Origin of the sequence: Bradyrhizobium sp. WU425 (assembly GCF_021052305.1) — a bacterium.
Lineage (GTDB): Bacteria > Pseudomonadota > Alphaproteobacteria > Rhizobiales > Xanthobacteraceae > Bradyrhizobium > Bradyrhizobium canariense_D.
Genome location: NZ_CP088089.1, coordinates 2528988 through 2583936, shown reverse-complemented (window position 1 = coordinate 2583936; position 54949 = coordinate 2528988). Strand labels below are relative to the sequence as shown.

The following is a 54949-nucleotide window of genomic DNA, read 5'->3' as shown; positions in this document are numbered from 1 at the left end:
ATCAGCGACATTCAGGTCGCGTCGGCCTTCGACGTCCATGCCGGCAAGGTCGGACGCGACGTGGCCGAGGCGATCTTCGCAGCGCCGAACAACACGCACCGCTTCTCCGACGTCGCCCCCACCGGCGTCATGGTCCAACGCGGCCCCGTCATGGACGGCGTCGGCCATTATCTCAAGGACGACGTCCCGATTGCGGATGTCCCGGAAGCCGACGTCTCCGAAGTGCTCGCGACCTCGCGCACGGACGTGCTTGTGTCCTATCTTCCCGTCGGCTCGCAGCGTGCGAGCGAATTTTACGCCGCGCGCGCGATCGAGGCCGGCTGCGGCTACGTCAATTGCATCCCCGTCTTCATTGCCTCGAATCCCGACTGGCGGCGGCGTTTCGAGGATGCAGGCCTGCCGATCGTCGGCGACGACATCAAGAGCCAGGTCGGCGCCACCATTCTGCACCGTGTGCTCGCCAATCTCTTCCGTGAACGCGGCGTACGGCTGGACAGAACCTACCAGCTCAACGTCGGCGGCAACACCGATTTCAAGAACATGCTCGAGCGCGAGCGGCTGACATCAAAGAAGATCTCCAAAACCCAAGCCGTAACCAGCCAGTTCGACGTGCCCATGGATGCCGATAATATCCATGTCGGCCCGAGCGACCATGTGCCGTGGCTGACCGACCGCAAGCTGGCCTTTATCCGCCTGGAGGGCACCACGTTCGGCGGTGTTCCCTTGAGCGCGGAAGTCAAGCTCGAAGTCTGGGACTCCCCGAACTCGGCGGGTGTCGTGATCGACGCGGTCCGCTGCGCCAAGCTCGCCATGGACCGCGGGCAGGCCGGCGCGCTGACGGGCCCCTCGAGCTATTTCATGAAGTCGCCGCCTCAGCAGTTCACGGACGAAGAGGCCGGACGGCGAACGCGCGCCTTCATCGACGACAAGGCGTATACCTGATGGCGAAGATCATTCATCTGATCCGCCACGGGCATCATGCCCTGCTCGGCCGCACGCTCTGTGGCCGGATGAAGGGCGTAGAGCTCGATGATCTCGGCTGCGAGGAAATCGCGCGATGCGCCGATACTTTCACGCCCCCGCCGAGCATGGTTCAGTCGAGCCCGCAGCGGCGCTGCATGCAGTCGGCCTGCATCCTGGCGGCGCGCTTCGGCTTGCCGGTCGAGATCGTGCCGGCACTCGACGAGCTCGACTACGGCGAATGGACCGGACTGTCGTTCGAGGCGCTCGCCCGGGATCCCCGCTGGTCGCGCTGGAACGAACAACGCGGAACGAACCGCCCGCCGGGGGGCGAAAGCATGCGGTCGCTTCAGAAGCGCGTCGTCGCCCATCTGGAGCAGCTGCGCAACGATCATGGTAGCGGCACCGTCGTCGTCGCCGTCAGCCATGCCGAACCGATCCGCGCGGCGCTGCTGCACTATTCCCGGAAAGAGCTCGACGACTTCCTCTCGATCGAGATCGACCCCGGCAGCGTCAGCACCCTCAGCGTGGACAATCGCGGACTCAAGATCACCGGGATCAATCAGCGGGTGCCAGCGTGAAGATCGTCATTTTCGGCCTGACAATTTCCTCGTCCTGGGGCAACGGTCACGCCACCCTGTGGCGAGGGCTTTGCAAGCATCTCGCGCGAGCCGGCCACAGCGTCGTCTTTTTCGAGCGCGACGTGCCCTACTACGCGGGCGCGCGGGATTTGCACGAACTGCCCGGCGGGCAATTGCGACTGTTCTCGAACTGGGACGATGTGCTGCCTTTGGCGCGGAGCGAAATTCGTGATGCAGATGTCGCGATCATAACGTCCTATTGTCCCGACGCGATCGCCGCGACAGAGCTTGTCCTGTCCGAGGGTCGTGCGGTGCCCGTGTTCTATGACCTCGACACGCCGGTCACGCTGGCGAAGCTGATGGCCGGCGAGGCCGTTCCCTATATCGGGCCGCGCGGCCTGCGGGATTTCGCCCTGGTCCTGAGCTTCACCGGCGGCTCCCGCATCTGCAACGAATTTCGCGACAGGCTCGGCTCCTGCAACGTCCGCCCGCTCTACGGACACGTCGATACGGACATCCATCGGCCGGTGCCGTCGCAGCCGCATTACCGTGCGGATCTGTCCTATCTCGGCACATATTCGCAGGATCGCCAGCGCGCACTCGAGGCTCTGTTCGTCGAACCCGCACGTAACAGGCAGGATCTGCGCTTCCTGATTGGAGGTGCACAATATCCGGAAGATTTTCCCTGGTCGCCAAACATCTACTTCGTGCAGCACTTGCCGCCGTCGGAGCACGCGGCGTTCTTTGCGTCATCCCGGCTGACACTCAACGTCACGCGCCGCGCCATGGCCGAGATGGGCTGGTGCCCCTCCGGCCGCCTGTTCGAAGCCGCTGCCTGCAAGGCCCCGCTGCTCAGCGACGACTGGCCGGGACTCGATGAATTCTTTGTACCTGGGCAGGAGATCCTGATCGCATGCGATGCGAAGGACACGCTTGCTGCGTTGACGATGGCCGACGCCGAGCTTCAGCACATTGCCGGGCGCGCCTATGAACGGACCATGGATCAGCACACATCCGACAAGCGCGCAGCCGAACTGATTTGGCTGCTCGAGCAGACGGCATCGCTCGGCGCGCGCCGACAGCAACCCGAGGAGGCCTGATCATGTGGGGCATCGTTCCGGCCGCGGGCCGCGGCAGCCGCATCCAACCGCTCGCCTTCTCCAAGGAGTTGCTTCCGGTCGGAAGCCAACGGGACGACGGCATCGACCGTCCGTGCGCCGTCTCCGAATATCTGCTGGAGCGGCTGATCCTTGGGGGCGCCGACAAGATTTGCTTCGTGATCTCCCCCGGCAAATCGGACATCCTCGAATATTTCGGCGATCATTATGGCAGCGCCCAGCTCGCCTATGTCGTGCAGCCCGATGCGTCGGGGCTGTGCGATGCCGTGTTCAGGGCGGGCACGGTCGTTGGCCACGACGAAGACGTCCTGGTCGGACTTCCGGATACCGTATGGTTCCCAAAGGCGGCCTTGCAGACGTTGCCGGCCGCCGACCTGTCGTTTCTGCTGTTTCCGGTCGAACATCCCGAGTTCTTCGATGCCGTCGTGCTCGACGGCGATCGCGTCACGGAGATCCAGGTCAAGCAGCCGGATGCGGTGTCGAAATGGATATGGGGCGCCTTCAAGATGTCCGGCCACGGATTTCGCGAGCTTCAGTCGTTGTGGACGAAGCGCGACCGCCGCGATGAATATTTCGGGACGCTCGTCAATGCCTACATCGCGGGCGGCGGCCAGGGTCTCGGCGTCAAGGCCGGCGAATCCTATGTCGACGTCGGCACCATCGATGGCTACCGGACGGCAATGGCGTTGCTCGCGGAAAGCTCCGCCGGGAACGGACGCTCTCGACTGCTGGCCGGCGGTTCGCCGGAGGCAATCCGCCCTGCCTCCGCAATGAACAATGGAGTGACCGCATGAGCAGAGGCGCCCTCTCCCGCGAGGAAATCCGCCAGCGCGTCGATGCGCTCGGGCCATGGTTTCACAATCTGGACCTGAACGGCGTGCCGACAGCGCCTTCACACTTTCTCGGCGACTATCCCAACGTGAAATGGCGCCGCTTTTCCGGGATCATTCCGGACCGCCTCGAAGGCAAGACCGTGCTCGATATCGGCTGCAATGCCGGTTTCTACGCCATGGAGATGAAGCGGCGCGGCGCCGAGCGCGTCCTCGGCCTGGACACCGACGACGAATATCTCGCGCAAGCCCGCTTCGCGGCCGAGGTGAACGGGCTCAGGATCGAATTCCGCAAGATGTCAGCCTATGATGTCGGCCAGCTGCGCGAAAAATTCGATCTCGTGATCTTCATGGGCGTGCTCTACCACCTGCGGCACCCTCTGCTGGCACTCGACCTGATCCACGAGCACGTGGCTGACGATCTCCTGCTGTTCCAGTCGATGCAGCGCGGCGACAGCCGCGTGGATTCCCTCGACAAGAACTATGACTTCTGGACCACCGATCAGTTCGATTCCCCGGGCTATCCAAAGCTGCACTTCATCGAGAACAAATATGCCGACGACCCCACCAATTGGTGGGTGCCGAACCGCGCCTGCGCCGAAGCCATGCTGCGCAGCGCCGGCTTTGCGATCGCGGCGCATCCGGAAGAGGAAGTCTATCTCTGCAAACGGGTGACAAGGCCGCAGGCGGAAGGTCCGGTTTATCCGTCGCGGGAGACTGGCCGATGATCGAAGCCGCCAAGATCTGGAACGAGCCCAACAACAAGTCGCACTGGGACATCCTGATCGATCCGGATTGGACCATGTTCGCGAGCCTGTCGCTCGCTGCCGGAAAGGCGATCCGCAGCGCGCATCCCACACTCCCACGTGTGCTTGGCGGCATATCGCCGATCGATCCGTCCTTCCTGCGCAACATGCAGGCGCGCGGCGTACTCGATCATGTCGATGTCGTGGCCGTGCACGGCTTTCCGCTGGACTGGAACCTGTGGCAGATCGCGGAATGGCCGGCCAAGATCGACGAGATCAAGGCCGTCACCCCGCTGCCTGTTTGGGTCACGGAGGTGGGAGTCTCGTCTTTCGGCGCCGAGGAGGTGCAGGCTTGGGGCCTGACCCGAACGGCGGAGTTGTTGATCGGCCGCGCTCCGCGCATTCACTGGTACAGCCTCTACGATCTGCCTTCGAGTTGGGAGGCCACGACCCGGCACAAGGAAGCTGAAGGTTCATCCTACTACAGGCATTTTCACATGGGCCTGCTACGCGAGGACGGAACGCCGAAAGCCTCGGCGGACCTGTTCGCCCAATATGCACCTGCGATGGGCCTGTGCCAGTGGTTTCACTTCGAGGACCACCGCCTCGACGACGCCGTGCGCTGGATGCGCCGGCTGGGCGTGCAGCATCTCAGGACTGGCCTGTCCTGGGCCGACAGCTTCCGTCCCAATGCGCTCGACTGGTTCGATCGGCAGATGGACGCGCTGGCCGAGTTTCAGGTCACGGTGACCTTCTGCTTCACCCCGGAACATCGGGGTATCGAGCCTCATCACACCAGCCCGCCGCTCGACGTGAACGAGTTCGCCGAGTTCTGCGCGCAGATGGTCGAACGCTATTGCGCGAAAACCGGGCTCGCGCCGTCCGCAGCGTCTTCGCGCCCGGCCATCTCGGAGCCGACATGCGTGCCGTGATCCTGGTGATGGACTCCGTCGGGATCGGCGCCGCGCCCGATGCCATCAATTACGGCGACGAGGGTGCCGATACCGTCGGCCACATTGCCGAGATGTGCATGGCCGGCAATGCCGACGGACCGCACCGGGAGGGGCCGCTTCAGCTTCCCAATCTGGTTGCGCTCGGCCTTGGCCAGGCTTGCCGTCTCGCCACCGGGCGCGTGCCGCCGGGGCTCGATGGCCCAACTGAGCATGCGCGATTTGGCTGCGCGAGCGAGATCTCCAAAGGCAAGGACACGCCCTCGGGCCATTGGGAGATCGCCGGCGTGCCGGTGCCATTCGACTGGGGCTATTTTCCAAGAACCAAGCCATGCTTCGCGCGCGACCTGACGGAGAGCCTGTGCGAACAGGCTCGAGTGCCCGGCATCCTCGGGAACTGTCACGCCTCCGGCACGGAGATCATCGCCGAATTCGGCGAGCGTCACATCAGAACGGGCGAACCGATCTGCTATACATCGGCCGACAGCGTGTTTCAGATCGCAGCGCACGAGGAGACGTTCGGTCTCGAACGCCTCTATGAGGTCTGCCGTGTTGCACGCCGACTGGTCGACCCCCTCAACATCGGGCGCGTCATCGCACGCCCCTTCATCGGCACGTCGGTAGGTGACTTCAAGCGAACAGCGCACAGGAAGGACTTCTCCGTCCCCCCGCCGGAGCGAACGATCCTCGATCTTGCCGAGAGCGCAGGCCGTGACATCGTAACGATCGGCAAGATCGACGACATCTTCGCCCATCGCGGCACCGGGAGGAACCTGCGCGGCGATGGCAACCAAGCGCTGTTCGATGCCACGTATGATGGGCTGGCCTCTCTCGCGGAGGGCGGGATGTTGTTCGCCAATTTCATCGATTTCGACACGCTGTACGGCCATCGCCGAGATGTGGCAGGCTATGCAGCGGCGCTCGAAGCCTTCGATGCGCGAGTTCCGGATCTTTTGAACCGCCTGCGCGAGGATGATCTCCTGATCATCACGGCTGATCATGGTTGCGATCCGACCTGGAGCGGTACCGATCACACGCGGGAACAAGTGCCGGTTTTGGCGTGGAGCGCGCGGTTAACTTCTCCGATCGGCAAGCGCGCCGGATTTGCGGACATCGGCGCGACGGTCGCGAGCCATCTCGAGCTGCAGGCACCGGGTCACGGCGTGTATTTTTAGCCTGCTGCACCGCGCAGATTCACCTGGGTTATTGATCCAGGTTAGAGAAATTTTCGTTTGTAGGTTTCGCAGGAACGAACATTCCTTGCACCGCTTCTACTTCCAAATGTGACTGGCGCGCCGGTCGCTCGACCAGAACAGCAGCGCGCTTTCATTCTCATCACGGATTGATCCCGCAGGATCGATCTTACGGCGGCACGGAGCGGTGAATGACGCGAGTATTGATCACTGGAGGTGCGGGATTCATCGGATCGCATGCAGCGGACGCGCTGCTCGCGGCCGGCTACGAAGTCCGCCTGCTCGACAATCTCTCGCCGCAGGTCCACGGAGGCAACCGCCAGCGTCCCGCCTATCTTGCCAAAGACGCGGAGCTCGTCGTCGGTGACGTCACCGACGCTCTCGCGGTCGATCATGCGTTGCGCGGCACCGACATGGTCCTGCATCTCGCATCAGCGGTCGGCGTCGGCCAGAGCATGTATGACATCGAACCCTACGTCAGAACCAACGAGCTCGGTACCGCCGTGCTGTTGCAAGCACTATCCAAGCGCCCGGTCGCGCGGCTCGTGGTGGCCTCGTCCATGAGTATTTACGGCGAGGGCCTTTACCGGAGCGCCGATCAGAGCGTGGTCGCCTGCGAGGAGCGGGCGGTCGAGCAGCTTCGCCGCGGCGATTGGGAGCTGCGCGATGCCGCTGGCAACCCGCTCGATCCCGTCCCTACGCCGGAGACAAAGCAGCCTTCGCTGAGCTCGATCTATGCGCTCAACAAATATGCGCAGGAGCGCATGTGCCTGATCACAGGCAAGGCGTATGGCATTCCGACGGTGGCGCTACGCTTCTTCAATGCGTTCGGGCCACGTCAGGCCCTGTCCAATCCGTATACCGGCGTACTGGCCATCTTCGCCGCCCGGCTGCTCAACGGCCGTCCTCCCCTCGTGTTCGAGGATGGCCGGCAGCGCCGCGACTTCGTCCATGTCCATGACGTCGCCCGCGCCTGCCGGATGGCGCTGGAGGCGGAGCATGCGCAGGACGTCTTCAACGTCGGCTCTGGTCAGAGTCGCACCATTTTGTCGGTCGCGGAGGATCTGGCCGAAGTCATGGGGCGCCGCGACATTGCGCCCGAGCTGACGCGGAAATATCGCGCCGGGGACATCCGGCACTGCTTCGCCGACATGGGAAAATCCCGCGACGTGCTCGGCTTCGAGCCTCGCGTCGCATTCAGGGACGGGCTCGAAGAGCTGGCGGAATATCTCGCCGACCAGATCGCCGACGATCAGGCGGAGCGAGCCACCAAGGAGCTGCAGCAACGAGGATTGGTCGCGTGATGAGTGAACGAGACAACAGACCCGTCCTGATCACCGGCGGCTGCGGGTTTATCGGCTGCAACCTCGCCGACCGCCTCGCGGAGCGCGGCGAGCCGGTGCTGATCCTGGATAACCTCGCCCGCACCGGCGTGCGGGAGAATGCGCAGTGGCTGAAGTCCCGGCATGGCGACCGGGTCACAATCACCGTGGCCGACATTCGCGAGCCGATCCCGGTGATCGACGCCGTACGCGAAGCCCGCGCCGTGCTGCACTTGGCCGCCCAGGTCGCCGTCACCGACAGCGTGAGCGATCCGGCCGCCGATTTCGAGATCAATGCGCGTGGCACATTGAACGTGCTCGAAGCCGTGCGCCTCCACAACAACGCCGCACCGATCGTGTTCGCCTCGACCAACAAGGTCTACGGACGCCTGATCGATGATGGCGACATCGCGCTCACCGGCCGCCGCTACACGCCGAAAAGCGACCTGCTGGCGGCCGGCATCTCGGAAAATGCGCCGCTCGACTTTTACAGCCCCTATGGATGCTCCAAGGGAACGGCGGATCAATACGTCCACGACTATGCGCGGGTCTACGGCCTCCAGACCGTGGTAATGCGCATGAGCTGCATCTACGGGCCCCGTCAATTCGGCACCGAGGATCAGGGTTGGATCGCGCATTTCCTGCTCAGCGCTATCCGCAGCAAAGAGCTGACGATCTATGGCGACGGCCATCAGGTCCGCGATGCGCTTCACGTCTCCGACGCGGCCGCGGCCTGGCTCGCCGTGCTCGATGGCATCGCGCTCGCCCGTGGGCGCGTATTCAATCTCGGCGGTGGTCCGGCCAACGCGATCAGTCTGCTGGAATTGATCGACCGCATCACCGATCTGACCGGCCGCAAGGTGGCCTATCGCTTTGCCGATTGGAGGCCCGGCGATCAGCCCTGGTACGTGACCGACACGCGCGCGCTCTCCAGCGCGCTCGGCTGGGCACCTCAGATTTCATTCGCAGACGGACTCCGATCCCTTCACACCTGGCTGGCCGGCCGGTTCGGATCGTCACAAGACAACCGCGAGGCGCTCGCATGACGCGTGTTGCCCTCATCAACCCAAACTGGGACTTTGGCGGCAGCATCTATTTCGGCTGCCGATCGCCTCACCTTCCGCTCGAACTCGGGATCTCCGAGCACTACCTGAAGGCGGCCGGGCACAAGACGCTGCTGCTCGACGCCCACATGTTTGACCTTTCTCTCACCGAGATCGAAGCCGAGCTGCGCGCGTTCGGCCCCGACCAGATCGTCATCACGACAGCGCCGACCTATCTGTTCTGGCGCTGCGCCCCTCCCGAGCTCCGCGTTCCGCAGGAGCTTGCGATGGCGGTGCGCGACTTGGCTCCGATCCTCATCGCGGTGGGTCCCCATGGCTCGACCGTGCCAAGGGCGGCGCTTCGAAAGCTCGGCACCGACATCGTCGTGATGGGCGAGTGCGAGGCGTCCTTGCTGCGTCTAGCCAATGGCGAACGGGACTTTCCGGGCTTGTGCTTTGCCGATGGCGCATCGCTCCGCGTCAATGGCGGCCCGCAGGCCGTCGCGTTCAAGGATCAGCCGCCGCTCGACTGGCCGGAGGAGATGATCCGGCGACACCACCATCACCATCACCGCTTCGAAGCCGAGCCGCAGGCGCCAGGCGCCGAGGTCGAATCATCCAGGGGATGTCCGTACAACTGCACGTTCTGCGCCAAGGAGAACTTTCGCAACGCCTACCGCAAGCGGCCCCCCCTTATCGTTCTCGAAGAGATCGACGGTCTGCGCCGTCAAGGCATCGAATATGTCTATTTCATCGACGAGATTTTCCTTCCGAACGCGGAGCTGCTGGAAGGGCTGACCACACGCGGACTGAAGTTCGGGGTGCAGACCCGCATCGACCTTTGGAAGCCGGACATGCTGGCTCTGCTCGGCCGCGCCGGCTGCGTCTCGATTGAAGCCGGCATCGAAAGCCTCACCGTCGAGGGTCGCGCCGCGCTCGCCAAGAACTGCAAGATGACGACCGACCAGCTTGCCGAACGGCTGGTCGAAGCGCGCCGTCACGTTCCTTTCGTCCAGGCCAATTTGATCGAAGTCCCCGAGGACGATGACCCCATCGTGCAGCGCTGGCGTCGCACCATGCAGGATGCCGGCATCTGGGCCAACGATCCGGTCCCGCTGTATCCCTATCCCGGGTCGCCGGATTATCGAAAGCTGTGGGGCGAGCCCGACGATTTCGCCTGGGAGCGCGCACACCGGCACTATCTCGCGATGTTCGACCAGTTCAGCGACGTGCAGAACGATCGCCCGGTCCCGCTCGAGGCTCTCGAACTGCAGGTGGCATCATGAGCCGCAGCTCGCAGCTCAGAATCCTGATGACGACCGATACTGTCGGAGGCGTCTGGACCTACTCGTCTTCTCTAGCTTCGTCCCTTGCTTCGAAGGGCGCCGACGTTACCCTGGTGACGATGGGCCCGCGCGCGCAGGCCGGCCAGCTAGAGATGCTGCGTGGTTCGCGGGTCCGCCTGATCGAAACGGACCTTGCACTCGAATGGCAGGATCCGGAAGGCCAAGATCTGGTCCAGGCCAGGCGCGTCCTTGCGAAGCTCGAGGCCGGAATCGTGCCTGACGTCGTTCACCTCAATAGTTTTCGCGAGGCGGCCTTCGCCTGGCGCGCTCCTGTGATGGTCGTCGCGCATTCCTGCGTCAACTCCTGGGGGCACGCCTGCCACGATACGAGCTGGCTCCGCGAACCGAAATGGCGCAGCTACACCGAACGGGTAACGGCCGCACTCGACACGGCACAGGCCTGGGTTTGTCCCAGCCAGTCCTTCCACGATGACATTGCGGAAATTTATCGGCCTCGCTCGCGCGGCATCGTGATCTGGAATGGAATTGGCCCTCAGGGCTTTGCGGGACGGAAGCAAGACGTGATCTTTGCGGCGGGCCGGCTCTGGGACCGCGCCAAGAACATCGAGGTCCTGGCGGCCGCGGCGCCTGGGCTGGACTGGCCCGTTCAGGTCGCGGGCCCGGCGGATGAGTGCCCTTCGGCTTCCATCACCTGGCTCGGGCATTTGCCTCACGAAGTCATGCGCGCGCATTTGCGGCAGGCCGGCATCTTCGCCAGCCCCGCGCTCTATGAGCCGTTCGGCCTCTCCGTTCTGGAAGCCGCGGCGGCGGGATGCGCTCTCGTCCTGTCCAACATTCCGACTTTCAGGGAATTGTGGAGCGGGGCCGCGCTCTTCGTCGATCCCACCGACAGCAAGGCGCTGCATCGAGCGCTCGCAGGTCTGTGCACCGACGATCGCGAGCGGGTGAGGCTGCAACGTGCCGCCTTTGAGCATTCCCTGACCTACTCGCTGACCCGAACCACGAGCGCCTATCTCAGCCTCTACGAGGAGCTGCTTGCCGTCCATCACGCGCCTGCCCCCATGGAGGTACGCGCATGAAATGCGTTCTATTCTATCACGCGTTCACCTCCTGCTGGAACAACGGCAATGCCCATTTCCTGCGCGGTTATGCCCGCGAACTTCACGCGCTCGGTCATGAGGTCGTCGTGTTCGAGCCGATCGACGGCTGGAGCCGATTGAATGCGATCCGCGAGGGTGGCAGTCAGACGATGGAGGATATTCCAACGCTGTTTCCCGGCATCGGCATCCGCCGCTACGACGCCTCCCTTGATCTCGATGAGGCATTGCACGGCGCCGATCTCGTCATCGTCCACGAATGGAATTCGCCTGATCTGATCGCAGACATCGGATCGAGACGGGCTCACGGCGCGCCCTTCACGTTGCTGTTCCACGACACCCATCATCGCGCCGTCAGCGCACCGGACGAACTCGCGCAGTTCGACCTCGACGGCTTCGACGGTGTGCTCGCCTTCGGCGAGGTCCTTCGCCAAATATATCTGAAGCTCGGCTGGGCGGACCGAGCCTTCACCTGGCACGAGGCGGCCGACATCGCCCTGTATCATCCGCTGCCGCATATCGAGCGCACCGACGATGTCGTCTGGATCGGCAATTGGGGCGACGGCGAACGCAGCGCCGAGCTCAACGAATTTCTGGTCGAACCCGTGGCCGAGCTGAAGCTGCGCGCGGGCGTCTATGGCGTCCGCTATTCGGACGCAGCCCTCGCGACCATTCAGGCGGGGGGCATTCGGTATGGCGGCTGGCTGCCCGCACACTGGGCTCCCATCGCTTTCGCCGGCGCACGCGCGACTGTCCACGTCCCCCGCGGTCCCTATGTCCGCTTGCTACCGGGCATTCCGACCATTCGCATCTTCGAGGCGATGGCGTGCGGCATTCCAATGGTCTCGGCCCCCTGGTCGGACGCGGAAGGCCTGTTCCCGGAAGGTGCCTATCTCAGCGCCTCCGACGGCACCGCAATGAAGCGGGCGCTTCGTGCGCTCCTCGATGACCGGGAATTATGGTCAGCCACGGTGGAGACTGGACTCCGAGCGATCAAGGAGCGTCACACCTGCCGTCACCGGGCGGAGCAGCTTGTCGGCATCGTGCAGGACCTCAGGGCTTCAAGCCACGCGACACAGCCCCTGCGATACATCGGAGCCTCCGCATGAAGATCTGCTTCTTCGGATCCAGCCTCGTCTCATCCTACTGGAACGGTGCCGCCACCTATTACCGCGGCATGCTGAAGGAGATTGCGGCCCTCGGCCACGACGTCACATTCTTCGAGCCCGATGCCTTCGAGCGCCAGGCCCATCGCGACATCGACGATCCCGACTGGGCGAAGGTGGTGGTCTACGCCGCGACGCCCGAGGGCTGGCGTAGCTCGCTTGAGGAAGCCGCCCGCTCGACCGACATGCTGGTCAAAGCCAGCGGCGTCGGCGTCTTCGATCGGGAGCTGGAGAACGCGGTCGCCGACATTCCGTCGAATGCAATGCGCATCTACTGGGACGTCGATGCCCCCGCGACGCTGGAGTCCGTGGCGGACAATCCAGACCATCATCTGCGCCATGCGATCCGATCCTACGACATGGTTTTGACCTATGGCGGCGGCGATGCTGTCGTATCCGCTTATCGCGGCATCGGCGCGCGAGACTGCGTGCCGATCTACAATGCGCTCGACCCCGCCACGCACTTTCCGGCGCCGCCCAATCCACACTTCACGTGCGATCTGAGCTTGCTGGCAAACCGCCTCCCGGACCGCGAGCAGCGCGTCGAGCGGTTCTTTCTCGACGTCGCGCGCCAATTGCCCGACAAAACGTTCGTGCTCGGTGGATCGGGGTGGGACTCCAAAGACACGCCATCCAATCTGCATAAGGTCGGGCATGTCGGGACCGGCGACCACAACGCGTTCTTCGGCTCCGGTCTGGCTACGCTGAACGTCAATCGCGACAGCATGGCGCGCTACGGCTTCTCGCCGCCAACGCGCGTGTTCGAGGCCATCGGTGCCGGAGCCTGCCTGATCACCGACCAGTGGGACGGCATTGATCATTTTCTCGAGCCAGATCGCGAGGTGCTGGTGGCCGCGAGCGGGGCGGAGGTCGCAGAGCATCTTGCCGCACTGCGCCCCGAGCGGGCTCAGGCGATCGCAGCGCGCGCTCGTGCGCGCATTCTGAGCCATCACACCTACCGGCAGCGCGCCCGCCAGTTCAACGATCTCTTTGCCGCAAGCAGTTCGCGAATCGAGGCAGCAGAATGAACCTCACCATCGTCGTCGTCGGTCTTTCGGTTACTTCGTCCTGGGGCAACGGTCATGCCACGACCTATCGCGCCCTGATCGAAGCCCTGGCACGACGAGGTCACCACGTCACGTTTCTGGAACGCGACGTCCCCTGGTATCGCGAGCATCGTGATCTTGCCAAGCCTTCCGGTTGGACTGTCGAGCTTTACCAATCCTTGAAGGACATCCCGCAGCGTTTCGGAAAGATGATCCGGGATGCCGATCTGGTGGTCATCGGCTCCTACGTGCCCGACGGCATCGCGATCTCCGAATGGATCACGACCCACGCCCGGGGGATTACTGCCTTCTACGACATTGACACGCCTGTCACGCTTGCGAAGCTCGAGCAGGGCCTGAACTATCTGTCCGCGGCGATGATCCCGCGCTTCGACCTTTACCTGTCCTTTGCCGGCGGCCCGGTGCCCGGCATGATCGAGGAGAACTATGGCAGTCCGCTGGCTCGGGTGCTGTATTGCAGTGCCGACACCGACATCTACGCGCCGCAACGCGCGGAGAAGAAATGGGCACTTGGCTATCTCGGAACCTACAGCGAGGACCGGCAGCCGGTTCTGGAGCAGCTGCTGCTCGCCCCTGCTCGCACTCTCTCACGCGAGCAATTCGTCGTCGCCGGCGCGCAATATCCCGATGAGGTGGTCTGGCCCGCCAATGTCGCCCGGATCGAGCACCTCACGCCCAAACATCATCCGGGATTTTACGCAGAGCAACGCTTTACGCTAAACGCCACCCGCGCCGACATGCGCGCGCTCGGCTTCTCGCCTAGCGTTCGGTTGTTCGAAGCGGCCGCGTGCGGCACGCCCGTCATCTCGGACCGGTGGCCTGGAATCGAGACCGTCTTCGAGCCTTCCCGGGAAATCCTGCTCGCATCGAGCCCCCGCGACGTCGTGGAGATCCTGCGCGACATGCCCGAGGAGCAAAGGCGCACGATCGCGGAAAACGCACGGCGCCGCGTTCTGGCTGACCACACCTCCGACCACCGCGCCCGGCAAGTCGAGACCTACTACGCCGAGGCGTCGGTCCGCCGCCGCCGGAAAGCCCCGCAACTTCCCGCCTCGCGTCCCATGCAGGTCGCTCAAATCTGAAAGGCAGCACATGACAGTTCAGACCCGCATCAACGCGTCCCGCCGCTCTCCCACCGTTCTGGTGGCCGGCGGCGCCGGCTTCATCGGATCCCACCTCTGCGATGCGCTTTTGCAGCGCGGTCATACCGTGATCTGCCTCGACAACCTGTTTACGGGAAGGATCGACAACATCCGCCCGCTGCTCAATCATCCGAATTTTCGCTTCATCGAACACGACGTGCGCGATCCCATCGAGATCGAGGGCGACATCGACCGGATCTACAGCCTTGCCTGCCCAGCCTCACCCAGGCATTACCAGAAGGATCCAGTCGGCACGATGAAGACCTGCGTGCTCGGCACCATCAACATGCTGGAGCTCGCGCAACGGAAAGGCGCCCGGGTGCTGCAGGCATCGACCAGCGAGGTCTACGGCGATCCCGAAGTGCATCCCCAGCCGGAAACCTATCTCGGCAACGTCAATCCGATCGGGCCCCGGGCCTGCTACGACGAGGGCAAGCGGGCCGCGGAAACGCTGATGTTCGATTACCATCGCATGTACGGCGTCGAAATCAAGGTCGCGCGCATCTTCAACACCTACGGACCCCGTATGCTGGAGAATGACGGACGCGTGGTCTCCAACTTCATCGTGCAGGCGCTTCGCGGAGAGCCGATCACGATCTATGGAGGTGGTACGCAGACCAGGAGCTTCTGCTTCGTCGACGATCTCGTGCGCGGCCTCCAGCTGCTCATGGAGAGTCCATCCTCGATTACTGGTCCGTGCAATCTGGGCAATCCCCACGAGGTCACCATCGAGGCTATTGCGCGGGACGTGCTGGCGTATACGGAGTCAATCTCGCCGCTCCGATTCGAGGAGTTGCCGAAGGACGATCCAAAGCGCCGCAAACCGGTGATCGACACAGCCGTTCGAGCGCTGGGATGGCGCCCGCGCGTGGCGCTCAAAGACGGTCTCAAGGCGACGATCGCCTATTTCGCCATGCGCATGGCCGGGGAAGCGCCGGCACTTGTTCCGGCCATTGCACCGCGCAGGAGCGGACGTACCGGGGCACGCGGACAGCTAACGATCGCCGATGGGCAGTAAACGGCAGAACGAGCCGAGGAACGCGCGGAACCCGCGCGAACTCTCAAGCCCGTGTAGCAGCCGCGCCACGGGCCCGCTTGCAGAAGTTCTCGAGATGGTACTGGTATTCGGAGATCGCGCGATTGGCCATCCGGATCCGGTTTTCCTGGCCTTCCTCGACCATCATGGTGATGCGCTGGGCCAGAAACACGCACGCCTCGAACTCATCGTGGATCGCCCCGCTGCGGGCCAGAAAGTCCCACGCGATCTCATAGGCCTGTTCGGCAGCGGGACTACGGTAGTCGCTGAAAATGATGTGCGCCATTACAGCCAAACGTGGATAAGAGGGTTCCGGTCCTGCGAGCCGATATGAGACCGCAGGCGGACTCGGCGGCCGAAGCCGCCGGTCTCGCCGTGGTGGGTGTGGAGTGCGATCAGGCCGCCTGGCGCTGATGCGCCAGATATTCCATTGTCACCTTCTCGACGTTCGAGTCGATCCAGGCGGCCATGCGCTGCTCCTCCTTCAGCGACGTCTCAAGAGGCTCCTTGGCGTCCGCGAACCCAGCGGCGCCGCAGAGGGCGAGCAAAGACTTGTATGCAGCAATCTCGAAATTCTCGAAGGCATTGTTGGCGAATGTGTTCTTGAGAATCTCGTCGCCGGCGACAGAGTGTGCCATGGCTTGCATGTTCGCCATCATGGATTGCGTCGTATCCTTGAGGCCGGAGGTGCTCTCCCCGCAGGCTTCCAGGCATCTCTCCAGCCGCTTCAGTTGCTCGTTAGTCTCCTGAAGGTGCGCGGCGACCTTGGCCTTGACCTCGGGATATTCGTCCAATCGTTCCGACTGACGTTCCATCAACTCTCGCGCCTGCACTTCCATCGCATGCGCATTGCGTAATCCAACCACGAATGTATCGCGGGCTGCGTTCGTCATTTCATGTTCCTCCATTTCACCGGCCTTGTCGCCGCCAACCGCAGTTTCGGTGGATCGTTCCTAGAGTGATCCGTGACGCCGACGCTGGGTTCCGGCCGCCGGACCCGAGGCTAACCTGCGATAACAGAACACAAATCCTCTACCGCCGCAGGAACGCTGCATACAGCCGACGGGTTTCCGGAGCGTGGTCGCATCGGCAAACGGCCGCAGCGCTCAGGAACAAAAATGACAAACAGCTCTCCGCAAATTAGCAACCCAAGCCCTCCGCTTGGCCGGCCTGCACTTGGCCGTCCGGGCGAGAGACGGCCCGACAACACTTCCGATCCGTTCTTCTTGACGATCCGCGACGATCTTGCGGACAAGGGCTTCTTCACGGCGAGCGCGGAGGAGCTGATCACCTGGGCGCGAACCGCGTCGCTGATGTGGATGACGTTCGGGCTCGCCTGCTGCGCGGTCGAAATGATGCAGATGTCGATGCCGCGCTACGACGCCGAACGCTTCGGCTTCGCGCCGCGCGCATCGCCGCGCCAGTCGGATGTGATCATCGTCGCGGGCACGCTCACCAACAAGATGGCGCCGGCGTTTCGCAAGATCTACGACCAGATGCCCGAGCCACGCTACGTCATCTCGATGGGGTCGTGCGCTAATGGCGGTGGTTACTACCACTATTCGTATTCGGTCGTGCGCGGCTGCGATCGTGTCGTGCCGGTCGACATCTACGTGCCCGGCTGCCCGCCGACCGCGGAGGCGCTGCTGTACGGCGTGATGCTGCTTCAGAGGAAGATCCGGCGGATCGGCACAATCGAGCGCTAGTGAGCTGACCAACTCGGACTTGAATGGACATGACGCAGATCCCGCTTCCCTCTTCCGCCGACGCGGAGCACGCGCAATCCGACCTCGACCGCAATGACAACACGCGGCAGATCGTCGCTGACGTCGCCTATCGTCAGCTCGCGATCGTCAACGTGATTTTCGTTGGCCTCGAAAACGCCGGCGACGGCAATTGGGTGCTGGTGGACGCCGGCATTCCCGGATCGGCTGGCGCCATCCGCTCCGCCGCGAAAGCCCGGTTTGGAGGAAACGGCCGGCCTTCCTGCATTGTCATGACGCATGGGCACTTCGATCACGTCGGCGTGCTCGAAACGCTAGGGAATGAATGGCACGTGCCGGTTTATGCCCATGCGGCCGAGCATCCCTATCTGGACGGAAGCCAATCCTATCCGTCGGCCGATCCCAGCGTCGGTGGCGGGCTGCTCGCTCGGCTCTCTCCGCTCTTCCCGACAAAGCCGGTGGATGTCGCATCGCGCCTTTATGATCTTCCCTGTGATCACAGCGTGCCCTTCATGCCGGAATGGCAGTGGATCCATACCCCCGGCCATACCCCAGGGCATATCTCGCTCTGGCGCGAACGCGACCGCGTGCTGATTGCCGGCGATGCCTTCATCACGACGCGGCAGGAATCCGTCTACGCCGCAGTGACGCAAACGCCGGAGATGCACGGGCCCCCGATGTATTTCACCCCCGATTGGGGAAGCGCCAAGACATCGGTGCGCGCACTTGCCGCACTCGCTCCGGAGATCGTCGTCACGGGGCACGGCGCGGCCATGCGGGGGCCGCAGATGCGCGCGGCTCTCGATGCTCTCGCCCAACGGTTCGACGAAGTTGCCGTGCCTTCGCAATATCGACGCGGAGTCGTCGACGACAGAGCTTGATCACGCTGCACGGCTAGGAACGGTGGATGCTTCACATGATTGATCCGACATCGAAACCTCAAGGAGAAGACAGATGCGTAAGACAATCCTGACGATCTTTACGGCAGCAATGCTTGCAGGCGCTTCAGTCGGCGCAGCGTTCGCGCAAGGTGCTGGCGGTGGCGCCGGTGGTGGCGCAGGCGGCGCCGGTGGTGGGGCCGGAGGCGGTGCTGGCGGCGGCGCGGGCGCTGGTGCCGGGGCTGGCGGCGCAGGCGCAGGCGGTGCTGGAGCTGGAGATGGCGGCTCAGGCGGAACCGGCGGCGGCGGCGGCATCACCCATGTCGAGCGGGGCGGACAAGGTGCTTCCAGTCCTTCCGGCATGCGCAACGAAACGACCCCACCGTCCAACGGCGCCACGCCGCGTCGCTAGCGGTTCGCGGTTAGCAATCCTCCAAAGCGCGCCCTTGCTGTTGCGCGCATGAGAGCGGCCTCGGTGAGATCCTCTCCTCGCCGGGGCCGCATCGCGTTCAGGTCGCAATTAGAGGAGTCGGTAAACGTTGCACTTGGAACGCCGCTTCACGAGGCACGTTCAATGTTGAAATGGAGATTTCCATGAAGCATCGATTGCTCCTGGCCGCCGCCTCTCTCGCGCTCGTGACGGGCCTCGGCTCCCCAACGGCGTCCGTCGCACAAGACCGCTACTGCCTTCAGGGCCGCGTCTGGGGCTATCCGGGCAACTGCTAGTTCGCCAGTTACGCTCAGTGCATGGCGACTGCATCGGGAACGCACGCCTATTGCGGCGTCAATCCTCGCTATGCCTATGCACGGCGATATAGGGGATATCGGTGACCGGCCCAGGTGCAGACTGGTCATCGATCCTCCTTCTGACCGATCCCGCCGCTGAGCCGAGCGGCCCCGCGGCAGCAGAGCAAACGCTCAAGGCGCGCCAGGGACCGCTTTAGCTCTCTCGCTCGATACGCCGGCGGATGTCCAGCAAAAACTGGCTGACACCATCATCTGGGCTGACGCCGTCAGGCGACGCTATGGTGGTGATGCCCCAGTTCGCCAATACAGCCTCCTGCACCGGATTGCGCTGCGTGACGAACGCGAAGGACCTCGGTCGGTCCTGGCGGTGCCCGGACTCATCCCAACTCTGCCAAATCCGATGCAGCAGGAGCCGAATGTTGGGATCGGACATGCTGTATCCGATGAAAAGCAGCGTGCTGCCCAAGGCATCGGCGCGAAACCGGATATCGAGTGGCGAGTCGAACGCGAGCCGGTTGAGGAAGTCGGTCTCGGTCAAGACGAGCGAGGCATCGTCGTCGAAGTCGCCATGAAATTTGATGATGTGCGTGACGCCGGAACGGGCGCTTGCAATGTCCTTTGCGTTGCTGATCTTGGCATAGGGCTTTTCCAGGACCTCGAAGGCCGTCTCGAGGTTGCGGTCGTAGTTCGTGGTGTAAATGGTCGGAAAATCGAGCTCCACGATCAGCCGGTGGAGCCGTGAGGCCGCGATCCTGTCCGGGTCGACGCGCCAGTTGCGGTCGAGCCAGCTGCGGAGCGGGCCGATTCCGCCGCGCTTCAGCCGGTAGTACTCCGCCAGCATCTGATAGCCGCCGTGCATCCCAGCGATCACGTCGCGCTCAAGTCCAAGGTCATCCAGCAGATGGTCGATCAGAGATTGCCAGGACGGCAGGCCGACAGCCATCGAGACGCCGGCGCCGACGAACAGGATCGCGCAGCGTCGCTTGATCGCCGCGGCCAAGACCTCATGAGGCGGTCGCTCCTCGAATGCGAGTCCGGTCGGTTGCTGGTTCATCTACCTTGAATAACTGGACGAGACGCGGGTTCCTGGAGCCATGCCATCGCTCAGCGGTGAGGGGGCGGTCTTCTCCGTCTGCGCCGCGAAGCGGGCGATTAGACGACGAAGCTGCGCCTTGTGCACCAGACGGCCCGCCGTCTTCGGCGAGACCCAGATTGCTTCACGCTCTCCCTTTTCCGGCCACCAGCGCTCCTGCCCGTGGACCCTCATGGGAAAGACGGCAACGTTCATGGTCCGCTTGCGATCACCCTTCCGCTTGCGATGCTTGAAGGAGCCCAGCGCGCGCTTTGCGGTGACGCCGACGAGACCGGCCTCCTCGTACGCCTCGAGCGCAGCCGTACGGTGCGGCTCCGTCTTGCGCATCGGCGATCCCTTCGGGACACTCCACCTGCGCTTGCGCCTAGTCGTGATCAGCATCACGCGCAATTCGGAATTGTTCAGCATGAACGGCAACGCGGCGAATTGTTTCTTGCCCATCAGGCGCCTCCAGTTTGGTCGATAAGCCTACCCCGCAGCCATCGTTCCTTTATGCGCGAGTGTCCGTCCCCGATCAGAACTTCCGTTCGACCATCTTGAGGCGCAATCCGGAGATGGCTTCGCCCGGATTCAAGCCCTTGGGACACGCCTTCGCGCAGTTGAGGATGGTGTGACAGCGATAAATCCTGAAGGGGTCTTCGAGCTTGTCGAGGCGCTCGCCCGTCGCCTCGTCGCGACTGTCATTGACCCAGCGGGCCGCCTGGATCAGGGCCGCTGGGCCGAGGAAACGCTCGGAATTCCACCAGTAGCTTGGACAAGATGTCGAGCAGCAGGCGCAGAGGATGCACTCGTAGAGCCCGTCGAGCCTGGCCCGATCCTCATGGCTCTGTCGCCATTCCTTCGGTGGTGTGGGTGACACGGTTTGCAGCCAAGGTTCGATCAATGCGAGCTGTGCGTAGAAATTCGTCAGGTCGGGAACGAGGTCCTTGACCACTGGCTGATGCGGCAAGGGCAGCACGCGCAGCGGCTCGCCGTTCGGAACGTCCTCGCTCATGGACTTGGTGCAGGCGAGCGTGTTCTGGCCGGCGACATTCATCGAGCAGGAGCCGCACACGCCTTCGCGGCAGGACCGCCTGAATGTCAGCGTGGAGTCGATGTTGTTCTTGATCCAGATCAGACCATCCAGAACCATGGGCCCGCAATCGCTCATATCGACGAAGTAGGTGTCGAGCCGGGGATTGCGTCCGTCGTCGGGATTCCAGCGATAGACCTGGAATTCGCGCAACGATTTGCTGTCCGGCTTGGGCCAGATCCTTCCCTTTTCGACGCGGGAGTGTTTCGGAAGCCTGAACTCGACCATGTTACCTCCGGGAAGACATGAGGCGTGGTAACCGCGCATCAGCCGGGATTGAAGCAGCGTAGTTGCAGAAGATCATCCAGCGACACACCCAACAGCACGATGCGAAAGGCCGGTGCTGTAGCGAGCATCAGCAGCAATATAAAAATGGCATAGACCAGAGCTGGCGGGGTCTCTCTAGCGAGGCTGTAGACTGCTTTCCGCATGGACCCTCCCTTGCGTGCCGGCGCGTGTCATGGCGGCGCCTATGACCAACATGGCCGCACCCCATAGCAGGAAGCCGATGTCCCAGAAGATGCGCTGCTCGTGAGGCACGGTCTCATTCACCTGGTGCAGCTTGAAGACCTCATGGTCAACCACGCCTTCAACCAGATTGAAGATGCCCCAACCGAGCAACACCGCGCCGAGACACTGGCCGCGCGACCAGTGGATGTCAGACCCGCGCGCCCGTTGCCACAGCACATACAGGCCGAGGAGCACAACAACATAGGCCGCGCTGTGGAAGATGCCGTCCCAGGTCGTGTTGAGCTTGACGTTGTCGATGGAGTTGAGCGGATACCAGCCGCTTAACATATGATGCCATTGCAGCAGCTGATGAAACACGATGCCGTCAAAAAACCCGCCCAGACCAAGCCCGAGAAGGACGCCCGCGGAAATCGGAAAGCTGCGTGAATTTCTGTGTTGCATGATTTTGCTCGTGCGCCGGTCGGCATCTGGATGATGGACAAACCGTCCTCAGTGCTGCCGTTCCTATGATCATGACGCACTTCCCGTGCCAATAACCTGCGTTAACCTGCGGGCTCGTGCCAGGATGCCGACATCAGGTGGAGCATCGCCCGGCTGCTTACGGCGGCGATAGGAACGTTCGAAACGGTCGCAGCGTCTTGTGAATCCAACATTGGAGATTCCACGTCGTATTTGCGATCAGATGGCACCCCGGCGAACAGCAGGTCGCATAGATGTCGCCGCCGATCATTCAGCGTCACCTGGCGATCCTGAGCAATCTCAGGGAAGTCGGCTAGAGCTTCACCAAGCGACAAAGGGGCGACGGTGGCCGTGTGTGTCCGCCCACGTCAAAGTCTTCGATGATTCCAATCGCGAGGAGCCAATATGGCGTATGCCCTGTTCAAGGACGGCGAAAAACTGAGCCGGACGTTTTCAACCAAAGAGGAAACCCTGAAAAAGGCCGAAGACGCCGGTCTGGTCGAAAGCGGCGGGGGTCAGCCCAGGCTCGAGGATGACCTGAAGATCAAGCCCTGCTCGCCCGACCCCGAACCTCGAAGCGAGGACGACCTCGATTGGACGCCGGAAAACCCGGCGTCCGGATCGCCGATCTAACAGCCTTTGCAGATGCTCTTGATCTTTCGATCGACGTGGGAATCCTGAGAGTTCTCCGAGCGTATTTCGGCGTCGCCCGGCATCGACGGACCGGGTGTCGCAGTTCCGTCAATCCGTCCGCTGCTGGTCCCCCCTGCGGGATTGCCGGCCCGCCCGACGGTGGTCGATCCTCGCGGCCCGCCACCGCTCGATTGGGCCGTTCCAGCGGTGTTCGTGCCGGTAGCCGTCGTGCCACGCGAAGCCGCGGCCGCGTCGCCTGGATTGCCCAGGCTGGGCGATGCACCGCCCGTCTGGTTTGTAGCTCCTGCAGACCCAAGGCCTGCCGACCCAGGGCTTGTGGCACCGCCGGTGCCGCCGCTCGTGCTGCTCGCGCTTGCTCCGCCCGATCCTCCCGAACCGCCGCCACTCTGCGCCGAGGCGGCCCCTATCGACGCGGTCGCCAGGAACGCGATCAGCAGCAAGCTCGAAGTTGTCTTAGCCATTGCTCAGCTCCTCTCACGATCGTCGTGCGTGTGATGTTGATCGCGCTCACCACCGCCTCCCGAGACGTGTGATTTGCGGTCGTTGGTAGCCGTTCCGGGCGCAGGGCGCTCATGCTCGCGACCTTCCTTTTCGGGGTGCTTGCGATCCTGCCGCGAGGAGCCCGGACCACCGAAGCGTTCACTGTCTGAGTTCTTGTGTGGCATTCATCGGTCCTGCTGGTAGCCTTGGTTTGTCGTGTTCTGCTTGATGTTGCCGTGACGACCCTGGGTGTCGAAGTTCTCGCGGCCGGGGACTCTTTCATCCGTCTCGATCCTGGGATCAGATCCGGGTCCCTTGTCGCTGCGCTGCTCTGGCGGTATGGGGGGCATTTTGGACATTGCATGCTCCTTGTTTCGGTCTCGCGACCTCATGCGCTGGCAATGAGATGGGGCGGCGGTCGTTCCTGATCGATGCTGATGCATGCCCGTAGGAACGAACGATTCTTGCCCGTGTTGACCCCGCAGTTCATACGAAAGGCTTTTTGTTCATGGTCCAGGCTCTATCGCGGGAAACGGAGAAGGACGGCACCCGGAAGCTGATGATGGCGGGATCGCTGGCGTACGTTGATCGCGTGCCACCACACCGACAGATCGCAGAGAGGACAAGTTATGCCGAAAGCGAAAGCGCCTGAAAACGACCCGAGAGAAACACCGGTCGACGATCCGCGACAGCAGACGGATTTGCCAACCCACCGGCAGACGGACCAGCCTTGGCAGGGAAATCCCGAGAAGGAGCAGATCGACCCAAAGCGTCCCCCGATTGATCTGGAGCGATGGCAAAAGTCGAATACCCACTAGCTGCTACGCATGCACCTCGTTCACGCGTCGAGCTCATGGATGGTGGGCCGCAGGTCGCCGCCCTCATCGAGATCGAGCGTTGCCAGCGTGATCGGCAGCTTGAATCGCCTCGGACCGGCGCTTCCAGGATTCAGGAAAAGCACTCCGTTGATCGTGTTGACCTGCACCCGATGCGAATGTCCTGATATCACCACGTTCACACCGGTTGCCGCGGGGTCGATGGCGAGCGCCTTGAGATCGTGAAGGAGGTAGAAACAACGAGCGCCGAGGTGCACTGTTTCGATTTCGGGATAGCGCCTCGCCCAACTGCCGACATCGACGTTTCCCCTGATGGCGGTGACGGGCGCTATTCGGCAAAGCCTCTCCAGAACCTCCGGCGCGCCGATATCACCAGCGTGGAGGATATGCGACACCCCTGCAAGACGGCGTTCGGCCTCAGGTCTGAGAAGGCCGTGCGTATCCGAGATCACTCCGATCCTCAACGCCATGTCAGGCCGCGACTTCAGTGCAGGACATCCAGTGGCACTTTCCCGATCTCCTCACCCTGTTGGTTCGTGACCAGGATGGAAAAATGACGATTCCTGAGTTCGGGACGCTCCGCAAGGAGCCTCTTCGCGATCTCCTCGGCAACGTCCAGCGCCACGATGTCGTCGGGCAATTCAGCTCCTCCCTCGTCGGCGACGGTCTCGGAGTCGACCAGATCAAAATGATAGCGCGGCACGTGAACCCTCAATTCGTCGCAGGAACGCGCGATCTCGGGCCTTCGTTCCGGCGCTCGCACGTCAACGCCCGGCGTGTCCGCAGGAACCCTCAGGGTCATCGCGGCATTGCTGCTTTTTGGAGCCGACACATGCTCGGAGAGTTGCGCGTGCTTGCCCAGCCGGGCGCAATCATCGCCAGTCTCGCCGTCCTGTTGCTGATGGCCGCTGGCGATGCGGCGATCGTGATCGCCGTGAAGGGCTGGCCATTCTAGCCCGATGATTGATGTCGGACATCCTCTTCGGCCCATCGCTCCGATTAGCGGATAGGAACCTTTGTAGGCCTGCCCGGTTCCGCCTGTGAAGCGGAGTGCGACAAGGCGTCAATGCAGGTCTGGGTGCGAAGGGTTCTGGTGTTGTGCACGATCTGGCCGCTCACGGCGTGTGCGGGCCGGCAATCGGCGCTCGATCCGCAAGGGCTGCAATCCGGCCAGATCTTGCACACGCTGTTCATCTTCCTCGCTGTGTCGGCGGTCGTCTGGACCGCCGTCGTGATCGCGCTCTGCATCGGAATGATGCGGCGAAAACGTTCGGCTGATCGGCCGCTTGACCTTCACCAAGCCTTCGAGGAACGCTCCGGGCGCGTCATCCTCGCGCTTGGGATTGCGACCACCGCCGTCGTGCTCGGTCTCTCCCTGGTCAGCTATGCCGGTCAGCACACCGTCTTTGCCAAGAACGAGAAAGCCCACACGCTCAAGATCATCGGACATCAATGGTGGTGGGAGGTTCGCTATGAAGCCGACAGTCCGCACCAGAGTTTCGTGACGGCGAACGAGATCCGGATCCCGACCGGCCAACCGGTGAAGGTCGAGCTGGAATCCGCCGACGTCATCCACAGCTTCTGGGTGCCCAGCCTGACCGGCAAGATGGACTTGATTCCCGGTCAGAAGAACGAGCTGCAATTCACGGCAAAGAATGCCGGCGTCTATCGTGGACAATGCGCCGAGTTTTGCGGGCTTCAGCACGCCCATATGGCATTCGCCGTGATCGCGCTGCCGCCCGACGAGTTCGGCCGCTGGCGCGACCATGAAAACCAGAGCGCGAACAGCCCTACCGATCAACTCGGCAAGCAGGGCGAGGCTCTGTTCCGGGCGCGCGGCTGCGCACTGTGTCACAACATCAGCGGTACGATGGCCGGCGGGCAGCTGGGTCCGGACCTCACGCATATCGGCAGCCGCACCACGATCGCGGCGGGAACGTTGCCGAATAATTCGGCCACGCTCGGCGCCTGGATCGCCGATCCCCAGCACATCAAGCCCGGCAATCTGATGCCGAGGATGCCGCTGCAATCGGATGAAATGATCGCCATCATTCATTATCTGGAGCAGCTCAAGTGAGCATCGCCGCTGAACCAAATGAGTTGCGGGACGACGTCCTGAACGGCCTTCGACTTTCCACACAGCTGGAGAAAGTGTGGCGCACGCCGTCCGGCTGGATGGGCGCGCTGATGTCGGTCGACCACAAGGTGGTCGGCCGCCGTTACATCATCACGGCGTTCGTATTCCTGCTCCTCGGCGGCCTCCTCGCGGTCCTGATGCGCATTCAGCTGGCCGGGCCGGAGAAGACGTTTCTCTCGGCCGACAAGTACAATCAGGTTTTCACCATGCATGGCTCGACGATGATGTTCCTGTTCGCCGTGCCCGTGATGGAGGCGTTCGCCGTTTATCTCGTGCCGTTGATGGTCGGCACGCGGAACATCGCCTTTCCGCGACTGAACGCCTTCAGCTATTGGATGTTTCTGTTCGGCGGCTGCTTTCTCTGGATTTCCTTTGCGCTGAATGTCGGCCCGGACGTTGGCTGGTTTGCCTATGTCCCGCTCTCCTCGCTGCAATTTACGCCGACAAAGCGCCCGGATGTCTGGGCGCAAATGATCACCTTCACCGAGGTCGCGGCGCTCGCCGTCTCCGTGGAAATCGTCGTGACTGTGTTCAAGCTCCGCGCGCCCGGCATGACGCTCGACCGCATTCCCCTATTCGTCTGGGCCATGCTGGTGACGAGCTTCCTTGTAATGTTCGCGATGCCTTCGATCATGGTCGCATCGACGTCACTGATTCTGGATCGCCTCGTCAACACGCGCTTCTATGATTCCTCCTCGGGCGGACATCCCCTGCTCTGGCAGCATCTGTTCTGGTTCTTCGGCCATCCCGAGGTCTACATCATCTTCATCCCGGGCACGGGAATGGTCTCGGCGATCCTCGCGACGTTCGCCCGACGGCCGGTGATCGGCTATCCCGTGGTGATCCTCTCGTTGATCGCGACCGGCTTCCTGTCGTTCGGTCTCTGGGTCCACCACATGTTCGTCACGGGCCTGCCCCAACTCGGCGCGGCCCTGTTCACGGCCTCCAGCATGCTGATCGCGGTGCCGAGCGGGCTGCAGATCTTCTGCTGGCTGGCAACGCTCTGGGACGGGCGTCCGGTCTACCGGACCCCGCTGTTGTTCGTGATCGGCTTCATCGTGATCTTCGTGCTCGGCGGGCTGTCCGGCGTCATGGTCGCCTCGGTCCCGATCGACACCCAGGTGCACGACACCTATTTCGTCGTCGCCCACTTCCATTATGTCCTGATCGGCGGCGCTGTGTTCCCGCTGGTCGGCGCGGTCTACTACTGGTTTCCCAAGATCGCCGGCCGCATGCTCAGCGAGCGACTCGGGCGCTGGAATTTCTGGCTCGCCTTCGTCGGCTTCAACGTCGCCTTCTTCCCGATGCACATCCTCGGGCTGATCGGAATGCCGCGCCGGGTCTACACCTACACCGCCGACATGGACTGGGCGCACCTGAATCTCGTGTCCAGCGGTGGTGCTCTCATTTTCGCGCTCAGCTTCGCGTTGCTTCTCGTCAATGTGATCTACAGCCTGCGCAAGGGCGAGCTCGCAGGCGACAATCCCTGGGATGCCTCGACGCTGGAATGGGCGACGTCATCGCCGCCCCCGCCGCAGAACTTCGACCGCATTCCGGTGGTCAAGCACCGCGATCCGCTGTGGGCCGATAGCGAGAGCCTGCCCGTGGTCGCGGGTCTGAGCGCCGAGCGGCGCGAGGTCCTGCTGACCTCGCTCGCGGAAGCTGAGCCGCAGATCCGGGAGGCTTCGCCCGAACCCAGCATCTGGCCGCTGCTCACAGCTATCGCGACGACAGTGTTCTTCATCGGCTCGATCTTCACGCCCTGGGCCGTGCTCTGGGGCACACCACCGATGGCCGTGACGTTGATCGGCTGGTTCTGGCCGAGCGGCAGCAAGGAGGACGAGGAGTGAGACAGACTATCGTCCGCAATGTCGCTGAACTGCCGACTTACGGCTATGGCCCGCGCAGCGGACCGTGGTGGGGCGCCATGGGCTTCATGGCGCTGGAGGGCATGGGCTTTGCCATTGCCATCGGTGCCTATCTCTATCTCTACGCCGTCAACCCAACTTGGCCGATTGGCGCCTCGCCGCCCGATCTCTGGCCAGGCACAGCCGAAGTCGTGGTCTATCTGCTGAGCATCATCCCGAACGAGATCACCAACCGCGCCGCGCACCGCCAGGATCTCGCGAAGGTGCGGACCGGCCTCGTCGTGATGGCCCTGATCGGGATCGCCCTGCTGGTGCTGCGCGGCTTCGAGTTCGCGCATCTCAACACCCGCTGGGACAATTCAGCCTACGGCTCGATCGTATGGCTCATTCTGGGGCTGCACACGACCCACCTTGCCACCGATGTCGGCGACACGGTCGTGCTGGCGGTGTTGATGTTCACGCGCCATGCGCAACCGCGCCGGTTCAGCGACGTGACCGACAACGTGTTCTACTGGAACTTCGTCGTGCTCGCCTGGCTGCCGCTCTATGTCTTGCTCGATTGGGTGCCACGCCTATGACCGCAGCCGACGGACATTCCAGACTACTTTACTGGGCCGGCGTTGCGCTCGGGCCCATCGCGTGGGCCATCAACTTGCAGGGCGTCTATGTGCTCGCGCACTTCTCCTGCGAACAGACCAGGATCAGCGGCGCGATCATGAGTGCGGCTCTCGCTATCGTCGCTCTCGCAGGCACTGTCATTTCAGCCCGCGCCGTTCGGCGCGGCGCGGGGGCTGAATGGGCCGATGCGCGGGGTGGCGGACCACGAACGTTCATGGCCTGGCTCGGCGTCGGCTCCGGCGTGCTGTTTTCGCTGGTGATTGCGAACCAGTTCGCCGCCTCGCTCATGATCAGCCCATGCCTGCGCTGAGCTTTGCAGCACTGCTGCTCGCGCTGCTCGCGGCGCCGGCCGATGCGCACGGACTATCGGAGGTCGATTCCGGTTCGCTGTGGAGCTACGATCCCTGGCTCATGGCTCCGCTCTATGCCGTCGGTATCGGCTTCTATGTCGGAACGCAGCGGCTCTGGCATCATGCGGGTGGCGGCCGTGGCGTCAGCTTCCGCCAGGTGGCCGCGTTCTGGACCGGATGGCTGGTGGCCGCACTTGCCGTGACCTCGCCGCTGCACTGGCTCGGCGAGCGTCTGTTCACCGCGCACATGGTCGAGCACGAACTGCTGATGGTGGTCGCGGCACCGCTGATGGCGTTCGCCCGGATCAATGGCCCGCTGCTGTGGAGCCTGCCAGCCCGGCTGCGCCCGGCCGCAGGTCGCGTGCTCAATTGGCCGATCCTGGCATGGCCGTGGCGGTTTGTAGGCCACCCCATGAGCGCGACCATCCTGCACGGCGCAGCGCTCTGGGTCTGGCATGCACCGCCTTTATATGCGTGGGCGCTCGAGAACACGGCGATCCATCGTCTCCAGCACATCAGCTTCTTCGCGACTGCGCTGTTGTTCTGGTGGGTGCTGCTGCATGGCCGCGGTCAGGGCCGTAGCACTCGAATTCGCGACGGCATCGCTGTCGCGTGCCTGTTCATCACCATTTTGCATTCCGGCGTGCTCGGAGCTCTGCTGACCGTGTCGCCGCGGCTGTGGATCCCAGGCCAGGGCGCCCTCGCCGGGGAATTCGGCCTCTCGGCACTCGAGGACCAGCAACTCGCCGGCATCCTGATGTGGGTGCCCATGGGCATACTCTACACGGGGGCTGCGTTGTTTTTTGCTCACCGGTGGCTGACTGCGAACGGCGGCCATTCCCGCCTGCCGCTCCTTCAACATCCGGGCTGAGCGACGCTGCATAGGAACCGCAACTTCTCTTCGAACGTTCGCCTGCCGACTGCGACACTCCACGGAGGCCACATGGAAAAACGATCCGTCAGGGCGGCAACGGCTATCTTCACCGCAGCACTCTTGACGCCTGCAGTCTTGAACGCGCAGGACCAACCCCAGCCAGGGATGTCGTGCCCGGTCGATCATGACAAGCTCGCCGATATCCTCAAGAAGAGTGTCAAGCCGGGCGGCGGCCCAAGCAACGGAGGTCTCGACAACAACGAGTGGGCTGCCGTCGTCAATCGGCAGGGCATCGTCTGCGCAGTTGCCTATAGCGGCGGCAAGGTCGACGACCAGTGGCTCGGCAGCCGGGCCATCGCGGCCGAGAAGGCCAATACGGCGAATGCGTTCAGCCTAAAGGACAAGGCGATGGCGACGGCCAATCTCTATGCCGGGGCGCAGCCCGGCGGGTTCCTATTCGGCGCGGCACTCGGCAACCCGCCGTTCCCGGAAGCCTTGTACGCCGGATCTCCGGACAGCTTCGGCACGGCCAGCGATCCAATGGTGGGCAAGCCGATCGGCGGCACGATCGTGTTCGGGGGAGGGCTGGCGCTCTATGACGGCAACGGCATCACGGGCGCGCTGGGCGTCAGCGGCGACAGCTCCTGCGCCGATCACAACGTGGCCTGGCGCGTGCGTCACCAGCTCGGGCTCGACCGCGTGCCGGCCGGCGTCAGCCCCAACATGAAAGACGCAATCATCTATGACATCGGACCCGACGGCAAAAGTCCGTCTGGATTTGGCCACCCCAAGTGTAACGGCAAGGAAGATCAGATCGCAGTTGACCTCGGCGCCGGCGTGTCCGGCAACGTCGTGAGATAGCTCGTCGTCGGTCACACCTCTTTGGAACCAAGCGAAGTCGGAACGTTTGTAGGTTCGTAAACCGGCCTGCAACGGCGCACGGCCTCGTCACTGCCGTGGAGATCTTTACATATGTTAGTGCGTGGTCTCACGCGTTTGCTGGGCCGACTTCCAGGCTTCCTTTGTGCCCTTTGCGCGTCCTGCGCGTTGCTGTCGTCCGCCTCGGCACAGACCGATCTTGCCAGCCGCATGAAAGATCCAGGCCAATGGCCGATGGCGGCGCGCGATTACGCCAACACCCGCTATAGCAACCTTGATCAGATCAACACGTCCAATGCATCGCGCCTCCAGCTTGCATGGACGTTCTCGGTCGGTGCCGATCGCGGCCAGGAGGCGGCGCCGCTCGTGGTCGATGGCACCATGTATGTGGTCGGCCCTTATGCTGGCCCCTACCCCAACCGTGTGTTCGCACTCGATGCCACGAGCGGTGAATTGAAATGGTCCTACGCGCCAAAGCCTGAACCGGCAGCCGCGGGCGTTGCCTGCTGCGACGTGGTCAATCGCGGACTCGCCTTCGACAACGGCAAGGTCTTCCTCAACACGCTTGATAACCACACGGTCGCGATCGACGCCAAGACCGGCAAGGAGCTGTGGCATACGAAGCTCGGGGAGATCAACAAGGGCGAGACCATCACGATGGCTCCCGTCGTGGTCAAGGGCAAGGTGCTCGTCGGCAACAGCGGCGGCGAGATGGGCGTGCGCGGCTGGGTCACCGCGCTCGATGAAAACACCGGGGCCATTGCGTGGCGCGCCTACGCCACGGGCCCGGACAAGGACGTGCTGATCGGCGACGACTTCAAGCCGTTCTACGACAGTCTCAAGGGCAAGGATCTCGGCGTGAAGACGTGGCCGGCCGACCGCTGGCAGGTCGGCGGCGGCACGATGTGGGGATGGATCTCCTACGATGCCGAACTCAATCTGATCTACTACGGCACAGCCAATCCGAGCCCATGGAACGCCAACCAGCGCAGCGGCGACAATCTCTGGAGCACCACAATCTTTGCCCGCGACCCGGACACCGGCCGCGCCAAATGGGCTTACCAGATCAACCCGCACGACCTGTTCGACCACGACGAGATCAACGAGAATGTGCTCGTCGATCTCGAACTGAATGGACAGCCGCGCAAGGTGCTGATCCACCCGGGCCGCAACGGCTATATGTACGTGATGGATCGGGCGACCGGCGAAGTCATCTCGGCGGACGCGTTTGAATTCGTCAATGCCTATAACGGCGTCGATCTCAAGACCGGCAAGATCATCCCCAACGAGGAGAAGACGCCGCTCGCCGGCAAGACCGTCGAGAACATCTGCCCGGCCGCGCCGGGCGCCAAGGACTGGCAGCCAACCGCCTGGTCGCCCCGCACCAAGCTGCTCTACGTGCCGCATCAGCATCTTTGCATGAACTTCAAGGCATCGCAGGTCGGCTATATCGCAGGCACACCTTATGTGGGCGCCGATGTCGACATGTATGCAGGCCCCGGCGGCCACCGCGGCGAATTCATGGCGTGGGATCCCGTCGCGCGCAAGAAGGTCTGGGAGATCCACGAGAAGCTGCCGGTCTGGAGCGGCGCGCTGGTTACGGCAGGCGACGTCGCGTTCTACGGCACCATGGATCGGCTGTTCAAGGCCGTGGATGCCAAGGACGGGCATGTCCTCTGGCAATTCCGCGCCGGCTCCGGATTCATTGGCCAGCCGATCTCCTATCGCGGCTCCGACGGACAGCAATACATCGCGATCCTGTCGGGCGTCGGCGGCTGGCCGGGTGTGGTGGCCAACGCCGAGGTCGATCCGCGGGTGCGCAACGGCGCGCTCGGTTTTGTCGGTGCGACCCAGGATTTGCCGTTCTACACCGCGGGCGGGAGTGAGCTGCTGGTGTTCAAACTCGGCGGCGCGAATGGTGAGGACACCAGCCATGCGCCTTCGAAATAGTTATCCCGGCATCGCTCTTGGTTTTCTGGTCGGGCTTGCAACCACGGCGGCGGCAGCGTCGGATCGCGAGCTTCGCGTCTGTGCCGATCCCAACAATCTGCCTTTCTCGAACAGCGCCGAAGCAGGATTCGAGAACAGGCTCGCGGCCATGGTGGCCGAGCATTTCGGCCTGCAGGTCTCCTACACCTGGTGGGCGCAGCGCCGCGGCTTCATCCGTAACACGCTGAAAGCCGGCAAATGCGACGTCGTCATGGGCGTGCCGTCCGGCTATGATCTCGTCGAGACGACGAAGCCGTATTATCGCTCGAGCTACGTGTTCGTCACGCGGCAGGACCAGCACCTCGAGCTTTCGTCCCTGCTCGACCCACGCTTGCATCACCTCGCAATCGGCGTGCATCTGATCGGCGATGACGGCAACAATCCCCCGCCGGCGCAGGCGCTCGGCGAACAGGGCATCGTCGACAACGTCCGCGGCTACTCGATCTACGGAGATTATCGCGAGGCCAATCCCCCGGCGCGCCTGATCGAAGCCGTCGAAAGCGGCAGCCTCGATGTCGCCGCAGCCTGGGGTCCGCTCGGCGGATATTTCGCCCAGCGCTCTCTCGTCCCCCTGACGGTCATGCCGATCCGGGATTACGAGCGCTTTGCACCTCAGCAGTTCCAGTTCGCCATCGCGATGGGCGTGCGCAAAGGCGACGACGCCTTGCGCGACCGACTGAATGCATTCATCGACGAGCACCGGTCCGAGATCACTTCGCTGCTGCTCAGTTACGGCGTTCCGCTGGTGGACCAACCGGCTATGGTATCGGGAGGACATGAGTGATGTCTGCTCCAGTGCTGCGCGCAAGCGCCCTATCACTACTGCTGGCGGTCCTGCCGAATGGCGCGGGGCTGGCCCAGCAGACTTTGCCGCAGTCGCAGGAGGCGCAGATGCCGACGCTGTCTCCGCGCCCGAACTTCGGTGGCAGCGTCGGCAATGGCAGGCCCGGCGTCTTCATGCAGGTCCCGGTCAGTCACCTCCATCCCGGCGCGCAGCCGGACCCGCCGCAGATCAAGAACCCCGTGCAGGGCGATCCCAATGCGGAGCAGCGCGGGATGACCTACTACGTCAACTTCAACTGCGTCGGCTGCCACGCGCCAAATGGCGGCGGCGGCATGGGTCCGGCACTGAGCAACAACAACTTTACTTACGGCTCGCAGCCAGAGAACATTTTTCTCTCGATCTACCAGGGGCGGCCGAATGGAATGCCGGCCTGGGGCGGCGTGCTGCCCGACAGCGTGATCTGGGATCTCGTCACCTATATCGGCAAGATCAGCAACGAGCCGAGCCACCAATGGGGCCGAACCTTTTCCGCGAATCTGCCTTCGCCCGAAGTCGAGCAAGTCCCGAGCGAGCAGGTCTCGACGACCGATCCCTGGTCTGCCACCAAGTCTTTCAATTTCGGCCAGAAGCCCTGATCGCCGGGAAGCAGCGATGGCAAATCCGATCACGAGATTGCTAGTCACCGCGCTGCTGGCTACCACAGGCGCCGCCTGCAAGGCTGCGGGCCCGGACAACTTCACCGGCGACGCGCGTCGTGGCGCCGACCTCGTCAAGCAGTATCACTGCGGCGGCTGTCACGATATTCCCGGCATTGCCGGCGCCGAAGGCAATGTCGGCCCACCCTTGCATCGGATCGGCACGCGGACCTACATCGCCGGCTACATCCAGAACTCGCCGGACAACATGGCTGATTGGATCGAGGATCCACAGCGGGCGTTGCCGGGCAATGCCATGCCGAGAATGGGCATCCCGCAGAAGGACGCGCGGGACATCGCGGCGTTTCTCTATACGCTGAAGTGACCATCATGCCTCCCATGCATCGTTCAATGAATTGGCTCCGTGACGCGCCATTGCTGGCCATCACCATTGTGCTCGTCGCCATCATGGGACTGGGCCTCCTCGCGGGCGGTGCCTGGCTCGCGGCCCTCGGTGGCTCCGTCTACTATCTGATCGCGGGCGTCATGCTTCTGCTCACGAGTTGGCTGCTCGCGCGCCGTCGTGCCGAGGCGCTCTGGATCTATGCCGCGCTGCTGGCGGGAACGATGGCCTGGGCGATCTGGGAAACGGGCTTCGATTTCTGGTCTCTGGCGCCGCGCGGCGACGTGCTCGTGCCGCTTGGCCTGTGGCTGATACTGCCCTTCATTGCCTCCCGCCTGGGGCCTCGCTTGCGCGCGGCGCGATGGGCGCTTGGCCTTGTGTTGGTCGCCGCAGCCATCGTCGTCGGCATGTCCCTGACGAGCGATCGCCGCGATCTTGCCGGCACGATACCTGAGGGCGAAACAACGGGGGCCATTGCGTCTCCCGAACCGGAGCAGCCCGCTGCCGGCCAGAACTGGACGGCCTACGGCGGCAGCGGCTTCGGTACGCGCTTCTCGTCGCTGAGCCAGATCACCAAGGACAACGTCAAGGACCTCAAGCTCGCCTGGGAATTCCGCACCGGCGATCACAAGGGCCCGGACGATCCCGACGAGATCACCAACCAGGCGACGCCGCTCAAGGTGGGCGATCTGCTCTACACCTGCTCGCCGCACCAGATCGTGTTCGCGCTCGAAGCCGCGACCGGAAAACTGCGCTGGAAGTTCGATCCGCAGGTGCAGCACAACAAGGCCTTCCAGCACATGACCTGCCGCGGCGTGTCCTATCACGCGACCAAACCCGGCGCGATAACTGCCGACGGCACGCCGGCCCCGAGCGATTGTGCGGGGCGCATTTTCATACCGACCAACGACGGACGGATGTTCGCGCTCGATGCGCAGAGCGGCGTGCCTTGCCAGGATTTTGGCAATCAGGGACAGATCGATCTCAAGCAGGGCAGCGAGATCCAGACACTCGGCTTCTACGAGGGCACCTCGCCGCCCGTCGTCACGGACAAGTTGCTGATCGTCGGCGGAGCGGTGATCGACAACTATTCCGATCGCGTGCCGTCGGGCGTGATCCGCGGCTTCGACATCTATTCAGGACGGCTGATCTGGGCATTCGATGCCGGCAATTCCGATCCGAACGAGATGCCCTCGGCCTCGCATCATTTCACGGCCGGCTCACCCAATTCGTGGAGCATTTCCGCGGTCGACGAGAAGCTCGGACTGGTCTATGTGCCGCTCGGCTCGAGTTCTCCGGATATTTGGGGCGGCGGCCGTTCGCCCGAGAACGAGCGCTACGATTCGGCATTGATTGCCCTCGATCTCATGACCGGGAAACTGCGTTGGTCGTTCCAGAACGTGCACCACGATCTCTGGGACATGGATATGCCGTCGCAGCCCAGTCTGGTCGATTTGCGCCTTAACGGCGGCGTGACGCCTGCGATCTACATCCCGGCAAAGACCGGCGACATCTTCGTGCTCGACCGCCGCGACGGGCGTCAGCTGGTGCCCGCACCGGAGAATCCGGTGCCGCAGGGCGCCGCGAAGGGAGACCGGCTGTCGCCGACCCAGCCCTTCTCGGAGTTGAGCTTTCGCCCGCCCGGCATGCTGACCGACGCGCAGATGTGGGGCAGCACGATGTTCGACCAACTCGCCTGCCGGATCAAGTTCAAGCGCCTGCGCTATGAGGGGCCGTTCACGCCGCCGTCTGAGCAAGGCACGCTGGTGTTTCCAGGAGACTTCGGCATGTTCGAATGGGGCGGCATTGCCGTCGATCCGCAACGCCAGATCGCGATCGCGAACCCTCAATCGATTCCCTTCGTCTCGCGTCTCGTGCCGCGCGGGAAAGACAATCCGGCAGCGCCGAACGCGGCGCATCCGCCGGGAACCGAGCTCGGCGTGCAGCCGATGTACGGCGCCCCCTATGGCGTCGACCTCGGCATTTTCCTCTCACCGCTCGGCATCCCCTGCCTTGCCCCGCCATGGGGCAACATCGCCGCGATCGATCTCAAGTCGCACAAGGTGGTCTGGCAGCATCGCATCGGCACGATCCGCGATCAGGCCCCGCTGCCGCTGCCATTCAAGCTCGGCGTTCCCATGCTGGGCGGTCCGATCGTCACCGCGGGCGGCGTCGTCTTCATCACGGGAACGATGGATGACTACATCCGCGCGTTCGACGTTCGCGATGGCAGACGGCTTTGGCAGGACCGCCTTCCTGCCGGCGGCCAGTCGACGCCGATGACCTATGAGGCCAACGGCAAGCAATATGTCGTCACGGTCGATGGCGGCCACGGCTCGTTCGGAACTAAACTCGGCGATTACGTGCGGGCCTACGCGCTGCCGTGATCTGCCTCGGCAGGACATGCTTGTGCTTGGCGACGCCTTGTCCCGATCTGCCAGCGCGACGCGCAACTGCTGAAGCCAGGAGAGCCACGCCCGCAGCTAGTCCCAGCGCCGCGAGCCCCTGACTGATGACCCCGGCAGGTGGGAGCTGCTTGCGTGACAGCCAACCGCCATCGATTGACGTGCCCTGCGGACCAGCTTCGATCATGGTGCCCTCGCTGCTCTTCGCCGGGCGCGCGCGCGACAGCAGGTAGCGGAAGGCAACCCCCAGGATGTTCTCGGTAATCTGCGGAGCCATCGCGTAGGCAATTTGGCCGGCACGCGCCGGCCAGCCCACGGCGACCTCATCTTGGGGTGCGCGGACGAGGCTCACGAACGTCTCGGCAACGTCCTCCGCCTGATACAGCAGCGGACCGGGATCGAGCGTCCGGCCGGACATGTTGGCGCCGTGGACGAAGCCCGGCGTGTCGACCATGGCCGGGAAGACGCCGCAGACATGGATGTTGCGATGAGCCCTGAGCTCCTGACGCAGGCTCGCGGTGAAGCCCCGAAGGCCGAATTTGCTCGCTGCGTAGGCCGCAGCAAAAGGCGTCGGAGCCCAGCCGCCGAGCGAGATGTTGTTGATCAAGATACCGCGGTTCTGGCGCAGGAAGATCGGAAGCACCGCGAAAGCGCCATGCATCGTGCCGAGGAGATTGACCTCGATCGTTCGGCGATGAAGTGCGATATCCGCGTCCTGATAGGCCCCGAAAACGCCGGTGCCGGCGTTGTTGATCCAGACGTCGATGCCACCGAGCGCGTCTTCCGCCTCTCGGGCCAGCCGCTGCACCGCCTCGGCATCGGTGACATCGGTCGGGATTGCCAATGCGCGGCCTCCGAGCGCCTCGCATTCCGCGGAGAGGTTCGTCAGGACTTCGGCACGGCGTGCCGCCAGGACCACGCTTGCGCCCTTTCCGGCGAAGGCCAGCGCCGCAGCACGCCCGATTCCGCTCGAGGCACCGGTTATGACGACGCGCGTGCCAGTCATTTGCCGCGGCTCGGATCCGGAGTCGCCCGCCGGAAGCAGCCAGTGCAGGGATCGCCGGAGACGCTCGGTTCCGTCCGCTTCGAACCAGTCGCCATGCGCGAAGATCACCCGCTCCGGCGACAGCCGTATGAGCCGCTCGGCTGCCGACCGCACGGAACGGCCGCCGAGGCGCAGCAGCAGTCGCAGATAGACCGGCGCCGTTCCGTTTGGCTTGGAAATGCCGAGGAGGTTTGCCGCGGCCTCGTTTGACGCGCTGAGATCATTGGGATCGAGATTTTGCACCAGATCCGTCAGGATCAGTGTCCGGCTGCGCTTGTCGAACAGCTCGATCTCGGAGAACATCGGCGCGTTCACCGAGACGGCTTCGAGGTCGGCCCTCCATTCCGCAGGCGTCGCCTCTCCAAGCTCGCGGTCGATGTGGATCCGTGCTGCTCGAACTTGCCGACGCGCCGAAAGGCCGCGCGCCGCGAAAGTCGTCGCCTGTGGCAGCTCTCTCTGCCAGTCGGACAGGAACATCCAGTGCGCGATATTCGGCGCGAGCAAGTACCTTATGGTCCCTAGCCGCTCCAGCTCACCACGGAGAGCCGGCGAATATCTCACCGGCGAATGCAGCACGAGATCGCCGTTCGAGAGCCGAATGACGGTCATGCGCACCGGAAGTTTCAGACCGGCAGCGCTGATCGGGGCATCGTCCACGACCCAGATATCGTCCGTCGCTCGCGACAAACGGGCCGTCGACAAGGTGGCGTCGGAACTTTGCATGAGCGTCTTCCATCACAAGGCGTTTGCTCAAGCTTCGGGAGCGACGCTCGTTCCTCGCTAGGACGCCCGAGCCTGCATGCGGGCATTGCGTCGGCGACGGCGCGCGGCGAGTCGTCCTCGGATCCTCTCCGCCGGAATGTGCCGCGAGACCGCCGGGCCAAGCTCTGGTTCTGAGGGAGGTTGTTGGGTGGCAATCGGCGCTTGGTCCGGACGAGCTTCCATCAGACCGAGCACGGCGCGGCCCTTGGCCGTGATGCGCCACCCGCCATTTGTCCGGTCGATCAGCCCTTGCGAAAAGATGTCCAGCCCCGGCACCCGCCCGGCGAGCCGCCGGGTGCGCTCGGTCCAGTCGCGACCGCTGGTCGCCAGAATGGCCATATCCCGCTTGAGATCCTCCATGGCGGCGAACCCATCCGGGTAGCTCACCAGGATCTTGAGGACCGTCACGTGGAAATTCACCCCTGCCCCCACATGACCATCATCACATCGTCGGGACTTCTGAAAGGGCATTGCGGGCCGCTAGTTTGAGACGATCCGCAGAGATGTCGCCCCTGCTTGCAGTCTCCAGAAGCTTCGAGGCTACGCGAGTCCTGGCGCCGATCTCACAGCGTGGAACAGCTTCACACACCTCGTCCAGAACGGTGCGCAACAACGCCTTGGTCGCGGTATCGATCATGGAAAGCCCCGGCGGAAAGGTTCACGGTAGGGCAATCGCTCCGGCCAGGGATTCAACATTGTTAATGATCTTAAAATTTCGCTGCCTGGCCACTGCCAGCTTGGCGATGTCTTGGGCCTGCTGTGCGCGACCTTGCGGACTCCTGCTCGGCATTGCTCGTGAAATCGGGGAACCTCCGTCGTCGGCCAATCGTTCGCATGCCATGGAGATTGTCGTTTTCGCGGTCCTCGTCCTCCTGGAGCTTCGCATTCTCGCGGCTGATTCCGCCCGAGCTTTGCTTCGTCGCTTCACCCTCTTGTCCAAGAGGGCGCAGGGAAGGCCGGGTGCCGGCTGGCACCCGCGGTCCGCTGCGCGAAAAGCACACGCAGGAAAACCGCACAGCAGCATACAGGTGTAGCCAATCACTCGGCCTTCCCTGCGCGATGGTTGGACGGCTTATGCCGTGCTCTCCCGGGAGCCGAGTTCCTGCTGGCCTCCCTCACCCCTGCGAAAGTCACCGGCACCGCGCCGGTTGACGCAGATGCCGCATCCGCAAGAGCTTGACCGTAGCAACGACGGCCAGGACCACACGGTTTTGCCGTACGCACGGCCCGCCATTTCGCCGCAGTTTTCCCAGCCCTGTCGACCGAGCCGGAAACTTACAGACGAGACGAAGCCTAGCAGCGCCGCTCGTCGGAACGCAGCCTTGGGCTCACGGAGAGCAATCCGCCCTGCCCTTGGCCTCTCGCACCCGAACGCTACCGCGTCCACCGCAAGCCCGGCTCGCGAACATGACGACCACAAGATCGCCCCTCAAGGATGAGCCGGGATGGCCAACATATACGCCGTTTCCGAATTTCGGTAAAGCGGGATATATTTGTGGAGAGGGGTTGACGGGATGGCGGGTGTTTTGCCCGACGGGCAGTCCTCCCATTCAACCTGCCACGGCCCTCTAGTCAAGCGACGCGCCTGCTCCGATGGAGAAGGCGAGTTCACCCTCTATCCACCACGCACTCCGCACCATCAATAACATAGGCTGCGTGACGAAAATCCCTGATGGTGGCGAGCTTGCCGGCGGACCAGTCGAGAAGCATGAAATATTTCGCCCGCCCGGCCGGCTTATTCGGATCGAACACGAGGATCGCGGGACGTCCCTCGACCTGCCCCGTCACCAGGTGCCAGTCGCTGTTCTTCGAATAATTGCCGAAATAGTTCGACACCTCGGCCTTGCCTTTCAGCCTGGTACGGTTGACGAGCTCGAGCCTGACGTCGTCGGCGATCATGGCGCGGATCGCGTCGAAGTCGCGGGCATTGAAATGGCCGACATAGGCGTTGAGTCGCGTGCGATCTGCTTCCGACAGGCCCGGCTGCGGCACATCGTCGGGCTCTCCGGCGAACTCCCGCAGCTGCGTGCGTCCGCGATGCAGCGCGGCCTTCACCGCCGGCAGGCTGAAATCCATGATGTCGCAGACCTCGGCAAGCGAGCAGCCGAGCACGTCCATCAGGATCACGCTGGAGCGCTGCGCCACCGGCAGCCGCATGAAGGTGCGAAGGCTGGTCGCGGCGATCTGGCGGCTTTCCACATCATCGAGCTGGTCGGCAATCATCTCCACCTCCTCAGCCGAGTGCAGCGCCTCCTGCCGGTTGCGGCGACGCAGGAAATCCAGCGCGGTGTTGTGCGCGATGCGAAACAGCCAGCCCTCCGTATTGACGGGCGTGACCGATTGCAGCGCTTCCATCGCCTTGATCAGCGCATCCTGCAACACATCCTCACCGTCGATGACCGAGCCGACCATGCGGGCGCAGTAGCGATGCAGTTTCGGCCGCATCCGCGCCAGCAGGGCCTCGGTATCGATGGTGGCCAGCGGGTCTGGCGCCATTGCTCCTCCGCTTCGCTTGTTCAGGACTCGTCCAGCATACGATAGTTGCCGACGATCCTCACATCACGAACCAGCGGCGGCTCCGTGCAGCGGTCGCGGATGCCGTCCTGGAACGTCTGAAATGCCTTGAGTTTCGGAATCGGGCTCGAGCCGTTTTCGGCCGCGGCCTCGACAAGATGGATGAAGGTGTCGTCCTCCAGCCGTAGCGTCAGGTAGCGCACGCCGTCCGGGCCGGCCGCCTTCAATTCGGCAAATACGGCCGAAACCAGCTCGGCATTCCGATCGGCCAGCTCCGGCCTGGCCTTGTACCTGATCAACGTCCTTCTCATCGCGCGCTCCTTGCTGATGTCGCGACCTGGTTCGCTCAAAATCGGGCAAATGGCCGCATCACCCCTAGGACGTTTGCCGGCAGGCGAAGGATGCGGCCCGGAACAAATTATTATTGGGCGCATCCTTTGCCGCTCAGCCCTCGTCTAGCCCGCAGAACGCGCCGCGACAGGCTGGCGCGACACACGGAGACAGGGCGATGCAGACCCCGATCAATCGCGCCGCGCAGAACTGGGTGCTCGGCGTCACCGCGCTGGCATCCTTCATGATGGCGCTCGATGCCATGATCATCACGACAGCATTCGCGACCATCCGCGCCGAATTCGGCAGCCCGGTCGAGACGCTGCAATGGACCGTCAACGCCTTCAATCTGACCTTTGCCGTGCTGCTCCTGACCGGCGCCGCACTCGGCGACCGCTTCGGTCGCCGCCGGATGTTCGCGGCCGGGCTCGCCATGTTCGTCGTTGCATCGGCGGCCTGTGCGCTCGCAGGCAATGCCACCGCTCTGATCGCCGCCCGCGCGCTGCAGGGCGCCGGCGCCGCGCTGGTGATGCCGCTGGCAATGGCGATCCTGAGCGGCACGTTCGGCCGCGAGGAGCGCGCCCGCGCGCTCGGCATTTTCGCCAGCATCACCGGCTGCGCGCTGATCATCGGCCCCACCATCGGCGGCTTCATTACCGAACATTTCGGCTGGCGCTGGGTGTTCTGGATCAACCTGCCGATCGGCCTGATCGCGATCGCCCTGGTACTGGCACGCTTGCGCGAAAGCTTCGGCCCGGCCGCCGCATTGGACATCCCCGGACTGGCGCTTGTCGCGCTTGCGGCGCTGGCGTGGGTGTGGAGTCTGTTGCGCGGCAACGCCGTGGGTTGGGCGAGCGCCGAAATCATGGCCGCGCTGATGGCAGGCCTGGTGTTCACAGCCGGCTTCGTTCTCTGGGAATTGCGCGCGACCGCGCCAATGGTGCCGATGCGGCTGTTTGCATCGCGGGCGCTTGCCTCCGGCATGTCCGCCAGCGTGCTGTTCTACGCCGCGATGTACGGCGTCTTGTTCCTGCTGCCGCAGTTCCTCCAGACCGCGCTGGGCTTCGACGCCTTCGGCGCCGGACTTCGCCTGCTGCCCTGGACCGCGACGCTGTTCGTCACCGCCCCGATCGCCGGCGCGGTCGTCAACAGGTTCGGCGAGCGGCCGCTAGTGGTGACGGGATTGCTGATGCAGGCGATCGGACTTGGGTGGATCGCGGAGCTCGTGAGCTCTGCGGTTACCTACTCCGCCCTGGTCGCGCCGCTGGTGCTGGCCGGCGTCGGCGTCTCGATGGCGATGCCGGCAGCACAGAACGCCATCCTGAGCTCGGTCGCGGTGGCCGAAATGGGCAAGGCGTCCGGCATCTTCAACATGGGACGCTTCCTCGGCGGCATGTTCGGCGTCGCCGCGCTGGTGGCGAACTTCTCGGCGCATGGCGGGGTCGATTCGGCCGCTCATTTCGAGAGCGGATTCGCCGCGGCGATGAGCCTTGCCGCAACGCTGTCGCTGGGCGGCGCGATTGCCGGGTGTTTCCTGCCGGCACGGCGGCGGACCGCTGGAGCAGCCGCGCCGCAGGATGCGTGACACTGACAGCCGTCATCAAAGCCGGAGGCGAGATGATCGCTTCGCGACCAAGTGCTGGCCTTCAATGATCGGCTAGCCGGCAGAATACCGGTTGCAGTTTCGACCACGTCCGCCGCCGCGCCCAAGGCACTGTCAGGGCGCGGCCCGGCCTTGCGGACGATGCCGGCTGCGCGATCGGACTCGCACTGGAGCTCTTCGCGGGTAACGATCCCGGTTGGCCCTGTGGCCGCGTCGACATCGACCGCGGCGACGCCCCCCGGCAGCGCCTTGACGTCGCTCCCCGATCACCTGCCCCGGCGAACAAGCGAATGCGCACGGGGCCGCGACGCCTTGGAGAAATTCTCTGGTTGGCGAAGCTATCGAGGCACGAAACCGAGAGATACTCGGTGATCTTCTCGGGCTCTAGGAGCCCGAGCTGGAACGAATGCGCAAAGACGGGGTCATCTAGCCCGTTGGGCAGCATCCTGTGACGATACCAACCGATTTTGCAGCAACGGTCCCCTGCGGCGACGGGGCAGAAATAAAGGAAAGTCGCGCAGCAATCCGACCGCAAAACCTCCGACAACAAAACGTCGCGCGAGACCCGTTTTGTTCTCAGCGACCCTTCTCGTCAGTTCTTGAAGAAGAGGGCTTATGCTTGGTGGGCGCACCAGGGCTCGAACCTGGGACCCGCAGATTAAGAGTCTCATCTTTCACAAGAACTTTCAGCTACTTAGCTATAAAACGCCGTCACAACAGCACTATCGAAATCAACAGGTTACAGACGAAATGTAAATTGCTCGGCGGCGCCTTCTGTACCTGCGACCCCTGCGTCCCGAACGCAGTGAACATCTTCTAAGTTGTTGATCTTTCTCTCATCGGCAGGTGCTTCCGTCCCGTTTTGTTCACGCTAGTTTCACCCAATTCGTTGCGTTTCGTTGCGGCGGCGGCGAGGGATAACGGCGCTCGGCGCGTCAGTGGGATCTTGGACTTGCGGCGGAGCAGCCGAGGCCTGCGAGGGTAAGCGTATTAGATTATGCGGTGATCTGTCGGGGGTTCGAGTCACTAAGGTGCTACCGTCTTTCCCCACACCAACCAGACCTGCGATATCTGATCCGATCCTTCGCGTGAGGCAGTTCATGGGCCTCGCACGATGGTCTGCACGGGTTGAACCATAATGGGCACGCACAGCAAACGGTCGCTGCCGTAGATGCTCGACACCCGGGCGCCACCGAAGTGCCGCCTACCGCGCGACACACGACACAACGACCCGGCAGAAATTGAAGGTGAAGCGTCCGTAGAGAAAGCCGCTTCCTGGCTCCAGTGCAGCCAGGCGATACGAATTGCCGAGAGCGCGGATAATCTCGACCATTTCCATGAATTCATGGTGCGTCAGCGCCGGGTAACGAAGCATGACATCGCGACACTCTCGAATGACATCGTCGCGGGCAAGTTCGGCAAGCCCTCCGTCAGCAACGCACGTCATATGCGCAAGGCCGCCTCGGGGTTGTTCAACTGGGCGGCTGAAGCGGGCCGCGACTATGTGACGGCCAGCCCCTGCGGACAAACTAAAACACCTGCACTAAGCCGACGTGCCCGAAATCCAACGACGGACGATCTGAATCGCGACGATTACGAGGAACGGTCGAAACAGAGTGCCACGATCACGTGGCAGAGCGGACGCTGAATCGGTAAACCGCCGAGGTCTGCTTAGGCCGGCGGCTCCTCCACCGCGTCTTCAATTAGCTTGGCGGGCCTCGATCTCACCTCTTTCAATGGTGAGCGTCACGTCGGCAAAGGTTTCGAGCAGCTTTGGATTCGACTCGGTGATCAGCAGCGTAATGTCCTTATCCTGCAAACGAAGCCGCCGGAGTGCTTCCGCATATCGCTGCGCTAACACAGGCGCGAGACCCTGAAATGGCTCATCCAGGATAAGCAGCCGGGTACCAAGCATAAGCGCCCTCCCAAGCGCCACCATCTTGCCTTGGCCGCCCGAGACCGATCCCGCCGGACGTTTGGCAAGCTCTTTGAGTTCCGGCAGCACCGAATACGCTCGCTCTAGCCGCCGCCGCGTCTCGTCCGGATTCAGCTTGGCGACACGACCGGGAAGCAAAATATTTTCTTCGACGGTGAAGGCGGAAAACAGACGCCGGTCCTCAGGCGCGTAGCCAAGACCCAGCGACGGCCGGCGATGCGGCGCGATCGCTCCAAGATCTTCGCCGCCCAGACGAACGGTGCCGCTCGCTTTTGTGAAGCCCATGATAGTGCGCACGGTCGTGGTCTTGCCGGCGCCGTTTCGCCCGATAAGCGCTGCGCTCACACCCGGCAGCAGCGAGAAACTCACATTTCGCAACACAGGCGCGTCAGCAATCGCGACGTTGACATTCTCGAAACTCAGCATCGGTGTCATATCCCGATCACCTGTTCCCGGACCTTCGGGTCCGCCAGAACCTCAGCCGGCGTCCCAACCATCTGGATCTTGCCGACATTCCACACGGCGACGCGGTTGGCATAGCGCTCCACCATATCCATGTCGTGCTCGACGAAGACCGAGGTGACTTTCTCCTTTGCCAGCGCCGTGGTTAGAATGTCCATGATGGTGAGTTTCTCTGATGACGCGACGCCCGAAGTCGGCTCATCCATCAGGAGGAGCTTTGGCTTCAGCGCGAGCGCGAGTGCAATATCGACCAGCTTGCGTTGCCCTTCGGGCAGTTCGCGCGCCGTTCGTTCCGCATACGATTTGACACCGACGAGATCCAGCAGCCGCTTCATTTCCGGCACTTCCGGCATGAGAGAAAGAGCCTGGAAACCAGACGGACGGCCTCGCAGGGAGGCGGCCGCGATCAACATGTTCTCCATCACGGTCTGGTCGAGGAACAGCTGTGGTATCTGGAAGGCGCGGGCAATGCCGAGCCTGGTGATCGTACGTGGCAGCTGCGCGGTGATGTCGTGGCCGAGAAAGATAACGGTGCCGGCTTGCGGCCGAAGATAACCGGTCGAGATGTTGAGGAACGTCGTCTTGCCGGCCCCGTTCGGCCCGATGATGGCAAGGTTTTCGCCTTCCAGGACGTCGAGGTCGATGCCATCGGCGGCGATGACGCCGCCGAACCGGATCTTGATGTTCTTGGCAGAAAGCAGGACGTTGGCCATTAATGCCCTCCCCGCCCGGATTGACCGTAGCGCTGGCGGAGGCCGATAAGGCCGTTCGGCGCGTAAAGAATGATGACGACCAGCACGACGCCGAGAATGAGCTGCCAAGAATCCGCCAGATGCGCCGCGGCATAGAACCGTACGCATTCGAACATCGCCGCGCCTGCAAACGCACCGAAAGCATGGGCGCTGCCACCGAGGATCGCGATGAACACGAACTCGCCGGACTTGGTCCAGAAGCCGAATTCGGGGGTCGCGATCTGCTGAATGATCGATACCAGAGTGCCGCCTATGCCGCCGAGAAATGCGGAGAACACGTAGCCGATGAGCAGCACGCGCCGCGCCGACATGCCAAGATATTCGAGCCTGGTTTCGTTAGATTTCATTGCCCGCAACATGTGACCGAGCGGGCTGTCGAGATAGCGTTGCACGCCGTAGAAGGCAGCAATCGCGACCAAAAGGCTCACGTAGAGAATAACGTATTGGAACGTCTCCGGCGTGAACGAAAATCCAAACAAGCCAGGACGGGCGACCCGGATGCCGTCCGCGCCGTTAGTGTAGTGGAACATTTTCTCGAGCAGCGACCACAAGACCATGGAGAATGCCAGGTTCAGCATTCCAAAGAAAATTTCCCTGTAGCGAATCACGAACAGGCCGACGATCAGGCCAAAAACGGTAGAGGTTATGCCTCCCAGCGCGAGAAAGATCAGGATATCGCCGCCGCCGATGTACTTGCCCCAGAACGCCGCGGTATAGGCGCCGGTGGCGAAGAACATCGCGTGTCCGAACGATACTTGTCCCGCCTGCAGCAACAGGACGATGCCGAGCACCACGATGCCCTTGGCGAGGATGAGCGCGAATAACGTCGCCCAGCTCGCGACGAAGAGCGGCAGTACCGCGCTGGCCAGAAACAAGATGATTGCGACTGCCGTGATCGGCTTGATACGGCCCGCCATCAGATTTTTCTCATCTGCACCGTACCGAACAGTCCGAACGGACGCACCAGAAGCACCAGTACCATCAGCAGATAGGGTACGAGAACTTCGAACTCCGGCTGCAGATAGATGACGAAGGCGCGCGTCAAACCGATCATAAGGGCCGTAAGGGCGGTGCCCTCGATCTGCCCCAGACCCGCAGTGGCTGCCACCGCGAACGAGAGCACGATCATGTCCGCGCCCATGCCGGGCACCAGCGACGTGGTCGGCGAAGCAAGCGCGCCGCCGAGCGCCGCCAGGCTCGCCCCGATGATGAACGTAATAGAGTAGACGCGTTGGGCGTCGATGCCGATGGCGGTTGACGCCTCCCGATCCTCGGTTACTGCTAGAATCACGGCTCCCGCAAGAGTTTTCCGCAAGAAGTAACGCAGTCCGAACAGCGTCGCGACTGCCACGCCTGGAAGCAGGACGACCTGGTAGGACGTATAGTTCACGCCGAATACGCTGATGTTCGGCAACAGCTTCAAGGGCTCAGCAGCGAAGATGGGCTGCACGCCCCAGATCAGACGCTGCAGATTGTCCATGATCATGAAGGCCGCGAAGGTGATCAGGAGCTGCAACACGTCGTCTCGTCCGTAAAGCGGCCGCAACAGGAAGCGCTCGATGAAACCGCCGCACACAAACCCTATGACGATGGAGGCAACCAGCAATGCGGGATAGGTAAGCCACGGCGACACCTGCGCAATCACGAGGCTCAACGTCGCGGCGAGATAGGCGCCAAAGGCATAAAGCGACCCGTGCGCGACATTCACCACGCGAAGCACACCGAAAATCAGGCTCAGCCCGACGGAAACCAGGAACACCAAGGCGGCGTAACTGATCCCGTCAAGGACGGCCAATATGGCGAGAGTCGAATTCATGGAGACCTTCAGGAAAGCCGTCCTGCGGTTTTTGCCCGGAGGACGATGATCTGGCCTACTGCTTGAAGGTCGGAACGTCCATTTTAACGAATTCCGGCTTGAGCGTCTTCAGCCACTCGACCGAGCGCACGCCCGCCGGATTGGTGATCACCTTCGGATCAAAGATCATCATGTTGTCGAGCAGTTTGAAGTCATAGCCCGGGAAAGACTTGGTGACGCCGACGAGCTGCGCTTCCAGACCTTGGTTGTCCTCGGGCCTCAGCGTGATCGGCCGGCCGAAACCGGTCGCGAACTCGGTGCCGGAGGTTGCGTCTACGACCTGCTCCCGTGTCGGCCAGTTGCCGCCATTGGCCTTGATCGCCTTGTCATAGGCAGCTTGCAGCGCCGTGAAAGCCTGCGCCATGTGGTAGACGGGGTAAATCGGCCAGGCGCCGGTCTTTGCCTTGAATGCCTCGGCAAACGCCTTGAAGGCCGGATCGTTCTTCTTTTCAGGATGCAGGAACCAATGATCGCCACGCGCGCCGACGATCAGGCCTTCCGGCAGATCCTTGCCCAGTCGCTGGATGGAGGATTCGCCGATGCCCAACACGAAGGTCGACTGTTGCAGCAGGCCGCGTTGACCGGCCTGACGGACCAGCGTGTCGAGATCGCCGCCCCAGGAGGTGGTTAGAACGACATCCGGCCGCAATGCCAGTAAGCGCGAAACTTCGGTGGAATAGTCCGGCGCACCGAACTTCGGAAAAAGCTCCGCCAACACCTGAACGTCGGGCTTCAGCGCCTTCAATGCGGTGGAGAAGATCTCCCAGCTTTCGCGGCCCCACGCGTAGTCCTGATTGACGACCGCGATGGTCTTGAAGTCGGGCTTTGTCTTAAGGAGATAGACGAGCACCGCCAGCATCTCCGGCGTGCCGTTAGCCTGCGTGCGGAAATTGTAGCGATATTTCTTCGTCTCCAGAATAGAAGCCGCACCGCAATCCCACATAAAGTTCATGACTTTGAGGTCTTCGGCGACCGGGACAAGCTGATTGCAGCTGCCCGAGGAGATGGAGGCGAAAGTCACGTCGACCTTTTCGTCTTGCACCATGCGCCGGTAGTTCGAGACCAATGCCTCGCCGCCGGCGCCTTCATCGATGAAAGACAGTTTTACCGGTACACCGCCGATTCCGCCCTTCTTGTTGAGGTCTTCTGCAATCATCTCGGCCGCGGCCTTTGCCGGTACGCCGAATACGGAAGCCGGTCCCGACAGGAAAGTGGTGATACCGATCTTGATTTCCGGCGGCTTGCTCTGCGCAAGCGCAGCGCCCGTAAAAGCTGTGATGACTAGACCGGCTGCAACTGCGGCTTTCAGCAAAAGCATTTGAATCTCCCCATTTTTAACTTGCGTTGCCCGGGCGGCCATCGCGATTTTTCTTGCCGCGACGCTACTTATAATTCTGAAATATTGCCAGCACTTACTAGTTGCTGGGGTCGTGTCCCCGGTGGTGGTGTAGCTCGGTAGAGCAAAGCCGCCCGGATGCGCGCCTTCAAATAGCGCCGTAGCGGGCGGGCGGCTTTGCGGTGGTCACCGGCAGTTCTCCGGTAGGATCGGGTTGCGACACGCCAACGCAACCGAGGAACCACCGATGACCGAAGACATGATGAACCTGCGCACGCTCGTAGAGAAGACCCCCGACGCCGATCTGCTGCGCGAGATGATCGGCTTTGCCGCCCAGCGCCTGATGGAGCTGGAAGTGGAAGGCCAGACCGGGGCGGCCTACGAAGAGAACAGCCCCGAACGCCTGGCCCAGCGCAACGGCTACCGCGACCGGATCTGGGAGACCCGCGCCGGCGCGGTTGAGCTGCACATTCCCAAGCTGCGCGAGGGCTCCTACTTCCCGGGCTTCCTGGAGCCGCGACGCCTGGCCGAGAAGGCGCTCACCGCCGTGGTTCAGGAAGCCTATGTGCAGGGCGTCTCGACCCGCTCGGTGGACGACCTCGTCCAGGCCATGGGCATGACCGGCATCTCCAAGAGCGAGGTCAGCCGGCTGTGCGGCGAGATCGATGACAAGGTGAAGGCCTTCCTCGCCCGTCCGATCGAGGGCGACTGGCCGTATCTGTGGATCGACGCCACCTACGTGAAGGTGCGCCAGAATGGCCGCATCGTCTCAGTCGCGGTGATTGTCGCGGTTGGCGTCAATAGCGACGGCCGACGCGAGGTCCTCCGCATTGACATCGGCCCTTCCGAGGCCGAGACGTTCTGGACGGCGTTCCTGCGCAAGCTCGCCCGCCGCGGCCTGCGCGGCGTCAAGCTGGTCGTGTCCGACGCCCACGAAGGCATCAAGCCCACCGTGGCCAAGGTGCTCGATGCCAGCTGGCAGCGTTGCCGCGTCCACTTCATGCGCAACGCGCTGGCGCATGCCGGCAAGAGCGGGCGGCGCGTCGTTTCCGCCTTCATCGCCACCGCCTTTGCCCAGGACGACGCCGAGGCCGCGCGAACCCAGTGGCGCAAGGTCGCCGACCAGCTCCGCCCCAAGCTGCCCAAACTTGCCGGCTTCCTCGACGAGGCCGAGACCGATGTGCTCGCCTACATGACCTTTCCGCACAGCATCGGACCAAGCTGCACTCGACCAACCCGATCGAGCGTCTCAACGGCGAGATCAAACGGCGGACCGAGGTGGTCGGCATCTTCCCCAACGATGACGCCATCACTCGCCTCATCGGCGCGATCCTGCTCGAACAGAATGATGAATGGGCCGTCCAGCGTGCCCGCTACATGACACTGGAAACCATCGCGCCGTTGAGCGATGATCCGAGCGTCAGCATCACGGCTATCGCCAGCTGACCAGCCCGGCTCTCCAGCCGGCGAACGCGGTGACCCGCCGCCAGCTACACCACGCCACGGGACACGATCGGTTCTGGTGGGAAGGGCTTCCGCGGCTCGACAGTATATAATGAGATTGGTTCAGTATGCTCATGAACCTTACCGACCGTCCCACTTGCCCCCACTCGGAGCGGTTATCGACTGCGAAGCGTGAATGCGCGCTTGGCTACGTATGCCTCTGGAGAGAGAAGTGATGAATTTAAAGGGTGTCGTTGCACTCGCTTTCAAAGCGAACGCGCTGTCGCATCACCACTGTCCCCTGTGAGCCCTGCCGCGCATGCGATAGCAACCGTTCGACAGAGCCGTTTAGCAATTTCGAGTTCCGTTTTCCGCTTCTGCAGAATAGCTATCGCCATCGCAGAGCCAATAGTCGTCGAGCGGTTTGAAACCGTCAAAATTCACTGCCACCCCCACTGTCCAGTGGTGATCGAACCGGTCTCTGCCAATCGTCTCCACGGAAAAAGGTAATTTCTGCGGTTTGGGCTGGAGACTTTCGACGACTTCTCGCCAAGGTTGCCGGTTTCAGAGGAGCAGAGACTTTAGAGAGCCGCACAAAAATCCCGTAAAATGCGGCACTTTCAGCCAATACGGTCCCACTCTCTATAATTGAGTGACTGCTTGGCTGCGGCGGGAGGGATCGAACCTCCGAATGGCGGAATCAAAATCGCCGATGCACAAATCGGTCTATCGGCGCTTCGAGACGGGATCGGTTCTCCTCTATGACCGCATGGCGGCTTATTGGCCAGACAACATAAGAGTTCACATCGACTTCAAGCACTATTTCGGTGGAGGCGCTGCGCAGCTGCCCAATGCGTCGCTGATGAAATTGAACAGAAGTGGAAAAATGCCGGCTATGTCGGGCGGCTCTGATCTACATACAACATCAAGGAAGTGGTTCTGCCGGACGGCCTTCGAGTCGCCTTGGCCTCCGTCGAGACGGACAGAGTAGATCACAATGCCGAGAGTGGACTCGCCGGCTGGCCGTCAAGAACACCGTTTGAAAAACCGTTTTAGTCCGTCGGTCTCAAACGGTTTCTCTTGCTAAGGTCTTGATTTATTTGGTGGCGCACCAGGGCTCGAACCTGGGACCCGCTGATTAAGAGATAGCGACGGGTAGAGAACAATCAATGACTTACCGATCGCACCACTGGGTTTATCCGGCCGAAAACGGGCCTTCGTCGCAGGATCATAGTGCTCCCAGCATTGTCTATCAGCGGCACCTTGATGGTTCGCCAAATAAAATATCGATACTTCAGCGTAGACACCTGTGCTTACCAGAGTCAAAACGACGCGAGATCTCCGGTTTCCGCTGCGCGCTTGACCGCGTCGATCACCCTGAGCGTTTTTAGCCCTTCGCGCCCGCTCACCACAGGCGTGGCCGTGCCGCGGATAACGCCACAGAAATTTGCGATCTGCAGGCCAAGCGGGTCTTCTTTCTCGAACCTCAGCCGCTCGCGCTCGATCGGCGCCCACCAGCTGGCCTTGCTCGGGTGATGCCACAGATCGAGTTGCGGAATGGCCAGCGATGCCCTCGTGCCGCCGATCTGGTAGCAGGTCTCCAGCGTATGGCTGTAGGCCGGATTCTCTCCGGTGGTGAATTCCCAGCTCCAAGGCGACTGGATGGTATCGGAGACATTGACCGTTCCCAGCGCGCCGGACGCGAAGTGCAGGATGATCACCGCGGTCTCTTCGACCGCATTTCCACGCAGCCGATTGGATTGGGCAGCCTGTACCGCCACGATATCCCCGCACAGGTACCGCAGCAGGTCGACATCGTGGATGAGATTCACGAAAGCGGGACCCGCTCCTTTCTCGCGGCGCCAGGGCACTTCAAAATAATCGTCCGGCTTGATCAGCCAGAACATGCCATGCACTGACACGATCTGACCGAGCCTGCCGCTGTCGATCTCCGCCTTGGCGCGCTGGATCATCGGGTTGTGGCGACGGTGGTGGCCGGTTAGCAGCGGCACGCCCGCCCGCTCGGATGCTTCGACCAACGTCTGTGCCGCCACGATATCATCCGCTAACGGCTTCTCGATCAGGGCCGGGATGCCCGCAGCGATACAATCCATGCCGTTGGCCACGTGCATCTGGTTGGGGGTGGCGACAACCACCCCCTCCGGCCGGTTTTCAGAGATCATGTCCTGAACGGACGAAAACCAGTCCACCTTGAGCGATACCGCCAACTCCCGTGCAACCGGCATCGGATCGACGATTGACGATAAGACCGCCTCCGGCCGCGCGAGAATATGTTCAATGTGTCGCTTGCCGATGAGACCCGCTCCCATGACCGTCAGGCGGACGGGTGCACTCATACGATTCTATCCCTTCTCATCGAGCAGCTTGGCCAACCGACGCAAACCGAGCAGATAACCCTGAGTGCCGAAGCCTGCAATAACGCCATCAGCTCGTTTGGAAACGAACGAGCGGTGGCGGAATTCCTCGCGCTTGTGCACATTGGAAATGTGCACCTCGATTACTGTCCCCTCGAACGTGTTCAAAGCGTCTAGGATGGCGACCGAGGTATGGGTGAAAGCCGCGGGATTCATGACGATGCCGACAGCCGTCTCGCGCGCCTCGTGGATCCAGTCGATCAGCTCGTATTCCCTGTTCGACTGGTGAAAGCGCATCTCCAGAGCCAGCTCCGTGGCTAGCCCCCGACAATCTCGCTCCACATCCGCAAGCGTCTCGTGGCCATAGATGTGGGGCTGACGCTTGCCAAGCAAATTGAGATTTGGCCCGTTGAGGACGTAGACAAGACGGCTCATGGAATAACTCCGTTCAGTGATGGGCGAGGATCTCGCCAAGGAACTGCTTGGTGCGAGCGTGCTGCGGATTGCGGAAGAAAGCGTCGGGCACACCTTCTTCGATGATCTGCCCTTCAGCCATGAAGATGACACGGTCGGCAACCTGGCGGGCAAAACCCATTTCATGGGTGACGCAAATCATGGTCATGCCGTCGTTGGCGAGGCCGATCATCGTGTCGAGCACTTCCTTGACCATTTCCGGATCGAGAGCCGAAGTCGGTTCATCAAACAACATGACCTTGGGCTGCATGCAGAGAGCACGCGCGATCGCGACACGTTGCTGCTGACCGCCCGAGAGTTGCGCCGGATACTTCTCGGCCTGCTCGCCAATGCGCACCCGCTCGAGATATTTTCGCGCGCTCGCCTCCGCTTCGGTCTTGCTGATGCGGCGCGCGCGAATGGGCGCGAGCATGCAGTTCTGCAAGACCGTCATATGCGGAAAAAGGTTGAAGCTCTGAAAGACCATGCCGACGTCCTGGCGTACGACATCGATGGCTTTGATGCTGTCGTCAAACCGATGACCGTTCACCACGATACTGCCCTGCTGGATTGCCTCCAGGCGGTTGATACAGCGTATCAGCGTCGACTTGCCCGAACCGGACGGACCGCAAAGCACGATCTTTTCCCCTCTGCGCACAGTGAGGTCAACGTTGCGGAGAGCCTGATACCCGCCGTACCATTTCTGCACGCCCTTCATTTCGATCAGGATCTGGTCCTGCATGGATTCGGCCTCCGTTATCGGACGGCGGCCAACGCGCCCAGCGCGTCGGCCGCTTGCAGTGACTATTGAACTGTGAACGGAACGCCGGGGACCGAGTCGGGGAAGACCGGCACGGGCGCCTTCATCCACTTGGCGTAGAAAGCGGCCAATTTGCCATTGGACTTGATCTGGTCGACGAATTTGTTCGCCGTCTCGTTCCACTCCTTCGCTCCGAGGCGCGTGCAGGCCCCGTTGTACAAGGCGGTGAAGTGAAGCTTGGGCTCGAACCCAAGTTCCGGCTTTGCAGCGTTCAGACGCTGCGGGTAGAAGCTGTTTGCCCCGACCGCCTGCACCTGACCCGAGAGCAGTGCCTGGATCGTGGCCGCGTCATCATCAAACCTGCGGATTTCGGCGCCCGCAGGAGCATTATTGGTTACCTGGGTGTCCT

At 62.7% G+C, this 54949-nt stretch carries 58 protein-coding genes and 2 pseudogenes (2 of these 60 only partly in view); 36 read left to right on the top strand and 24 right to left on the bottom strand.

Annotated features, from left to right (window positions below):
- The 15 genes from BcanWU425_RS12285 to BcanWU425_RS12215 form a co-directional block, all read left to right on the top strand.
- Nucleotides 1–942: the 3' portion of an inositol-3-phosphate synthase gene (locus BcanWU425_RS12285; protein WP_085348982.1), read on the top strand. Its footprint begins 159 nt before the window's first position; the window shows 942 of its 1101 coding nt (coding positions 160–1101); the start codon falls outside the window, past its left edge; it ends in the stop codon at nucleotides 940–942.
- Nucleotides 942–1541 carry a histidine phosphatase family protein gene (locus tag BcanWU425_RS12280; protein ID WP_018460365.1) on the top strand — a complete coding sequence of 200 codons (600 nt, stop codon included), beginning with the start codon at nucleotides 942–944 and terminating at the stop codon, nucleotides 1539–1541. Before BcanWU425_RS12285 ends, BcanWU425_RS12280 begins: the two co-directional genes overlap by 1 nt.
- Entirely contained in the window at nucleotides 1538–2641 is a 1104-nt protein-coding gene (locus BcanWU425_RS12275; protein WP_231190497.1) for a CgeB family protein, read from the top strand. Before BcanWU425_RS12280 ends, BcanWU425_RS12275 begins: the two co-directional genes overlap by 4 nt.
- A 2-nt stretch (nucleotides 2642–2643) precedes the next feature.
- Nucleotides 2644–3453, top strand: a complete 810-nt coding sequence (locus BcanWU425_RS12270) for a nucleotidyltransferase family protein (RefSeq protein WP_018460367.1) — start codon at nucleotides 2644–2646, stop codon at nucleotides 3451–3453.
- On the top strand, nucleotides 3450–4217 hold the full coding sequence (locus tag BcanWU425_RS12265) for a TIGR04290 family methyltransferase (RefSeq protein WP_018460368.1): 768 nt from the start codon (nucleotides 3450–3452) through the stop codon (nucleotides 4215–4217). The genes BcanWU425_RS12270 and BcanWU425_RS12265 overlap by 4 nt, the downstream gene beginning before the upstream one ends.
- On the top strand, nucleotides 4214–5167 hold the full coding sequence (locus BcanWU425_RS12260) for a beta-xylosidase (protein WP_018460369.1): 954 nt from the start codon (nucleotides 4214–4216) through the stop codon (nucleotides 5165–5167). The genes BcanWU425_RS12265 and BcanWU425_RS12260 overlap by 4 nt, the downstream gene beginning before the upstream one ends.
- Nucleotides 5155–6360 carry a phosphopentomutase gene (locus tag BcanWU425_RS12255; RefSeq protein ID WP_204511965.1) on the top strand — a complete coding sequence of 402 codons (1206 nt, stop codon included), beginning with the start codon at nucleotides 5155–5157 and terminating at the stop codon, nucleotides 6358–6360. The genes BcanWU425_RS12260 and BcanWU425_RS12255 overlap by 13 nt, the downstream gene beginning before the upstream one ends.
- A gap of 209 nt (nucleotides 6361–6569) precedes the next feature.
- A complete protein-coding gene (locus BcanWU425_RS12250; protein ID WP_026234015.1) occupies nucleotides 6570–7682 on the top strand; it encodes an NAD-dependent epimerase/dehydratase family protein in 1113 nt (370 codons plus the stop codon).
- A complete protein-coding gene (locus BcanWU425_RS12245; RefSeq protein WP_231190495.1) occupies nucleotides 7682–8746 on the top strand; it encodes a GDP-mannose 4,6-dehydratase in 1065 nt (354 codons plus the stop codon). Before BcanWU425_RS12250 ends, BcanWU425_RS12245 begins: the two co-directional genes overlap by 1 nt.
- Complete coding sequence (locus BcanWU425_RS12240) at nucleotides 8743–10029, top strand: TIGR04295 family B12-binding domain-containing radical SAM protein (RefSeq protein ID WP_018460373.1); 1287 nt, start codon at nucleotides 8743–8745, stop codon at nucleotides 10027–10029. Before BcanWU425_RS12245 ends, BcanWU425_RS12240 begins: the two co-directional genes overlap by 4 nt.
- Complete coding sequence (locus BcanWU425_RS12235; protein ID WP_018460374.1) at nucleotides 10026–11129, top strand: glycosyltransferase family 4 protein; 1104 nt, start codon at nucleotides 10026–10028, stop codon at nucleotides 11127–11129. Before BcanWU425_RS12240 ends, BcanWU425_RS12235 begins: the two co-directional genes overlap by 4 nt.
- The gene (locus tag BcanWU425_RS12230; protein ID WP_018460375.1) at nucleotides 11126–12256 is read left to right on the top strand and encodes a CgeB family protein; all 1131 of its coding nucleotides are present in this window, start codon (nucleotides 11126–11128) and stop codon (nucleotides 12254–12256) included. The genes BcanWU425_RS12235 and BcanWU425_RS12230 overlap by 4 nt, the downstream gene beginning before the upstream one ends.
- Nucleotides 12253–13341, top strand: a complete 1089-nt coding sequence (locus BcanWU425_RS12225) for a CgeB family protein (RefSeq protein ID WP_204511967.1) — start codon at nucleotides 12253–12255, stop codon at nucleotides 13339–13341. Before BcanWU425_RS12230 ends, BcanWU425_RS12225 begins: the two co-directional genes overlap by 4 nt.
- Complete coding sequence (locus BcanWU425_RS12220) at nucleotides 13338–14462, top strand: CgeB family protein (RefSeq protein WP_018460377.1); 1125 nt, start codon at nucleotides 13338–13340, stop codon at nucleotides 14460–14462. The genes BcanWU425_RS12225 and BcanWU425_RS12220 overlap by 4 nt, the downstream gene beginning before the upstream one ends.
- A gap of 10 nt (nucleotides 14463–14472) precedes the next feature.
- Nucleotides 14473–15540: a UDP-glucuronic acid decarboxylase family protein gene (locus BcanWU425_RS12215; RefSeq protein WP_018460378.1), complete on the top strand. Its 1068-nt coding sequence runs from the start codon at nucleotides 14473–14475 to the stop codon at nucleotides 15538–15540.
- Nucleotides 15541–15583: 43 nt separating this feature from the next.
- Here BcanWU425_RS12215 and BcanWU425_RS12210 read toward each other — a convergent pair whose 3' ends face one another.
- Nucleotides 15584–15844, bottom strand: coding sequence for a hypothetical protein (locus BcanWU425_RS12210; protein WP_018460379.1), 261 nt, complete (start codon nucleotides 15842–15844; stop codon nucleotides 15584–15586).
- A gap of 109 nt (nucleotides 15845–15953) precedes the next feature.
- Nucleotides 15954–16451, bottom strand: coding sequence for a ferritin-like domain-containing protein (locus BcanWU425_RS12205; protein WP_085348968.1), 498 nt, complete (start codon nucleotides 16449–16451; stop codon nucleotides 15954–15956).
- A 225-nt stretch (nucleotides 16452–16676) separates the two neighbouring features.
- On the opposite strand from BcanWU425_RS12205, the gene BcanWU425_RS12200 reads away from it, so the two are divergent.
- The 4 genes and pseudogenes from BcanWU425_RS12200 to BcanWU425_RS12185 all read left to right on the top strand — a co-directional run bounded on the left by BcanWU425_RS12200 (nucleotide 16677) and on the right by BcanWU425_RS12185 (nucleotide 18991).
- Nucleotides 16677–17264, top strand: coding sequence for a NuoB/complex I 20 kDa subunit family protein (locus BcanWU425_RS12200; protein WP_231190493.1), 588 nt, complete (start codon nucleotides 16677–16679; stop codon nucleotides 17262–17264).
- A gap of 29 nt (nucleotides 17265–17293) precedes the next feature.
- Nucleotides 17294–18163 (top strand): MBL fold metallo-hydrolase, encoded by an 870-nt coding sequence (locus BcanWU425_RS12195; protein ID WP_231190490.1) that lies wholly within the window; start codon nucleotides 17294–17296, stop codon nucleotides 18161–18163.
- A 73-nt stretch (nucleotides 18164–18236) separates the two neighbouring features.
- Complete coding sequence (locus tag BcanWU425_RS12190) at nucleotides 18237–18572, top strand: hypothetical protein (RefSeq protein WP_143273835.1); 336 nt, start codon at nucleotides 18237–18239, stop codon at nucleotides 18570–18572.
- Nucleotides 18573–18754: 182 nt separating this feature from the next.
- Nucleotides 18755–18991: pseudogene (locus BcanWU425_RS12185) on the top strand (DUF3551 domain-containing protein).
- Nucleotides 18992–19100: 109 nt separating this feature from the next.
- On the opposite strand, the gene BcanWU425_RS12180 reads toward BcanWU425_RS12185, so the two are convergent.
- The 5 genes from BcanWU425_RS12180 to BcanWU425_RS12160 all read right to left on the bottom strand — a co-directional run bounded on the left by BcanWU425_RS12180 (nucleotide 19101) and on the right by BcanWU425_RS12160 (nucleotide 21984).
- Nucleotides 19101–19961 (bottom strand): SIR2 family NAD-dependent protein deacylase, encoded by an 861-nt coding sequence (locus BcanWU425_RS12180; protein ID WP_018460384.1) that lies wholly within the window; start codon nucleotides 19959–19961, stop codon nucleotides 19101–19103.
- A complete protein-coding gene (locus BcanWU425_RS12175) occupies nucleotides 19962–20441 on the bottom strand; it encodes an NUDIX hydrolase (protein WP_018460385.1) in 480 nt (159 codons plus the stop codon).
- A 73-nt stretch (nucleotides 20442–20514) separates the two neighbouring features.
- Complete coding sequence (locus BcanWU425_RS12170; RefSeq protein WP_085348963.1) at nucleotides 20515–21300, bottom strand: succinate dehydrogenase iron-sulfur subunit; 786 nt, start codon at nucleotides 21298–21300, stop codon at nucleotides 20515–20517.
- Nucleotides 21301–21338: 38 nt separating this feature from the next.
- Nucleotides 21339–21503: a hypothetical protein gene (locus BcanWU425_RS12165; RefSeq protein WP_204511968.1), complete on the bottom strand. Its 165-nt coding sequence runs from the start codon at nucleotides 21501–21503 to the stop codon at nucleotides 21339–21341.
- Entirely contained in the window at nucleotides 21475–21984 is a 510-nt protein-coding gene (locus tag BcanWU425_RS12160) for a DUF2243 domain-containing protein (protein WP_204511969.1), read from the bottom strand. Before BcanWU425_RS12160 ends, BcanWU425_RS12165 begins: the two co-directional genes overlap by 29 nt.
- 423 nt (nucleotides 21985–22407) lie before the next feature.
- Between BcanWU425_RS12160 and BcanWU425_RS12155 the strand changes: the two genes are divergently transcribed.
- Nucleotides 22408–22635 carry a hypothetical protein gene (locus BcanWU425_RS12155; protein WP_204511970.1) on the top strand — a complete coding sequence of 76 codons (228 nt, stop codon included), beginning with the start codon at nucleotides 22408–22410 and terminating at the stop codon, nucleotides 22633–22635.
- Between the two features lie 686 nt (nucleotides 22636–23321).
- Here the strand turns inward: BcanWU425_RS12155 and BcanWU425_RS12145 are convergent.
- The gene (locus tag BcanWU425_RS12145) at nucleotides 23322–23495 is read right to left on the bottom strand and encodes a hypothetical protein (RefSeq protein ID WP_204511971.1); all 174 of its coding nucleotides are present in this window, start codon (nucleotides 23493–23495) and stop codon (nucleotides 23322–23324) included.
- Nucleotides 23496–23765: 270 nt separating this feature from the next.
- Between BcanWU425_RS12145 and BcanWU425_RS12140 the strand changes: the two genes are divergently transcribed.
- Nucleotides 23766–23954, top strand: a complete 189-nt coding sequence (locus BcanWU425_RS12140) for a hypothetical protein (RefSeq protein WP_083926604.1) — start codon at nucleotides 23766–23768, stop codon at nucleotides 23952–23954.
- 20 nt (nucleotides 23955–23974) lie between these two features.
- Here BcanWU425_RS12140 and BcanWU425_RS12135 read toward each other — a convergent pair whose 3' ends face one another.
- Both BcanWU425_RS12135 and BcanWU425_RS12130 read right to left on the bottom strand, forming a co-directional pair.
- The gene (locus tag BcanWU425_RS12135; RefSeq protein ID WP_204511972.1) at nucleotides 23975–24442 is read right to left on the bottom strand and encodes a metallophosphoesterase family protein; all 468 of its coding nucleotides are present in this window, start codon (nucleotides 24440–24442) and stop codon (nucleotides 23975–23977) included.
- Between the two features lie 14 nt (nucleotides 24443–24456).
- Entirely contained in the window at nucleotides 24457–24774 is a 318-nt protein-coding gene (locus BcanWU425_RS12130; RefSeq protein WP_231190486.1) for a DUF6894 family protein, read from the bottom strand.
- 30 nt (nucleotides 24775–24804) lie between these two features.
- On the opposite strand from BcanWU425_RS12130, the gene BcanWU425_RS37395 reads away from it, so the two are divergent.
- The 12 genes from BcanWU425_RS37395 (at nucleotide 24805) to BcanWU425_RS12075 (ending at nucleotide 36896) form a co-directional block, all read left to right on the top strand.
- Nucleotides 24805–24927 (top strand): hypothetical protein, encoded by a 123-nt coding sequence (locus tag BcanWU425_RS37395; RefSeq protein ID WP_018460395.1) that lies wholly within the window; start codon nucleotides 24805–24807, stop codon nucleotides 24925–24927.
- Nucleotides 24928–25050: 123 nt separating this feature from the next.
- Nucleotides 25051–26049 carry a cytochrome c oxidase subunit II gene (gene coxB / locus BcanWU425_RS12125; RefSeq protein ID WP_231190484.1) on the top strand — a complete coding sequence of 333 codons (999 nt, stop codon included), beginning with the start codon at nucleotides 25051–25053 and terminating at the stop codon, nucleotides 26047–26049.
- On the top strand, nucleotides 26046–27959 hold the full coding sequence (ctaD, locus tag BcanWU425_RS12120; protein WP_204511974.1) for a cytochrome c oxidase subunit I: 1914 nt from the start codon (nucleotides 26046–26048) through the stop codon (nucleotides 27957–27959). The genes coxB and ctaD overlap by 4 nt, the downstream gene beginning before the upstream one ends.
- Nucleotides 27956–28555 (top strand): cytochrome c oxidase subunit 3, encoded by a 600-nt coding sequence (locus BcanWU425_RS12115; protein WP_204511975.1) that lies wholly within the window; start codon nucleotides 27956–27958, stop codon nucleotides 28553–28555. Before ctaD ends, BcanWU425_RS12115 begins: the two co-directional genes overlap by 4 nt.
- The gene (locus BcanWU425_RS12110; RefSeq protein WP_204511976.1) at nucleotides 28552–28905 is read left to right on the top strand and encodes a hypothetical protein; all 354 of its coding nucleotides are present in this window, start codon (nucleotides 28552–28554) and stop codon (nucleotides 28903–28905) included. Before BcanWU425_RS12115 ends, BcanWU425_RS12110 begins: the two co-directional genes overlap by 4 nt.
- Nucleotides 28893–29816, top strand: a complete 924-nt coding sequence (locus BcanWU425_RS12105; protein WP_204511977.1) for a cytochrome c oxidase assembly protein — start codon at nucleotides 28893–28895, stop codon at nucleotides 29814–29816. Before BcanWU425_RS12110 ends, BcanWU425_RS12105 begins: the two co-directional genes overlap by 13 nt.
- 72 nt (nucleotides 29817–29888) lie before the next feature.
- Nucleotides 29889–30680: a GlcG/HbpS family heme-binding protein gene (locus BcanWU425_RS12100; protein ID WP_204511978.1), complete on the top strand. Its 792-nt coding sequence runs from the start codon at nucleotides 29889–29891 to the stop codon at nucleotides 30678–30680.
- A 111-nt stretch (nucleotides 30681–30791) separates the two neighbouring features.
- Nucleotides 30792–32648: a PQQ-dependent dehydrogenase, methanol/ethanol family gene (locus BcanWU425_RS12095; protein ID WP_204511979.1), complete on the top strand. Its 1857-nt coding sequence runs from the start codon at nucleotides 30792–30794 to the stop codon at nucleotides 32646–32648.
- Nucleotides 32632–33471, top strand: coding sequence for a substrate-binding domain-containing protein (locus BcanWU425_RS12090; protein ID WP_085348952.1), 840 nt, complete (start codon nucleotides 32632–32634; stop codon nucleotides 33469–33471). The genes BcanWU425_RS12095 and BcanWU425_RS12090 overlap by 17 nt, the downstream gene beginning before the upstream one ends.
- Nucleotides 33471–34106: a c-type cytochrome gene (locus BcanWU425_RS12085; protein ID WP_204511980.1), complete on the top strand. Its 636-nt coding sequence runs from the start codon at nucleotides 33471–33473 to the stop codon at nucleotides 34104–34106. Before BcanWU425_RS12090 ends, BcanWU425_RS12085 begins: the two co-directional genes overlap by 1 nt.
- A 16-nt stretch (nucleotides 34107–34122) precedes the next feature.
- Nucleotides 34123–34491 (top strand): c-type cytochrome, encoded by a 369-nt coding sequence (locus BcanWU425_RS12080; protein ID WP_018460405.1) that lies wholly within the window; start codon nucleotides 34123–34125, stop codon nucleotides 34489–34491.
- A 26-nt stretch (nucleotides 34492–34517) separates the two neighbouring features.
- Nucleotides 34518–36896 (top strand): glucose/quinate/shikimate family membrane-bound PQQ-dependent dehydrogenase, encoded by a 2379-nt coding sequence (locus BcanWU425_RS12075; RefSeq protein ID WP_204511981.1) that lies wholly within the window; start codon nucleotides 34518–34520, stop codon nucleotides 36894–36896.
- Here the strand turns inward: BcanWU425_RS12075 and BcanWU425_RS12070 are convergent.
- From BcanWU425_RS12070 to BcanWU425_RS12050, 5 genes are all read right to left on the bottom strand, one after another.
- Entirely contained in the window at nucleotides 36856–38682 is a 1827-nt protein-coding gene (locus tag BcanWU425_RS12070; RefSeq protein ID WP_204511982.1) for an SDR family oxidoreductase, read from the bottom strand. The genes BcanWU425_RS12075 and BcanWU425_RS12070 overlap by 41 nt on opposite strands.
- 57 nt (nucleotides 38683–38739) lie before the next feature.
- Nucleotides 38740–39141, bottom strand: coding sequence for a hypothetical protein (locus BcanWU425_RS12065; protein WP_377791641.1), 402 nt, complete (start codon nucleotides 39139–39141; stop codon nucleotides 38740–38742).
- A 22-nt stretch (nucleotides 39142–39163) separates the two neighbouring features.
- Nucleotides 39164–39358: a hypothetical protein gene (locus BcanWU425_RS12060; protein WP_018460409.1), complete on the bottom strand. Its 195-nt coding sequence runs from the start codon at nucleotides 39356–39358 to the stop codon at nucleotides 39164–39166.
- Between the two features lie 971 nt (nucleotides 39359–40329).
- Complete coding sequence (locus BcanWU425_RS12055) at nucleotides 40330–41217, bottom strand: sigma-70 family RNA polymerase sigma factor (RefSeq protein WP_018460410.1); 888 nt, start codon at nucleotides 41215–41217, stop codon at nucleotides 40330–40332.
- Nucleotides 41218–41237: 20 nt separating this feature from the next.
- A complete protein-coding gene (locus BcanWU425_RS12050) occupies nucleotides 41238–41546 on the bottom strand; it encodes a hypothetical protein (RefSeq protein WP_204511983.1) in 309 nt (102 codons plus the stop codon).
- A gap of 197 nt (nucleotides 41547–41743) precedes the next feature.
- Here BcanWU425_RS12050 and BcanWU425_RS12045 point away from each other — a divergent pair, with 197 nt between their 5' ends.
- Both BcanWU425_RS12045 and BcanWU425_RS12040 read left to right on the top strand, forming a co-directional pair.
- A complete protein-coding gene (locus BcanWU425_RS12045) occupies nucleotides 41744–43150 on the top strand; it encodes a DHA2 family efflux MFS transporter permease subunit (protein ID WP_204511984.1) in 1407 nt (468 codons plus the stop codon).
- 1189 nt (nucleotides 43151–44339) lie between these two features.
- Complete coding sequence (locus BcanWU425_RS12040; RefSeq protein ID WP_231190480.1) at nucleotides 44340–44816, top strand: hypothetical protein; 477 nt, start codon at nucleotides 44340–44342, stop codon at nucleotides 44814–44816.
- Nucleotides 44817–44867: 51 nt separating this feature from the next.
- On the opposite strand, the gene BcanWU425_RS12035 is transcribed toward BcanWU425_RS12040, so the two are convergent.
- Genes BcanWU425_RS12035 through BcanWU425_RS12015 form a run of 5 tightly spaced genes read right to left on the bottom strand, consistent with a single transcriptional unit; the run spans nucleotide 44868 to nucleotide 49533 of the window.
- Complete coding sequence (locus BcanWU425_RS12035; protein ID WP_018460415.1) at nucleotides 44868–45539, bottom strand: ABC transporter ATP-binding protein; 672 nt, start codon at nucleotides 45537–45539, stop codon at nucleotides 44868–44870.
- A complete protein-coding gene (locus BcanWU425_RS12030; RefSeq protein WP_204511985.1) occupies nucleotides 45536–46279 on the bottom strand; it encodes an ABC transporter ATP-binding protein in 744 nt (247 codons plus the stop codon). The genes BcanWU425_RS12035 and BcanWU425_RS12030 overlap by 4 nt, the downstream gene beginning before the upstream one ends.
- A complete protein-coding gene (locus tag BcanWU425_RS12025; protein WP_204511986.1) occupies nucleotides 46279–47235 on the bottom strand; it encodes a branched-chain amino acid ABC transporter permease in 957 nt (318 codons plus the stop codon). The genes BcanWU425_RS12030 and BcanWU425_RS12025 overlap by 1 nt, the downstream gene beginning before the upstream one ends.
- On the bottom strand, nucleotides 47235–48134 hold the full coding sequence (locus BcanWU425_RS12020; RefSeq protein WP_018460418.1) for a branched-chain amino acid ABC transporter permease: 900 nt from the start codon (nucleotides 48132–48134) through the stop codon (nucleotides 47235–47237). Before BcanWU425_RS12020 ends, BcanWU425_RS12025 begins: the two co-directional genes overlap by 1 nt.
- Before the next feature lie 55 nt (nucleotides 48135–48189).
- On the bottom strand, nucleotides 48190–49533 hold the full coding sequence (locus BcanWU425_RS12015) for an ABC transporter substrate-binding protein (protein ID WP_231190471.1): 1344 nt from the start codon (nucleotides 49531–49533) through the stop codon (nucleotides 48190–48192).
- Between the two features lie 223 nt (nucleotides 49534–49756).
- Here BcanWU425_RS12015 and BcanWU425_RS12010 point away from each other — a divergent pair.
- Nucleotides 49757–50955, top strand: a pseudogene (locus BcanWU425_RS12010) (IS256 family transposase).
- 1319 nt (nucleotides 50956–52274) lie between these two features.
- Here the strand turns inward: BcanWU425_RS12010 and BcanWU425_RS12005 are convergent.
- From BcanWU425_RS12005 to BcanWU425_RS11990, 4 genes are all read right to left on the bottom strand, one after another.
- A complete protein-coding gene (locus tag BcanWU425_RS12005; RefSeq protein WP_204511987.1) occupies nucleotides 52275–53309 on the bottom strand; it encodes a Gfo/Idh/MocA family protein in 1035 nt (344 codons plus the stop codon).
- Between the two features lie 6 nt (nucleotides 53310–53315).
- The gene (aroQ, locus tag BcanWU425_RS12000; protein WP_018460420.1) at nucleotides 53316–53762 is read right to left on the bottom strand and encodes a type II 3-dehydroquinate dehydratase; all 447 of its coding nucleotides are present in this window, start codon (nucleotides 53760–53762) and stop codon (nucleotides 53316–53318) included.
- Between the two features lie 13 nt (nucleotides 53763–53775).
- A complete protein-coding gene (locus BcanWU425_RS11995) occupies nucleotides 53776–54522 on the bottom strand; it encodes an amino acid ABC transporter ATP-binding protein (RefSeq protein ID WP_018460421.1) in 747 nt (248 codons plus the stop codon).
- A gap of 62 nt (nucleotides 54523–54584) precedes the next feature.
- Nucleotides 54585–54949 carry the 3' portion of a transporter substrate-binding domain-containing protein gene (locus BcanWU425_RS11990; protein ID WP_204511988.1) on the bottom strand. It continues 463 nt past the right edge of the window, so the window shows 365 of its 828 coding nt (coding positions 464–828); its start codon lies beyond the right edge, outside the window; its stop codon occupies nucleotides 54585–54587.

Bases quoted from the DNA above. Each gene is read 5' to 3' on its own strand.
- BcanWU425_RS12280 (WP_018460365.1), top strand. From the start codon at position 942: ATGGCGAAGATCATTCATCTGATCCGCCACGGGCATCATGCCCTGCTC.
- BcanWU425_RS12270 (WP_018460367.1), top strand. From the start codon at position 2,644: ATGTGGGGCATCGTTCCGGCCGCGGGCCGCGGCAGCCGCATCCAACCG.
- BcanWU425_RS12265 (WP_018460368.1), top strand. From the start codon at position 3,450: ATGAGCAGAGGCGCCCTCTCCCGCGAGGAAATCCGCCAGCGCGTCGAT.
- BcanWU425_RS12260 (WP_018460369.1), top strand. From the start codon at position 4,214: ATGATCGAAGCCGCCAAGATCTGGAACGAGCCCAACAACAAGTCGCAC.
- BcanWU425_RS12255 (WP_204511965.1), top strand. From the start codon at position 5,155: ATGCGTGCCGTGATCCTGGTGATGGACTCCGTCGGGATCGGCGCCGCG.
- BcanWU425_RS12250 (WP_026234015.1), top strand. From the start codon at position 6,570: ATGACGCGAGTATTGATCACTGGAGGTGCGGGATTCATCGGATCGCAT.
- BcanWU425_RS12245 (WP_231190495.1), top strand. From the start codon at position 7,682: ATGAGTGAACGAGACAACAGACCCGTCCTGATCACCGGCGGCTGCGGG.
- BcanWU425_RS12240 (WP_018460373.1), top strand. From the start codon at position 8,743: ATGACGCGTGTTGCCCTCATCAACCCAAACTGGGACTTTGGCGGCAGC.
- BcanWU425_RS12235 (WP_018460374.1), top strand. From the start codon at position 10,026: ATGAGCCGCAGCTCGCAGCTCAGAATCCTGATGACGACCGATACTGTC.
- BcanWU425_RS12230 (WP_018460375.1), top strand. From the start codon at position 11,126: ATGAAATGCGTTCTATTCTATCACGCGTTCACCTCCTGCTGGAACAAC.
- BcanWU425_RS12225 (WP_204511967.1), top strand. From the start codon at position 12,253: ATGAAGATCTGCTTCTTCGGATCCAGCCTCGTCTCATCCTACTGGAAC.
- BcanWU425_RS12220 (WP_018460377.1), top strand. From the start codon at position 13,338: ATGAACCTCACCATCGTCGTCGTCGGTCTTTCGGTTACTTCGTCCTGG.
- BcanWU425_RS12215 (WP_018460378.1), top strand. From the start codon at position 14,473: ATGACAGTTCAGACCCGCATCAACGCGTCCCGCCGCTCTCCCACCGTT.
- BcanWU425_RS12210 (WP_018460379.1), bottom strand. From the start codon at position 15,844: ATGGCGCACATCATTTTCAGCGACTACCGTAGTCCCGCTGCCGAACAG.
- BcanWU425_RS12205 (WP_085348968.1), bottom strand. From the start codon at position 16,451: ATGACGAACGCAGCCCGCGATACATTCGTGGTTGGATTACGCAATGCG.
- BcanWU425_RS12200 (WP_231190493.1), top strand. From the start codon at position 16,677: ATGACAAACAGCTCTCCGCAAATTAGCAACCCAAGCCCTCCGCTTGGC.
- BcanWU425_RS12195 (WP_231190490.1), top strand. From the start codon at position 17,294: ATGACGCAGATCCCGCTTCCCTCTTCCGCCGACGCGGAGCACGCGCAA.
- BcanWU425_RS12190 (WP_143273835.1), top strand. From the start codon at position 18,237: ATGCGTAAGACAATCCTGACGATCTTTACGGCAGCAATGCTTGCAGGC.
- BcanWU425_RS12180 (WP_018460384.1), bottom strand. From the start codon at position 19,961: ATGAACCAGCAACCGACCGGACTCGCATTCGAGGAGCGACCGCCTCAT.
- BcanWU425_RS12175 (WP_018460385.1), bottom strand. From the start codon at position 20,441: ATGGGCAAGAAACAATTCGCCGCGTTGCCGTTCATGCTGAACAATTCC.
- BcanWU425_RS12170 (WP_085348963.1), bottom strand. From the start codon at position 21,300: ATGGTCGAGTTCAGGCTTCCGAAACACTCCCGCGTCGAAAAGGGAAGG.
- BcanWU425_RS12165 (WP_204511968.1), bottom strand. From the start codon at position 21,503: ATGCGGAAAGCAGTCTACAGCCTCGCTAGAGAGACCCCGCCAGCTCTG.
- BcanWU425_RS12160 (WP_204511969.1), bottom strand. From the start codon at position 21,984: ATGCAACACAGAAATTCACGCAGCTTTCCGATTTCCGCGGGCGTCCTT.
- BcanWU425_RS12155 (WP_204511970.1), top strand. From the start codon at position 22,408: ATGGCGTATGCCCTGTTCAAGGACGGCGAAAAACTGAGCCGGACGTTT.
- BcanWU425_RS12145 (WP_204511971.1), bottom strand. From the start codon at position 23,495: ATGTCCAAAATGCCCCCCATACCGCCAGAGCAGCGCAGCGACAAGGGA.
- BcanWU425_RS12140 (WP_083926604.1), top strand. From the start codon at position 23,766: ATGCCGAAAGCGAAAGCGCCTGAAAACGACCCGAGAGAAACACCGGTC.
- BcanWU425_RS12135 (WP_204511972.1), bottom strand. From the start codon at position 24,442: ATGGCGTTGAGGATCGGAGTGATCTCGGATACGCACGGCCTTCTCAGA.
- BcanWU425_RS12130 (WP_231190486.1), bottom strand. From the start codon at position 24,774: ATGACCCTGAGGGTTCCTGCGGACACGCCGGGCGTTGACGTGCGAGCG.
- BcanWU425_RS37395 (WP_018460395.1), top strand. From the start codon at position 24,805: ATGCTCGGAGAGTTGCGCGTGCTTGCCCAGCCGGGCGCAATCATCGCC.
- BcanWU425_RS12110 (WP_204511976.1), top strand. From the start codon at position 28,552: ATGACCGCAGCCGACGGACATTCCAGACTACTTTACTGGGCCGGCGTT.
- BcanWU425_RS12105 (WP_204511977.1), top strand. From the start codon at position 28,893: ATGCCTGCGCTGAGCTTTGCAGCACTGCTGCTCGCGCTGCTCGCGGCG.
- BcanWU425_RS12100 (WP_204511978.1), top strand. From the start codon at position 29,889: ATGGAAAAACGATCCGTCAGGGCGGCAACGGCTATCTTCACCGCAGCA.
- BcanWU425_RS12095 (WP_204511979.1), top strand. From the start codon at position 30,792: ATGTTAGTGCGTGGTCTCACGCGTTTGCTGGGCCGACTTCCAGGCTTC.
- BcanWU425_RS12090 (WP_085348952.1), top strand. From the start codon at position 32,632: ATGCGCCTTCGAAATAGTTATCCCGGCATCGCTCTTGGTTTTCTGGTC.
- BcanWU425_RS12085 (WP_204511980.1), top strand. From the start codon at position 33,471: ATGTCTGCTCCAGTGCTGCGCGCAAGCGCCCTATCACTACTGCTGGCG.
- BcanWU425_RS12080 (WP_018460405.1), top strand. From the start codon at position 34,123: ATGGCAAATCCGATCACGAGATTGCTAGTCACCGCGCTGCTGGCTACC.
- BcanWU425_RS12075 (WP_204511981.1), top strand. From the start codon at position 34,518: ATGAATTGGCTCCGTGACGCGCCATTGCTGGCCATCACCATTGTGCTC.
- BcanWU425_RS12070 (WP_204511982.1), bottom strand. From the start codon at position 38,682: ATGCAAAGTTCCGACGCCACCTTGTCGACGGCCCGTTTGTCGCGAGCG.
- BcanWU425_RS12060 (WP_018460409.1), bottom strand. From the start codon at position 39,358: ATGATCGATACCGCGACCAAGGCGTTGTTGCGCACCGTTCTGGACGAG.
- BcanWU425_RS12055 (WP_018460410.1), bottom strand. From the start codon at position 41,217: ATGGCGCCAGACCCGCTGGCCACCATCGATACCGAGGCCCTGCTGGCG.
- BcanWU425_RS12050 (WP_204511983.1), bottom strand. From the start codon at position 41,546: ATGAGAAGGACGTTGATCAGGTACAAGGCCAGGCCGGAGCTGGCCGAT.
- BcanWU425_RS12045 (WP_204511984.1), top strand. From the start codon at position 41,744: ATGCAGACCCCGATCAATCGCGCCGCGCAGAACTGGGTGCTCGGCGTC.
- BcanWU425_RS12040 (WP_231190480.1), top strand. From the start codon at position 44,340: ATGCTCGACACCCGGGCGCCACCGAAGTGCCGCCTACCGCGCGACACA.
- BcanWU425_RS12035 (WP_018460415.1), bottom strand. From the start codon at position 45,539: ATGACACCGATGCTGAGTTTCGAGAATGTCAACGTCGCGATTGCTGAC.
- BcanWU425_RS12030 (WP_204511985.1), bottom strand. From the start codon at position 46,279: ATGGCCAACGTCCTGCTTTCTGCCAAGAACATCAAGATCCGGTTCGGC.
- BcanWU425_RS12025 (WP_204511986.1), bottom strand. From the start codon at position 47,235: ATGGCGGGCCGTATCAAGCCGATCACGGCAGTCGCAATCATCTTGTTT.
- BcanWU425_RS12020 (WP_018460418.1), bottom strand. From the start codon at position 48,134: ATGAATTCGACTCTCGCCATATTGGCCGTCCTTGACGGGATCAGTTAC.
- BcanWU425_RS12015 (WP_231190471.1), bottom strand. From the start codon at position 49,533: ATGGCCGCCCGGGCAACGCAAGTTAAAAATGGGGAGATTCAAATGCTT.
- BcanWU425_RS12005 (WP_204511987.1), bottom strand. From the start codon at position 53,309: ATGAGTGCACCCGTCCGCCTGACGGTCATGGGAGCGGGTCTCATCGGC.
- aroQ (WP_018460420.1), bottom strand. From the start codon at position 53,762: ATGAGCCGTCTTGTCTACGTCCTCAACGGGCCAAATCTCAATTTGCTT.
- BcanWU425_RS11995 (WP_018460421.1), bottom strand. From the start codon at position 54,522: ATGCAGGACCAGATCCTGATCGAAATGAAGGGCGTGCAGAAATGGTAC.